The sequence below is a fragment of the Mesorhizobium sp. WSM4819 genome, from assembly GCF_055811215.1.
Window position 1 is genome coordinate 1 of the sequence record NZ_JBVVQO010000027.1, and the last position, 56463, is coordinate 56463.

At 62.5% G+C, this 56463-nt stretch carries 56 protein-coding genes and 2 pseudogenes (1 of these 58 only partly in view); 19 read left to right on the top strand and 39 right to left on the bottom strand.

Annotated features, from left to right (window positions below; genetic code table 11):
- Positions 1 to 451 precede the first annotated feature (451 nt).
- A complete protein-coding gene (locus tag AC0L18_RS21785) occupies positions 452 to 712 on the bottom strand; it encodes a hypothetical protein (protein WP_473494167.1) in 261 nt (86 codons plus the stop codon).
- A 36-nt stretch (positions 713 to 748) separates the two neighbouring features.
- Here AC0L18_RS21785 and AC0L18_RS21790 point away from each other — a divergent pair, with 36 nt between their 5' ends.
- The 8 genes from AC0L18_RS21790 (at position 749) to AC0L18_RS21825 (ending at position 8788) form a co-directional block, all read left to right on the top strand.
- On the top strand, positions 749 to 1978 hold the full coding sequence (locus AC0L18_RS21790; RefSeq protein WP_473494168.1) for a septal ring lytic transglycosylase RlpA family protein: 1230 nt from the start codon (positions 749 to 751) through the stop codon (positions 1976 to 1978).
- 118 nt (positions 1979 to 2096) lie between these two features.
- Positions 2097 to 3263, top strand: a complete 1167-nt coding sequence (locus tag AC0L18_RS21795; RefSeq protein ID WP_473494169.1) for a D-alanyl-D-alanine carboxypeptidase family protein — start codon at positions 2097 to 2099, stop codon at positions 3261 to 3263.
- A 64-nt stretch (positions 3264 to 3327) separates the two neighbouring features.
- Positions 3328 to 3999 (top strand): dTMP kinase, encoded by a 672-nt coding sequence (gene tmk, locus AC0L18_RS21800; RefSeq protein WP_473494170.1) that lies wholly within the window; start codon positions 3328 to 3330, stop codon positions 3997 to 3999.
- On the top strand, positions 3996 to 5051 hold the full coding sequence (locus AC0L18_RS21805) for a DNA polymerase III subunit delta' (protein WP_473494171.1): 1056 nt from the start codon (positions 3996 to 3998) through the stop codon (positions 5049 to 5051). The genes tmk and AC0L18_RS21805 overlap by 4 nt, the downstream gene beginning before the upstream one ends.
- Positions 5052 to 5132: 81 nt before the next feature.
- Positions 5133 to 6686, top strand: a complete 1554-nt coding sequence (metG, locus tag AC0L18_RS21810; RefSeq protein WP_473494172.1) for a methionine--tRNA ligase — start codon at positions 5133 to 5135, stop codon at positions 6684 to 6686.
- A complete protein-coding gene (locus tag AC0L18_RS21815) occupies positions 6686 to 7480 on the top strand; it encodes a TatD family hydrolase (protein WP_473494173.1) in 795 nt (264 codons plus the stop codon). Before metG ends, AC0L18_RS21815 begins: the two co-directional genes overlap by 1 nt.
- A gap of 3 nt (positions 7481 to 7483) precedes the next feature.
- On the top strand, positions 7484 to 8305 hold the full coding sequence (locus AC0L18_RS21820; RefSeq protein ID WP_473494174.1) for an MBL fold metallo-hydrolase: 822 nt from the start codon (positions 7484 to 7486) through the stop codon (positions 8303 to 8305).
- Positions 8306 to 8317: 12 nt separating this feature from the next.
- Entirely contained in the window at positions 8318 to 8788 is a 471-nt protein-coding gene (locus AC0L18_RS21825; RefSeq protein ID WP_473494175.1) for a YbaK/EbsC family protein, read from the top strand.
- 56 nt (positions 8789 to 8844) lie between these two features.
- On the opposite strand, the gene AC0L18_RS21830 is transcribed toward AC0L18_RS21825, so the two are convergent.
- A complete protein-coding gene (locus AC0L18_RS21830; RefSeq protein WP_091591074.1) occupies positions 8845 to 9498 on the bottom strand; it encodes a TetR/AcrR family transcriptional regulator in 654 nt (217 codons plus the stop codon).
- A 243-nt stretch (positions 9499 to 9741) separates the two neighbouring features.
- Here AC0L18_RS21830 and AC0L18_RS21835 point away from each other — a divergent pair, with 243 nt between their 5' ends.
- On the top strand, positions 9742 to 10689 hold the full coding sequence (locus AC0L18_RS21835) for a homocysteine S-methyltransferase family protein (protein WP_473494176.1): 948 nt from the start codon (positions 9742 to 9744) through the stop codon (positions 10687 to 10689).
- A gap of 240 nt (positions 10690 to 10929) precedes the next feature.
- A pseudogene (locus tag AC0L18_RS21840) lies at positions 10930 to 11699 on the top strand (arginase family protein); the annotation flags it as partial.
- 510 nt (positions 11700 to 12209) lie between these two features.
- On the opposite strand, the gene AC0L18_RS21845 reads toward AC0L18_RS21840, so the two are convergent.
- The 4 genes from AC0L18_RS21845 to AC0L18_RS21860 form a co-directional block, all read right to left on the bottom strand.
- Positions 12210 to 12758: a DUF2076 domain-containing protein gene (locus tag AC0L18_RS21845; RefSeq protein ID WP_473494177.1), complete on the bottom strand. Its 549-nt coding sequence runs from the start codon at positions 12756 to 12758 to the stop codon at positions 12210 to 12212.
- A 123-nt stretch (positions 12759 to 12881) separates the two neighbouring features.
- A complete protein-coding gene (locus AC0L18_RS21850) occupies positions 12882 to 13598 on the bottom strand; it encodes a Bax inhibitor-1/YccA family protein (protein ID WP_091591079.1) in 717 nt (238 codons plus the stop codon).
- Between the two features lie 22 nt (positions 13599 to 13620).
- Positions 13621 to 14394 carry an anti-sigma factor family protein gene (locus AC0L18_RS21855; protein ID WP_473494215.1) on the bottom strand — a complete coding sequence of 258 codons (774 nt, stop codon included), beginning with the start codon at positions 14392 to 14394 and terminating at the stop codon, positions 13621 to 13623.
- A gap of 8 nt (positions 14395 to 14402) precedes the next feature.
- The gene (locus AC0L18_RS21860) at positions 14403 to 14921 is read right to left on the bottom strand and encodes a sigma-70 family RNA polymerase sigma factor (protein ID WP_473494178.1); all 519 of its coding nucleotides are present in this window, start codon (positions 14919 to 14921) and stop codon (positions 14403 to 14405) included.
- Between the two features lie 365 nt (positions 14922 to 15286).
- Between AC0L18_RS21860 and AC0L18_RS21865 the strand changes: the two are divergent.
- The 3 genes and pseudogenes from AC0L18_RS21865 to mazG all read left to right on the top strand — a co-directional run bounded on the left by AC0L18_RS21865 (position 15287) and on the right by mazG (position 18715).
- Positions 15287 to 16439: pseudogene (locus tag AC0L18_RS21865) on the top strand (OpgC family protein).
- Positions 16440 to 16621: 182 nt separating this feature from the next.
- Complete coding sequence (locus tag AC0L18_RS21870) at positions 16622 to 17806, top strand: amino acid aminotransferase (protein WP_473494179.1); 1185 nt, start codon at positions 16622 to 16624, stop codon at positions 17804 to 17806.
- Between the two features lie 84 nt (positions 17807 to 17890).
- Complete coding sequence (gene mazG, locus AC0L18_RS21875) at positions 17891 to 18715, top strand: nucleoside triphosphate pyrophosphohydrolase (RefSeq protein WP_473494180.1); 825 nt, start codon at positions 17891 to 17893, stop codon at positions 18713 to 18715.
- Positions 18716 to 18721: 6 nt separating this feature from the next.
- Here the strand turns inward: mazG and hflX are convergent, their stop codons facing one another.
- The 8 genes from hflX to dusB form a co-directional block, all read right to left on the bottom strand.
- Positions 18722 to 20113, bottom strand: a complete 1392-nt coding sequence (gene hflX, locus AC0L18_RS21880) for a GTPase HflX (RefSeq protein ID WP_287320026.1) — start codon at positions 20111 to 20113, stop codon at positions 18722 to 18724.
- A complete protein-coding gene (gene hfq / locus AC0L18_RS21885) occupies positions 20114 to 20359 on the bottom strand; it encodes an RNA chaperone Hfq (RefSeq protein WP_006202172.1) in 246 nt (81 codons plus the stop codon).
- A gap of 145 nt (positions 20360 to 20504) precedes the next feature.
- The gene (locus AC0L18_RS21890; RefSeq protein ID WP_236372980.1) at positions 20505 to 21365 is read right to left on the bottom strand and encodes a D-amino-acid transaminase; all 861 of its coding nucleotides are present in this window, start codon (positions 21363 to 21365) and stop codon (positions 20505 to 20507) included.
- Between the two features lie 188 nt (positions 21366 to 21553).
- Entirely contained in the window at positions 21554 to 22915 is a 1362-nt protein-coding gene (gene ntrX, locus AC0L18_RS21895) for a nitrogen assimilation response regulator NtrX (RefSeq protein WP_027153990.1), read from the bottom strand.
- A complete protein-coding gene (locus AC0L18_RS21900) occupies positions 22905 to 25235 on the bottom strand; it encodes a sensor histidine kinase NtrY-like (protein ID WP_473494181.1) in 2331 nt (776 codons plus the stop codon). The genes ntrX and AC0L18_RS21900 overlap by 11 nt, the downstream gene beginning before the upstream one ends.
- A 125-nt stretch (positions 25236 to 25360) precedes the next feature.
- Entirely contained in the window at positions 25361 to 26821 is a 1461-nt protein-coding gene (ntrC, locus tag AC0L18_RS21905; RefSeq protein ID WP_023799224.1) for a nitrogen regulation protein NR(I), read from the bottom strand.
- Entirely contained in the window at positions 26818 to 27960 is a 1143-nt protein-coding gene (locus tag AC0L18_RS21910) for a two-component system sensor histidine kinase NtrB (protein WP_473494182.1), read from the bottom strand. Before AC0L18_RS21910 ends, ntrC begins: the two co-directional genes overlap by 4 nt.
- Complete coding sequence (dusB, locus tag AC0L18_RS21915; RefSeq protein ID WP_473494183.1) at positions 27957 to 28985, bottom strand: tRNA dihydrouridine synthase DusB; 1029 nt, start codon at positions 28983 to 28985, stop codon at positions 27957 to 27959. Before dusB ends, AC0L18_RS21910 begins: the two co-directional genes overlap by 4 nt.
- Before the next feature lie 218 nt (positions 28986 to 29203).
- Between dusB and AC0L18_RS21920 the strand changes: the two genes are divergently transcribed.
- Positions 29204 to 30433 (top strand): bifunctional 2-C-methyl-D-erythritol 4-phosphate cytidylyltransferase/2-C-methyl-D-erythritol 2,4-cyclodiphosphate synthase, encoded by a 1230-nt coding sequence (locus AC0L18_RS21920; RefSeq protein ID WP_473494184.1) that lies wholly within the window; start codon positions 29204 to 29206, stop codon positions 30431 to 30433.
- Positions 30430 to 30939 carry a CinA family protein gene (locus tag AC0L18_RS21925; RefSeq protein WP_473494185.1) on the top strand — a complete coding sequence of 170 codons (510 nt, stop codon included), beginning with the start codon at positions 30430 to 30432 and terminating at the stop codon, positions 30937 to 30939. The genes AC0L18_RS21920 and AC0L18_RS21925 overlap by 4 nt, the downstream gene beginning before the upstream one ends.
- On the opposite strand, the gene AC0L18_RS21930 is transcribed toward AC0L18_RS21925, so the two are convergent.
- The 17 genes from AC0L18_RS21930 to AC0L18_RS22010 all read right to left on the bottom strand — a co-directional run bounded on the left by AC0L18_RS21930 (position 30915) and on the right by AC0L18_RS22010 (position 44893).
- Positions 30915 to 31373, bottom strand: coding sequence for a type II toxin-antitoxin system RatA family toxin (locus tag AC0L18_RS21930; protein WP_023799229.1), 459 nt, complete (start codon positions 31371 to 31373; stop codon positions 30915 to 30917). The genes AC0L18_RS21925 and AC0L18_RS21930 overlap by 25 nt on opposite strands.
- 12 nt (positions 31374 to 31385) lie before the next feature.
- A complete protein-coding gene (gene lipA / locus AC0L18_RS21935) occupies positions 31386 to 32351 on the bottom strand; it encodes a lipoyl synthase (protein ID WP_473494186.1) in 966 nt (321 codons plus the stop codon).
- A gap of 126 nt (positions 32352 to 32477) precedes the next feature.
- On the bottom strand, positions 32478 to 32735 hold the full coding sequence (locus AC0L18_RS21940) for a GlsB/YeaQ/YmgE family stress response membrane protein (protein ID WP_023799232.1): 258 nt from the start codon (positions 32733 to 32735) through the stop codon (positions 32478 to 32480).
- Between the two features lie 96 nt (positions 32736 to 32831).
- Positions 32832 to 34295, bottom strand: a complete 1464-nt coding sequence (gene lpdA / locus AC0L18_RS21945) for a dihydrolipoyl dehydrogenase (RefSeq protein WP_473494187.1) — start codon at positions 34293 to 34295, stop codon at positions 32832 to 32834.
- Between the two features lie 19 nt (positions 34296 to 34314).
- Complete coding sequence (locus AC0L18_RS21950; protein ID WP_091591112.1) at positions 34315 to 34953, bottom strand: SGNH/GDSL hydrolase family protein; 639 nt, start codon at positions 34951 to 34953, stop codon at positions 34315 to 34317.
- 146 nt (positions 34954 to 35099) lie between these two features.
- Positions 35100 to 36512, bottom strand: coding sequence for a pyruvate dehydrogenase complex dihydrolipoamide acetyltransferase (locus AC0L18_RS21955; RefSeq protein WP_473494188.1), 1413 nt, complete (start codon positions 36510 to 36512; stop codon positions 35100 to 35102).
- Positions 36513 to 36521: 9 nt separating this feature from the next.
- Positions 36522 to 36815, bottom strand: a complete 294-nt coding sequence (locus AC0L18_RS21960; protein WP_473494189.1) for a DUF5076 domain-containing protein — start codon at positions 36813 to 36815, stop codon at positions 36522 to 36524.
- Positions 36816 to 36819: 4 nt separating this feature from the next.
- On the bottom strand, positions 36820 to 38208 hold the full coding sequence (locus tag AC0L18_RS21965; RefSeq protein ID WP_473494190.1) for a pyruvate dehydrogenase complex E1 component subunit beta: 1389 nt from the start codon (positions 38206 to 38208) through the stop codon (positions 36820 to 36822).
- A gap of 15 nt (positions 38209 to 38223) precedes the next feature.
- A complete protein-coding gene (gene pdhA, locus AC0L18_RS21970; protein WP_473494191.1) occupies positions 38224 to 39270 on the bottom strand; it encodes a pyruvate dehydrogenase (acetyl-transferring) E1 component subunit alpha in 1047 nt (348 codons plus the stop codon).
- A gap of 172 nt (positions 39271 to 39442) precedes the next feature.
- On the bottom strand, positions 39443 to 39766 hold the full coding sequence (locus tag AC0L18_RS21975; RefSeq protein WP_023799238.1) for an FtsB family cell division protein: 324 nt from the start codon (positions 39764 to 39766) through the stop codon (positions 39443 to 39445).
- Between the two features lie 200 nt (positions 39767 to 39966).
- Complete coding sequence (gene eno, locus AC0L18_RS21980; RefSeq protein WP_027154001.1) at positions 39967 to 41241, bottom strand: phosphopyruvate hydratase; 1275 nt, start codon at positions 41239 to 41241, stop codon at positions 39967 to 39969.
- A gap of 402 nt (positions 41242 to 41643) precedes the next feature.
- Entirely contained in the window at positions 41644 to 42009 is a 366-nt protein-coding gene (locus tag AC0L18_RS21985; RefSeq protein WP_023799241.1) for a PRC-barrel domain-containing protein, read from the bottom strand.
- A 97-nt stretch (positions 42010 to 42106) separates the two neighbouring features.
- Entirely contained in the window at positions 42107 to 42310 is a 204-nt protein-coding gene (locus tag AC0L18_RS21990) for a dodecin family protein (protein ID WP_287066657.1), read from the bottom strand.
- Positions 42311 to 42411: 101 nt separating this feature from the next.
- Entirely contained in the window at positions 42412 to 43242 is an 831-nt protein-coding gene (kdsA, locus tag AC0L18_RS21995) for a 3-deoxy-8-phosphooctulonate synthase (protein ID WP_254026192.1), read from the bottom strand.
- Positions 43239 to 44150, bottom strand: coding sequence for a VOC family protein (locus AC0L18_RS22000; protein ID WP_473494192.1), 912 nt, complete (start codon positions 44148 to 44150; stop codon positions 43239 to 43241). The genes kdsA and AC0L18_RS22000 overlap by 4 nt, the downstream gene beginning before the upstream one ends.
- 210 nt (positions 44151 to 44360) lie before the next feature.
- Entirely contained in the window at positions 44361 to 44651 is a 291-nt protein-coding gene (locus AC0L18_RS22005) for a Dabb family protein (RefSeq protein ID WP_027154007.1), read from the bottom strand.
- Positions 44652 to 44758: 107 nt separating this feature from the next.
- Positions 44759 to 44893, bottom strand: coding sequence for a hypothetical protein (locus tag AC0L18_RS22010; RefSeq protein ID WP_023799246.1), 135 nt, complete (start codon positions 44891 to 44893; stop codon positions 44759 to 44761).
- A gap of 245 nt (positions 44894 to 45138) precedes the next feature.
- On the opposite strand from AC0L18_RS22010, the gene AC0L18_RS22015 reads away from it, so the two are divergent.
- Positions 45139 to 46395, top strand: a complete 1257-nt coding sequence (locus tag AC0L18_RS22015) for a class I SAM-dependent methyltransferase (RefSeq protein WP_473494193.1) — start codon at positions 45139 to 45141, stop codon at positions 46393 to 46395.
- Positions 46396 to 46602: 207 nt separating this feature from the next.
- On the opposite strand, the gene AC0L18_RS22020 is transcribed toward AC0L18_RS22015, so the two are convergent.
- Positions 46603 to 47868, bottom strand: coding sequence for an NAD(P)/FAD-dependent oxidoreductase (locus AC0L18_RS22020; RefSeq protein ID WP_473494194.1), 1266 nt, complete (start codon positions 47866 to 47868; stop codon positions 46603 to 46605).
- Between the two features lie 264 nt (positions 47869 to 48132).
- On the opposite strand from AC0L18_RS22020, the gene AC0L18_RS22025 reads away from it, so the two are divergent.
- A complete protein-coding gene (locus AC0L18_RS22025) occupies positions 48133 to 48735 on the top strand; it encodes a 5-formyltetrahydrofolate cyclo-ligase (protein WP_473494216.1) in 603 nt (200 codons plus the stop codon).
- On the opposite strand, the gene AC0L18_RS22030 is transcribed toward AC0L18_RS22025, so the two are convergent.
- Positions 48732 to 49205 (bottom strand): Lrp/AsnC family transcriptional regulator, encoded by a 474-nt coding sequence (locus AC0L18_RS22030; RefSeq protein WP_023799250.1) that lies wholly within the window; start codon positions 49203 to 49205, stop codon positions 48732 to 48734. The two genes, AC0L18_RS22025 and AC0L18_RS22030, sit on opposite strands and share 4 nt — an antisense overlap.
- A 159-nt stretch (positions 49206 to 49364) precedes the next feature.
- On the opposite strand from AC0L18_RS22030, the gene ald reads away from it, so the two are divergent.
- Together ald and AC0L18_RS22040 are read left to right on the top strand one after the other, a co-directional pair.
- Positions 49365 to 50480 carry an alanine dehydrogenase gene (gene ald, locus AC0L18_RS22035; RefSeq protein WP_091591151.1) on the top strand — a complete coding sequence of 372 codons (1116 nt, stop codon included), beginning with the start codon at positions 49365 to 49367 and terminating at the stop codon, positions 50478 to 50480.
- A gap of 202 nt (positions 50481 to 50682) precedes the next feature.
- Positions 50683 to 51984: an outer membrane protein gene (locus AC0L18_RS22040; RefSeq protein ID WP_473494195.1), complete on the top strand. Its 1302-nt coding sequence runs from the start codon at positions 50683 to 50685 to the stop codon at positions 51982 to 51984.
- A gap of 221 nt (positions 51985 to 52205) precedes the next feature.
- Here AC0L18_RS22040 and AC0L18_RS22045 read toward each other — a convergent pair whose 3' ends face one another.
- The 6 genes from AC0L18_RS22045 to AC0L18_RS22070 form a co-directional block, all read right to left on the bottom strand.
- A complete protein-coding gene (locus AC0L18_RS22045) occupies positions 52206 to 52673 on the bottom strand; it encodes a DUF1203 domain-containing protein (protein ID WP_473494196.1) in 468 nt (155 codons plus the stop codon).
- Positions 52674 to 52750: 77 nt separating this feature from the next.
- Entirely contained in the window at positions 52751 to 53557 is an 807-nt protein-coding gene (gene dapB / locus AC0L18_RS22050; protein ID WP_473494197.1) for a 4-hydroxy-tetrahydrodipicolinate reductase, read from the bottom strand.
- 112 nt (positions 53558 to 53669) lie between these two features.
- Positions 53670 to 54233 carry a GNAT family N-acetyltransferase gene (locus AC0L18_RS22055; RefSeq protein ID WP_027154015.1) on the bottom strand — a complete coding sequence of 188 codons (564 nt, stop codon included), beginning with the start codon at positions 54231 to 54233 and terminating at the stop codon, positions 53670 to 53672.
- Between the two features lie 5 nt (positions 54234 to 54238).
- The gene (sseA, locus tag AC0L18_RS22060) at positions 54239 to 55090 is read right to left on the bottom strand and encodes a 3-mercaptopyruvate sulfurtransferase (protein WP_023799256.1); all 852 of its coding nucleotides are present in this window, start codon (positions 55088 to 55090) and stop codon (positions 54239 to 54241) included.
- 51 nt (positions 55091 to 55141) lie between these two features.
- Entirely contained in the window at positions 55142 to 55885 is a 744-nt protein-coding gene (locus AC0L18_RS22065; RefSeq protein ID WP_473494198.1) for an alanyl-tRNA editing protein, read from the bottom strand.
- Positions 55885 to 56463, bottom strand: partial view of a cysteine synthase A gene (locus AC0L18_RS22070; protein ID WP_473494199.1) — the 3' portion only. The gene runs 456 nt beyond the window's last position; 579 of the gene's 1035 nt are visible here — the last part of the coding sequence; its start codon lies beyond the right edge, outside the window; its stop codon occupies positions 55885 to 55887. Before AC0L18_RS22070 ends, AC0L18_RS22065 begins: the two co-directional genes overlap by 1 nt.

Consider the following 56463-nt stretch of genomic DNA (forward strand, 5'->3'; position numbering starts at 1 on the left):
AGGAGGGTGAGGACATGAGAAAGCCTCTAGCACTCATTTTCGAGGACGAGCCGATGATCGTCGTTGACATCGAGGCGCCACTTAAACAGGCTACCGTCCGGACCTGCCGATAGTCGCAGGAAATCCTTGGGAGCGCGAGCCCAGAACAGCCGGTGAACGAGTTGCTACGCTTTTTGCAACGCAACGCTACGGTACCGGACAGGACGACGCGGCACGAACGGCGCTGCTGGGTCTTTAAATGCTTGATAGACAAGGCTTTGCGGGTACGCGGCGGGATGGGCAGGGATGGGTGGTAGCGAATTTCAAGACCGGTGCCTTAAACCGCTCGGCCATCCCTCCATCGTGATTTTTCAACCACCTGGATGCTCGTCCTGATCGCAACGCGTACGCTGTGGGCACGCCTCGGAGATCGTTCGCGCTTCATTGCTCTAGTGCGCCCTATGAAGTCCTGTCAACCGGCTGTTGCCGGTTCCTGCCAGGGGCAGGGCACGGGTGCTTGACGGCGGGGCTTGAGCCGGACGAGCAGCGCTGCGCCGAAGCTCGAAACGACGTGATTTTTCACTAGCATCGCCGGGGCGGCTTGCGCCACAATCTCGCCCGGTTCCGACCATAATCGGTTAATACGGTGATAAACAATTCCTGTGCACAAGGGATTGCGAATCAAGGTGGCGCTGGAATTGTCGGGTAGGTTCTTGGCCCTGCCGACGTTCAAGTGGCGACGCCTTTGTTGAGAGGGGACAATCGAAAAATGCCAAGCACGACGCGCCCGCGTCTTCGTCGCGCTTCCGCTTTCGCGTTGTTTGCCTTGTCGGCTGGGTTGCTGGCCGCTTGCGCGGCGCCGCCACAGCCAAAGGCAATGGTCAACAAGAAGCCTCGCTCCAAGGAATATTTTGCCGAATCCGAATATGGCGTAAAAGCCAGCCCGCGCGTTACCTTCAAGATGTCAGGCCTGCAGCGTGGCGGCGGACGCGATCAGCTCGGCAAGCCCTATCAAGTGCGCGGCAAGTGGTATTATCCGAAGGAAGACAAGCGCTACGCCAAGAAGGGTCTCGCCTCCTGGTATGGCGAAGCCTTCCACGGCAGGCTGACGGCCAACGGCGAAGTCTACGACATGACACATTTGACCGGCGCGCATCCGACAATGCCGCTGCCGAGCTATGCGCGGGTCACCAATCTGAAGACCGGCAGCTCGGTCGTCGTGCGCGTCAACGATCGCGGTCCTTACCATGACGGGCGCATCATCGATGTGTCGAAGCGCGCCGCCGAAATGCTCGACTATGCCAATATCGGCACGGCCAAGGTGAAGGTCGAATATGTCGGACGGGCGCCGCTTCATGGCAATGACGAACACTATCTGATGGCCTCTTACCATCCCGGCAACAGGGCGCCGGATCCGTCGGACGGCCTGCCCACCGGCGTCATGATCGCCATGAATGGACCATCGCCGAGCACGGCGTTGGCCGCAGCCGCTGCCTTTCCCGGTCAGTTGACGAATTCCGCATCGGCACAGCCTGTCGTGGCGGCGCAGACGCCGGCCGCTGGCAGCGTGACGCTGCCCGATTTCGGGCCGATCGTGCCGGAACGGCCGCAGATCAATCTGCCGCCGCAATCGCCGTTCAGGGTAGCGACACTGTCTTACGCGAGCGAACGCGTGCAGCGCGCCTCCACTGTCTTTGCCGCGCTGGATGGCGCCGGTATGTCGCCTGCCGAAATCCTTCAATCGTGGAAGCGGCAAGTTCCTTCGGCCGCCTTGACCACGGACTATATCGCGGCGGGCTCGTTCGAGGATGCCGCCGAGGCGCAGCAGGTGGCAACCCAGCTTTCCGGCTTCGGCAAGACCGAAATCCAGCGCTCCGAATTCGAGGGCAAGGACTGGTATTCGGTCAATCTCTATCCGGACGGCCATGGCAGCCTGGACGACATGCTGCAGGCGGCATGGTCGCATGGCGCGCCGGACGCGCTCGTGGTTCGGAATTGACCGGCAAAACCTGAAGTTTTGCCCAGTTGTCCGTTACTTGTCCGTTGCGCCGTTGATCGGCCGGGACAAAGCCTGATAGAGCTTGCGCAGAAATACCGGCTGACAGGTCGAACTTCTCATGAAATTTCGCTTCGCCGCGCCTCTCGCCGGGCTTCTGGGTTTTGGCCTCCTGCTGCTTTCGCTGGCTCCGGCCGCGGCGCAGCTTTTCGAAACCAAGGCCGCGCAGGCCTTCATGATCGATGCTGAAACCGGAACGGTGCTGTTTTCCAAGGATGCCGACAGGCCTATACAGCCGGCCTCGCTGGCCAAGCTGATGACGATGGAGGTGGTTTTCAACGCCATCAAATCGGGGCGCGTGACGCTCGACGATACGTACGTGGTGAGTGAGAACGCATGGCGCACCGGCGGCGCGCCATCCGGAACGTCGACGATGTTTGCCCAACTCAAGTCGACGATCCGGCTTCAAGACCTGATCCAAGGCGTGACGGTCCAGGCAGCCAATGACGGCTGCATCATCATCGCCGAAGGTTTTGCCGGATCGGAGGCGAATTTCGCGACTGGGATGACCGAGCGCGCAAGGCAGATTGGCCTCGAGAAATCGACATTCGTCAATGCAACCGGCCTGCCGGCCGATGGTCAGCAGACGACGGTTCGAGAGCTTGCGCTCCTTGCCCTGCATATCTGGCGCGAGTACCCGGACCTCTATCGCTACTACGGCCAGAAGGATTTCACCTGGAACAAAATCACCCAGAGGAACCGCAACCCGCTGCTGGCGATGGATATCGGCGCCGACGGCCTGGCGATGGGCAGGAGCGAGGCATCCGGCTTCGGCATCGTCGGCTCGGTCAGCCAAGGTGGCAGGCGGGTCATTGCGGCGATGAGCGGCCTGGCAAGCGACCGCGAGCGCGCCGAAGAAGCGCGAAAGCTGCTCGACTGGGGCCTTCGTTCCTTTGAGAAAACCGAGATTTTCGCCAAGGACGAGGTGGTCGGCGAGGCCCAGGTTTTCGGCGGCGCGAGATCCGGCGTGGCGCTGAAGGCAAAAGCGCCCGTGGTCATCTTCCTGCCGATCGCCAACCGCGACAAGCTGACCGCCAGGATCGTCTATGAGGGACCGGTTGCAGCCCCCGTGGAGGAGGGGCAACCGGTGGGAGCGCTGCGGGTCTGGATCGGTGACACGCTGAGCCAGGAGACGCCGCTGTTCGCCGCCGAGCCGGTTGGCGTCGGCTCGCTGCCGCAACGCGCGCTCGATGCCGCCAAGGAACTGGCGGTCGGCTGGCTGCGTTAGCAGCCGCGGCGTGGACCTTTGCTCAAGTCAGGACTATTACGGTCCCGCAGCATGGATAAAGGCTTTGGTGAGCGGATTCTTCATCACCTTCGAAGGCGGAGAAGGGGCAGGCAAGTCGACGCAGATCGAGCGCCTGGCCGGCAAGATGCGCGCCAAGCAATACGATGTCGTTGTCACGCGGGAGCCGGGCGGCTCGCCAGGCGCGGAGGCGGTCCGGCATGTGCTGCTTTCCGGCGCTGCCGAGCCATTCGGCCCCAGAATGGAGGCGCTGCTGTTCGCCGCCGCGCGTTCCGACCATGTCGAGCAGGTCATCCGGCCGGCGGTCGAGCGCGGCTCGGTCGTGCTTTGTGATCGCTTCATGGACTCCTCGCGCGTCTACCAGGGCGTCACCGGCGGCCTCGATCCAGCCTTCATGGACGCGCTGGAAAAGGTCGCCATCAACGGCATGGTGCCCGACATGACGCTGATCTTTGATCTCGACCCGGCCGAAGGACTGCGGCGCGCCACGGTACGGCGGGGCACCGATGCCGGCGCCGACCGCTTCGAAAAGGAAACGCTTGATATCCATCAGCGCCGCCGCGAAGCGTTTCTGGCGATCGCCGCGGCAGAACCCGAGCGCTGCATCGTCGTCGACGCGGCCGCCGACCCCGACACGGTGGGGAATGTCGTCGCCGGCGCCGTGTTCGCGGCGCTGGAGACGATGACGCCGAGACACAGGAAGCAGGCGCCGGGATGATTTTCGAACGGATCGCACCAGAACAGCACGACACGCTTGACGGCGTACCGGAGCCATCCGAGACGCCGCGCCTGGTCGGACATGACCAGGCAGCGAACATGCTGGCATCAGCCTATCGCTCCGGGAAGCTGCCGCATGCGCTGATCTTTGTCGGGCCGGTCGGCATCGGCAAGGCGACGCTCGCCTTTCATCTGGCGCACCATCTGTTGAAGCATCCGGCGTTCGAACAGGCGCCGGAGGTCCTTGCCGTTCCCGATCCGGCGTCATCGCTGTTTCGCCAGATCGCCACCGGCGCGCATCCCTCGGTGCTGCATCTGACCCGCCCACCGAACGACAAGACGAAAAGCTTCAAGACGGTCGTCACCGTCGACGAGATCCGCAAGGTCAGCCGTTTCCTGTCGCTGACCTCGCATGACGGCAGCTACCGGGTGGTGATCGTCGACCCGGCCGACGACATGAATACCAATGCGGCCAACGCCTTGCTGAAGAATCTTGAAGAACCACCTGCACGCACCTTGTTCATCCTCATCGTCCACGCGCCGGGCAGCCTGTTGCCGACGATCCGCTCACGCTGCCAGATGGTGCGGCTCACGCCGCTCGATGCCGAGAGCCTGATGACGGTTCTGGAGAGCGTCGAACCGCCGCCACCGGACGATCCCGCGGCGCGCGCGGCACTAGCCAAGCGGGCAGGGGGCAGCGCGCGCACCGCAATACTGTTGACGCAGTATGGCGGGCTGGAAATCGCCGAGACGCTCGACGCCCTGGCGACAGCGGCAAAGAGCGATGTTGCCGGCGCCTATCGCCTCGCGGAGGCGGTCGCCGGGCGCGACCGGGCGATCCAGTTCGAGATTTTCAATCGCCGGGCGCTCGACCTGCTCTCGACCGGCGCAAGCCAGGCCGCGCTGACGGGCGATCTGGCGCGGGCCAAAACGCTGTCCGATACTTGGCACGAGGCTTTGAACGCTATATCTGAGACCGACACCTACAATCTCGACAAGAAGCAGCATGCCTTGACCATGATCGACCGCCTGAATTCTGCAATGCGAATGTGACGGCCCATCGGGATGGCAATCGCCGTTTCGATGCGATATCCACCGCTACATCTTCATTCAGACATTCATGACGGCTCATCCATGGCACGCGACAAATACTACCTCACAACGCCGATTTTCTATCCGAACGGCAAGCCGCATATCGGTCATGCCTACACTGTCATCGCCAGCGACACGCTGGCCCGCTTCCAGCGGCTCGACGGCAAGGACGTCTTCTTCGTCTCGGGAACCGACGAGCACGGTTTGAAGATGCAGCAGACGGCGGACGCCGAAGGCCTGACGCCGAAAGCGCTTGCCGATCGCAACTCGGCGATCTTCCGCTCGATGTATGAAGCGATCGGTTGTTCGAACGACATTTTCATCCGCACCACCGAGGAGCGCCATTACAAGTCCTGCCAGGCGATCTGGACGCGCATGGCGGAGAATGGCGACATCTACCTCGACCGCTACAGCGGCTGGTATTCGGTGCGGCAGGAAGCCTATTTCGACGAGGCCGAAACCAAGGTCGGCGACGACGGCGTGCGCCGCGAGCCGCTCGGCTCGCCGGTCGAGTGGACCGAGGAAGAGAGCTATTTCTTCCGCCTTTCCGCCTATCAGGACAGGTTGCTCGCGCTCTATGAAAGCAACCCCGAATTCGTCGGTCCGGCCGAGCGGCGCAACGAAGTCGTCAGCTTCGTCAAATCCGGACTGAAGGATCTGTCGATCTCGCGCACCACGTTCAATTGGGGCGTGCCGGTGCCGGGCGACGACAAGCATGTGATGTATGTCTGGATCGATGCGCTGACCAACTACATCACCGCTGCCGGCTTCCCCGATGAAGACGCTGACAATTGGCGGTTCTGGCCGGCGGACGTCCACGTCATCGGCAAGGACATCGTCCGCTTCCACGCCGTTTACTGGCCGGCCTTCCTGCTGTCGGCGGGGATCGAGCTGCCGAAGCGCGTGTTCGCGCATGGCTTTCTGTTCAACCGCGGCGAGAAAATGTCGAAGTCGGTCGGCAATGTCGTCGATCCGTTCGCGATGATCGATCATTACGGTCTCGACCAGGTGCGCTATTTCTTCATGCGCGAAGTGCCGTTCGGCCAGGACGGCAGCTACAGCCACGACGCCATCGTCAACCGCACCAATGCCGACCTCGCCAACGGCCTTGGCAATCTGGCGCAGCGCTCGCTGTCGATGATCGCCAAGAACTGCGGCGGCGTAGTGCCGAAACGCAGCGAGTTGGCGGAGGCCGACAGGGCGATCCTCGACCAGGCGGTGGAGGCGCTTGCTACTGCACGCAAGATGATGGCGGAGCAGGGCATCCATCTAGCGCTGGCGGCGATCTTCGGCGTCGTGGCGGAGGCCGATCGCTACTTCGCCTCGCAGGAACCGTGGGCGCTCAGAAAGACCGATCCGACGCGCATGGAAACGGTGCTGTGGACGACCGCGGAAGTCGTCCGACGCGTGGCGCTGCTGTGCCAACCCTTCATTCCGGGATCGGCCGCCAAGCTGCTCGACCTGCTGGCCGTACCGGCGGACAGCCGCGATTTCGTGCATGTCCACGCGGACCATGCGCTGGTATCGGGGGTTACTCTGCCCGCGCCGGAGGGCGTGTTTCCGCGTTACGTCGAGCAACCGGACGCTGATATCTGATGTTGGTCGACAGTCACTGCCATCTCGACTTTCCGGATTTCGCAGAGGAGCGGGCGGCCATCGTCGCCCGCGCCTTGGCCGCTGGAATCGGTCGCATGGTGACGATCTCGACGCGTATGAAGCGTTTCCAACAAGTGCTTGAGATCGCTGAATCTTTCGACGAAGTCTATTGCTCTGTCGGCACCCATCCTCACAACGCCGCCGAGGAGCTGGACGTGACTGTCGAGGCGCTTGTCCGGCTGTCCGCTCATCGCAAAGTGGTGGCGATCGGCGAGGCCGGGCTCGACTATTTCTACGATCATGCGCCGCGCGATGCGCAGGCGCAGGGCTTTCGCACGCACATCGCCGCAGCACGCGAGACGGGCCTGCCTCTGGTCATACACGCGCGTGATGCCGACAGCGACATGGCTGATATCCTCAAGGAGGAAACAGGGAAGGGCGCCTTCCCGTTCATCCTGCACTGTTTTTCGTCAGGGCGCAGGCTGGCCGAAATCGGCGTGGCGCTCGGCGGCTATGTTTCCTTTTCCGGCATCGTGACTTTCAAGAATTCAGCCGAGCTGCGCGCCATCGCCGCCGATGTGCCACATGACCGCCTGCTGGTCGAAACCGACGCGCCGTACCTTGCGCCGGTACCGTTTCGCGGCAAGCGCAACGAGCCTGCCTATGTCGCGCATACGGCCAAGGTGCTGGCCGAAACGATCGGCGTCAGCGAGGCTGACATCGCCGCTGTCACCACGGACAATTTCTTCCGGCTGTTCAGCAAGATGCCGCGCCCGACCGCGCTGAGCGTTTGACGTATGAGCGACCGGCTGCGCCTCACCATTCTCGGCTGCGGCTCATCGCCGGGCACGCCGCGCATCACCGGCGACTGGGGCAATTGCGATCCGGCCAATCCGAGGAACCGGCGCATGCGCACCGCAGCGCTCATCGAGCGGATCGCGGCAAACGGCGACAGGACCACAGTCGTCATCGACACCGGGCCGGATTTCCGCGCGCAGATGCTGCTGGCTTCAGTCAGGCGCATAGATGCGGTCGTCTATACGCATCCGCATGCCGACCACATCCACGGCATCGACGATTTGCGCGGCTTCGTGCTCGAGCAGCGTCATCGGATCGATATCCACGCCGACCAGCCGACCATGCTGCGGTTACGGGAAGCATTCGGCTATTGTTTCGAAACACCGTTAGGCAGTTCCTATCCGCCCATTGTCGAGCCCCATATCATCGACCATGCCAGGCCGGTGGTGATCGAAGGCGAGGGGGGTGCCCTGACTCTCGAGCCGCTGCCGCAGATCCATGGCGACATCATATCGCTTGGGTTTCGCATCGGCGGCCTCGCCTATTGCCCCGATGTCAGTGATTTCCCCGACGCCACCGCCGAACGGCTGCGCGATCTCGACGTGCTGGTCATCGATGCGCTGCAATACAGGCCGCATCCGAGCCATCTGTCGCTCGGCCAGGCACTCGGCTGGATCGAAAAACTGGCGCCGAAAAAGACCGTACTGACGCATATGCATGTGCCGCTCGACTACGCTGCGGTGATGGCCGAGACGCCGGCCGACGTCGACCCGGCCTATGACGGCATGACGATCGAAATCCCTTATGAATCTGCACGATAGGTTCGGTTCTTCATGGCTGGAAGCATGGATCGTGTGACCAGGGCAGCGGCCGATGCCGGCCTCGACATCGAAATCAGGCGCATGGGCGCCTCGACACGCACCGCCGAGGAAGCCGCCGCGCAATGCGGCTGCACAGTCGCCCAGATCGTCAAATCCCTGGTGTTCCAGGGAGAAACCAGCGGAAAGCTGTTTCTCTTCCTGGTTTCCGGCTCCAATCAGCTCGATCTGGCCAGGGCTGCCGCACTGGCCGGCGAGCCGCTGAAGCGCGCCGACCCGCGGCAGATCCGCGACGAGACCGGCTTTGCCATCGGCGGCGTGGCGCCGATCGGCCATCTGATTGCGATCCCGGCGTTCGCCGACGAAACGCTGCTCGGTTTCGATCGTGTTTGGGCAGCGGCCGGCGCGCACGACGCGGTGTTCGCCGCCGAACCACAGGCGATGGTCCAGGCAGCGCAAGCTGTCGTGGCGACACTGGCAGTCTGAATCGAACGCGCCTGATACGCAGTCTCGAGGCTGCAGCGAGCGCCGACTGGCGCACTCTATTCGGCGGCGACTGCGGTGGGCGGCTGCATGATTTCGGGCGCCGCCGGCGCGAACAACATCTTTACGACGTTGCGGAAGGCGAGGATCTGGCGTTCGAGGACACGCGGGTCGCCGAGCCCGCGCGACATGATGATGCCGCCATCGATCACACAGGAGAACATGATGGCGACGTCGTCGAGGTCCATGCCCTTGCGGGCAGGATAAACGGCCGCGATCTCGTTCAGCGCGTCGCGAAACCGCCCGTTCCAGGAGCGGACGGCGGCGGCGGCGATGTCGCGAACGGTGCGGTCGAAGAGGCGCTCCTGATAGGTGAACGTCGCGATCAGGCAGCCGGGGTGGCCGTTCGGCAAGTCACCCATCAGCTCGGCAAGCAGCTTGAGCGTGATCAGGAACGACTGCAACGGATCATCGGACAATTGCCGGCCGCGGTGAAACACATCATCGAAGATGCGGTCGTTCTCCTCGACGTAGCGCAGCATCAAGGCGCGGGCGAGTTCGTTCTTGTCTTTGAAATGATAGAAGAAGCCGCTCTTGGTGATGCCGGCTTCAGCGATCACCTCCTCGATGGACGTCGCGCCGAAGCCCTTGGCGAGCACCGAGGCCTCGGCGATCTCCAGAATGCGTTCGCGCGTTTCCGCACCTTTGCGCATGACCGAATGTCCTTAGATCTACTGTATCGGCGGTATGGTTTTCACACCCGCCACCATCGGCACCGATAGCAATATGACCGGCCCAGCGCGGCTATCCGTCTGTAATTGCTGCGGTTTCCGCTTCGGTGGAGTACCGGACCACAAGCCTTCTACCGCACCGGCGGCACGTACTGCTAAAACCTGGCTATTGCGAACCGGCCGCCATCAGGGCGGCACGGTGTCATCTTACCACTGGAGACAAACATGGCCAAGTACCGCCAGAATCTGCCGCAACTCGCCAACAGAACATTCCTGAGCGATGGCGGCATGGAAACGACCCTCATCTTTCACGAAGGCCTTGACCTTCCGCACTTTGCTTCATTCACGCTGATGGCAACGCCTGAAGGCCGGCAGAAGCTGAGGGAATATTTCGTTCGTTATCTGACCATTGCGCGCAGAAGCGGGACCGGCTTCATCCTCGACACGCCGACGTGGCGAGCCAACCCCGATTGGGGAACCTTGCTCGGCTACGGGCCGGAAGCGTTGCGGGCCGTCAACGAGGCCTCGATCGAGCTTCTTCTCGACCTGCGCAATGAGTTCGAGACCGCCGAAACGCCGTGCGTCATCAGCGGCGCGATCGGGCCGCGCGGCGACGGCTACAAAGCCGGCAAGATGGACGCCAGCGAGGCGGAAGCCTATCACGCGGCGCAGATCGAGAGTTTCGCGCGGACCGAGGCCGACATGGTTGCGGCCTATACGCTCACCAATTTCCACGAGGCAATCGGCGTGGCGCGGGCTGCCAAGGCGCATGAGATGCCGTGCATGATCTCGTTCACGGTGGAGACGGACGGCAAGCTGGTGACCGGCACGACGCTCGGCGAGGCGATCGACAGGGTCGATGACGCGACAGACGGTGCGCCGGCCTACTATATGATCAACTGCGCCCATCCGACGCATTTCATGCAGGCGCTGAACAAGGGCGAGCGCTGGCTCGATCGCGTCTATGGCGTGAAGGCGAACGCTTCAACCAAAAGCCATGCCGAACTGGACGAATCGGATACGCTCGACGCGGGCGACCCGGACGATCTCGGGCGGCGCTACAGCAGGCTGACAGCCTCGTTTCCGACGATGCGCATCCTGGGCGGCTGCTGCGGCACCGACCACCGGCACGTCGCGGCGATCTGCGAGGCCTGCGTGCCGCAAGCGGCGTAGGAACCTGTCCCAGGGAGACGCAACGCTTACCAACCGCAGTTCCGCTGGTTCCAAAGGAAACAAGGAACTGCGGTTGGGCCGAAAAGCAACGCAATCACAACGCACATCAGTTCCATAATCTATCTTATGCGACTTTCTGATGGGTGGAATTCTCAGCGTGAACCGACGGAAAGCCTCTCTGATTTTTGCGTCGATGGGCTTAGCGTAGGATTCGCTCCTACAGCAAACGGCAATCATGAAATGACCGCCTCGCCTCCCTTTCTCGGCTTTCCCGATCGCCTCGCCAATGGCCACACGCCCCGTGCGGTAATCTTCGGAGCCGGTCACGGCAGCACCTATCCCGGCAAGGACAGCAGCGGTTATGCCTTGGCCGCCAACGCCATCCGCGCTGCGAGCCAAGTCGATGCCGAACTCGTCGAGCACAGGGATTTCGATCTCGGCGGCCCGCTGTTCGACGGTAAGCCGGTCTGCTGCATCGACGCCGGCGACATCCCGACAACCATGCATGACAATCCCGGCAACCGGGCCCGGATCGAGGCGACGACGCGCGAGATTCTGGCATTGCCGGCCGTACCGATCCTGCTCGGCGGCGACGATTCCGTGCCCATTCCCTTATTCGCCGGCTTTGCGGATCACGGGCCGGTCTGGATCCTGCAGATCGACGCCCACATCGACTGGCGCGACGAGTTGCATGGCGAACGCTATTCAACCCGATGCGCCGGGCGAGCGAGATGACGCATGTCGCCGGCATCGTGCAGGTCGGCATCCGTGGCGTCGGCAGCGCACGCCTCAGCGAAATCGAAGCGGCGCGGCACTATGGCAGCCGCTTGGTGACCGCCCGCGAAATTCACGCTCACGGCGTCGAAGCCGCTCTCCGGCATATTCCGGAAGGAGCGCGGGTCGTCGTCACCCTCGACTGCGACGGCCTCGATCCCGGCATCATGCCGGGCGTGGCGGCGCGTACGCCCGGCGGCCTCACCTACACTCAGGTGATCGACCTGGTCGCGGGCGACCGCCCGCGAAATTCACGCTCACGGCGTCGAAGCCGCTCTCCGGCATGACTGTTTCTGAGATCGTTAAAGCTCTCGGCGCAATCTAATGAACGTCTGAAAGGCGCCGACTGCGGTCATCATCACCAGTACATCCGATAAAGCACCAGCGGGATCAGGCCCATTACAATTGCAATGACGGCGCGTTCCAACCATCGCATGAATTTCGACTTTGAAGGATTGCCGATATCAAGTACTCAGCACGTCACCGAGAAATTGGAGCAAATCACCCATCGTATATCCGACCCCAAAGTCGTCATCGCCCTGCCGCTATGATTGCACCGCATCGTTTACTTTAGGTTGATGACATGGCGGCTTAGGGCCGCACCCTGCTCTTCGCCTTGTCGCTGCCAGACACTCAAAACCAACGCCGGGAATTGCTGAGCAGTATCTGCTACGACACCGTAGACTCGCGCGAAGGCCGATTTCCTGGGCAGACCGCCCTGCGCGCCTGCCGCTCCTCGTCAGAAGTCAATATCGCCGAAATCGCCGCCGCCATCGGAGCCGGCGTCGCCTGCCTGGTCGGCAGCGGCTTCGTCTGGCTGTGACGCCGCCGGCTCGGTTGCCTGCGCTTGGCTTCCGCCAAACATGCCTGCGATGGCGTTGCCGAGAAGCAACGCCCATCGCGGTCTGCGCGGCTCCGGCGAGGAAACCGCCGTCTGCCCTGCGCCGATCATTGCCCGAGAGCGGCTCCTGCGGCGGAGCGGCAGCGGTGCGCCCGACCCGCGGCACCGAACCCGAGCGCCTGGCGCCGCTGCTGCCAAAGAGGCCGCCAAGCAATCCGCCGCCGGCAGGCTGCTGTGCCTGTTGTTCCAGTTCTTCTATGCGGGACTGTGCCGCGTTCAGCGCCTGTTCCTGCACAACGATCGTCTGCGCCATGTAGTATGGGGCGCCGGGCTGCCGGGCAATCTGATCGTTGATGAAGCGTTCCGCTTCGGCGTCGCGCGGCGGCGTCTGCCGCTCGACATTCGCAAGTTTCTCGAAAAGATTGGCGATCGCCTGCTGGTCGTTCCTGTCCATGGCAAGCAACTCCGATATCCAGGCGCGCCGCGTTCCGAAAGATTTTCGCGACGCGCTTCAAGTCTCTGTTATGCATGTCGCTGCTCCAAAAATGCTGCCGCGACATGCATGGATTTGACGCGGCTATTCGCGCTCGCCGGTGAAGTTCAACAGCAGCTGGAAGATGTTGATAAAATTCAGATAGAGCGAGAATGCACCGAAGACGGCGAGCTTCTGCTGCGATTCCGCACCGAAGTTTTCAGCAAATTGCTCCTTGATCGTCTGGGTATCCCAGGCGGTGAGGCCGATGAACACGGCGATGCCGATCACCGAGATGGCGAACTGGAGCGCGGTCGAGCCGAGGAAGATGTTGACGATGCTGGCGATCACCACGCCGATCAGCCCCATGATCAGGAAGGACGAGAACTGGGTCAGGTCGCGTTTGGTCGTGTAGCCGTAAAGGCTGGTCGCGCCGAACATGGTGGCGGCGATGAAGAAGGTGCGCGCGATGCTGGTCCCGGTGAACACCAGGAACACAGATGCCAGCGACAGGCCCATGACCGCACAGAATGCCCAGAACATCGCCTGAGCGCCGGCCGCGGACATCGTCTGCATCCGGAACGAGAACAGCAGCACGAAGGCGAGCGGTGCCAGCATCACCACCCACTTCAACGGAGTGGAAAAGATCGGCACGTAGAGGGCTGGCGTGGAAGCCACGACGAAGGCGATCACGCCGGTAACGACGAGGCCAACGCCCATGTAGTTGTAGACGCGCAGCATGTGCTGGCGCAGGCCTTCGTCATAGACGGCGCCGGTTTGGGCTCCGACGCCGGTGCGGTATCCTAGATTGGGGGTATTCATGCGGGTTCTCCTTTGTGAAGGGTCAGTAAAGCGTGTTGGCGAGCGTTTCTGCGGTGCGATCGAGATCGCGGACACCGCTTCGGGCGACGACTGCGTAAGCAACTTCGCCGATCTGGAAATAGGCCGAGGAAATTTCGCCCGACGGGGCGACGGTCGGCTGGACCACGTCGAACGTTCCGGGCCGGATCGCGAACAGCGACACCAGTCCCAGGTCTGTTGTTTCGACAGCCATCTCGACGCTCGGGCCGAACTGCGATGGATAGATCTGGACGTCACGGACTTTCCAGTCCTTCGGCAGCGACGGCATGACGATCGCCGTGGCGGCGCGGATTTCGTCCGCATCGTAATCCGGCGCTTCGGGCTGGGATGACATCGCCTCGCGCAGGATCGTCGTCCTGTGTGCCCGGATCGCCTCCTCCAGATAGACCGGCGGCTGGGTCGAGGCGACGACTTTCGTCACCGAAATCGGTCCGACGATCCCGTTCGCCAACCAGCCCGCAGCCAGCAGGACTGCGACCGCCGCAGCCCGCTGCAACGTGCGCAAGGCGCGCCCTCGAGCCAGTCCCCGTTCCAGCCGCCGTGCCGCATCAGCCGTCGCCGGCTGCGCCATGCCCCTGCATCCGGCAAGCGCCACGCGCAGTTCGTCGCGCGTCCTGAGGTCGGACATCACGCGGGCGGCAGCCTCCGGACGGGCGGACAGAAACGCCTCGACCTCAATGCGGCGGGCAACGTCCAGCTGGTCGTCGACATAGGCGTCGAGGTCGGCATCCGTCACCGGATCGCGCAGTTCGCTCATCATGGACATCACGGGACTCCCACGATCTTGAGGTGGCTTTTCGCATGTGCCGGCAATTTGTCCTCCATCTCGCGAAGCGCTGCGCGCGCCCTGCCAATGCGCGACATCAGCGTTCCCAGCGGCACGCCGCTGGCCTCGGCCGCCTGGCTGTAGGTAAGCCCCTCGATGGCGACGAGATGCAGCGCCGAACGCTGCTCATCCGGCAATTTGAAAAAAGCTTCACGTACCTGTGCCAGGCGGACGGAATGCTCCTGGGGTGCCTGCATGCTGGCGTCGGCAAGATATCCGGCCTGCTCGACGCGCACCGCTTCGGATTTGCGGGACCGCAGGCCGTCAATGAAAGCGTTGTGGACGATCGACAGCAGCCATGCGCGCAGGTTTCCGCCGGATCGAAAGGTGCCGCGCCGCTCATAGGCACGCACCAGCGCGTCATGCACAAGATCCTCTGCTTCCGCGCTGTCGCGCGTCAGCGAACGCGCGTAGCGGCGCAAAGAACCAAGCTGTCCTACGATATCGAAGCGTGGCATCGACCCTCTCACGTCCTGTTTACGGAGCATGGCAGGCTTTTAATCCCGCTCTTTGAGTTTTTTGCGATCCGGGATGTCAGGCACAGCCGGCACAACGCCACCAGCGCGCGTACGATTCCTTGTCCGGAACGAGCGGCCCTCCCCGCAGCCGCCTCAATTCGCCGCGCGGTTTTAGCGCCACCGGGGATTTCGATGTTTATCCCTGAATTAATTTGTGACGCGAAAAATCGCGAAAGTGTCATCTTTTTCGGGGCACTTGCGAGTTATAGGCAGGAAACATTCACCGTCGAATCTTCCCTTCGCAGACGGCCCTTTGGGCCCGCTTTTGTTCAACGAATTATCGACCCGACATGACAAGCCCCGACATGACAGGCAATGTGCCAGCCCAGCGGGATACCCGCATCGATGTCTTCCGCGCGCTAGCGCTGCTGACGATCTTCGTCAACCACGTGCCGGGGACGATTCTTCGAGTATGTCACGCACAAGAATTTCGGCTTTTCCGATTCGGCCGAAGCATTCGTGCTGATTTCGGGAATTGCCGTTGGGCTCGCCTACGGACTGAAGTTCCAGCCGGGGAATCGGTTGCTCATCACCCTGAAGGCCTGGCGGCGTGCCGGTGTCCTCTATGTCACCCACGTCATGACCACTGTCGCGACGCTGGCGATCTTCTCGGCGGCTGCATTGCATTTCTCGCGGCCCGATCTTTTGAAGCTGATCAACATCCAGATGATCATCGAGGACACGCCGGAAGCGCTGCTCGGCATCGCGGCGCTCGGGCATCAGATCGGCTATAACAACATTCTTTCCATGTATGCCGTCGTACTTCTGATGATGCCGCTTTTCCTGTGGATCGGCACTTTCAGCCTGCGCCTGATGCTTGCTGCGTCCGCTCTCCTCTGGCTCATCGCCGGCATTTTCCAGATCGCGCCTTCGAATTTCCCCGGCGACGGCTTCTGGTTCCTGAACCCGCTCTCCTGGCAGTTTCTTTTCGTCATCGGCATCGCCGGCATGCTGCATATCAAGCGCGGCGGCGAAATCCGCTTCAACTGGATGATGGCGAGCGCGGCCGTCCTGTATCTGGTCGGCGCGCTGATCTGGGTGCGGCTGCCGCTTTGGGGCATCGAGACGGCCTCAGGCCTGCCTACCGTGCTGACTGGCTTCGACAAGACGTTCCTGTCGCTGTCGCGCCTCATGCACATTCTGGCGATCGCCTATCTGATCGTGGCAATCCCGGCGCTTTCCAACCTGGCGAAGACGAGGCCCGGACACCCGCTCGCGGTTCTCGGCAAGCATTCGCTGCCGGTCTTCATCGCCGGAACGATCCTCGCCATGATCGCGCAGGTCATGAAGGTCGTCAGCCCGGGCGGCCTCCTCTACGACGCGATCCTGATCTCGACAGGCATCGCGCTGCAGTTCGGCTTCGCCTACTACCTCGAATGGTTGCCGCGGATCGGTTGGGGCGGCAAGAAGCGGCAATCTGGAGCCGCCTTGCCGTCTGCTGCCCTCAAACCGGCATGATGGAACGGCGCAACGCGCCGTGCGATCAAGGCCTTTCCCCGGTGCGAGCCTCGCCTCCAGGCCACGCTTTGGATTCCTGTGTCCAGTCTCCCGGTTGGCGGTTTTCAGCCTGGCGCAAATGAAAACCGCTGGCGCAGCACAGCCGATTTGCGTATCACTCCGCCGCCAACGGAGCCGCGCCGATGTTCGAAAACCTCCAGCCTGCCCCAGCCGACAAGATCCTCGCCTTGATCGGCCTCTATCGTGCCGATCCCCGCCCCGGCAAGGTCGACCTCGGCGTTGGCGTCTACAAGGATCGCGCTGGCAAGACGCCGGTGATGCGCGCCGTGCGCGAAGCCGAAAAACGATTGCTGCAGAGCCAGGACACCAAGACCTATCTCGGCCTTGCCGGCGATACCGGCTTCAACACGGCGATGGCGAGGCTGGTTTTTGGTCCGGCGGCCGAGCTGACGCGCATCCGTGCGGCGCAGGCGCCCGGCGGCTCGGGCGCGCTGCGGCTGGTGGCCGAGCTGCTCAAGAGGACGCGATCCGACGCGACGATCTGGCTGTCGGACCCGACCTGGCCCAACCACATGCCGGTGATGCGCGCCGCCGGCCTGCAGATACGCGAATATCCCTACTTCGACGCAGCCTCAGGTGCTGTTCGCTTCGCCGACATGATGAGCGCGCTGGCGACCGCCAGGAACGGCGACGTGGTGCTGCTGCATGGTTGCTGCCACAATCCGACAGGCGCCAATCTGGACATCGCGCAGTGGGCTGAAATAGCAGACCTCGTCGTCGAGCGCGGCCTGCTGCCCTTTGTCGACATTGCCTATCAGGGGTTTGGCGAGGGCCTTGACGCTGACGCCGCCGGCTTGCGCCTGCTGGCAGCAAAAGTCCCGGAAATGGTCGTTGCCTCGAGCTGCTCGAAGAACTTTGCCGTGTATCGTGACCGCGTCGGCGCGGCGATGATCCTGGCAAAAGACAGCGCGCAGGCGGATGTCGCAATGAGCCAGATGCTGTCGGCGGCGCGCGCCATGTACTCGATGCCGCCGGACCACGGCGCGGCCGCGGTGCGCATCGTGCTTGAAGACGCCACGCTGCGCGCCGACTGGGAAGCGGAGCTCGAAGAGATGCGCCTGCGCATGCTGCGGCTTCGGGTGCAGTTCGCCGAAGCGCTGCGGCGGCAGTCCAATTCCGATCGCTTCGATTTCGTCGCCAGCCATCGCGGCATGTTTTCCCGGCTTGGTCTGTCCGAAGCGCAGGTCGAGCGGCTGCGCGCCGAGCACGGCGTCTATATGGTCGGCGACAGCCGCATCAACGTCGCCGGCCTGCCGGAGGACGGCATGGACGCGCTCGCCAAGGCGATCGTCTCCGTGCTCGACTGAGACTTTGAGCGGCGCTGTGGACAATCGCTCCTCGCCTTGCGACGGCGTTGGCTGCACCGTCGGACGCAGGCTAGCATGCGACCGATGAAACCCTCGAAAGATATTTCCCGGCTGATCGAGATCATGGCGGCGCTGCGGGCGCCGGAAACCGGCTGCCCGTGGGACGTCGAGCAGGATTTCTCGAGCATCGCGCCCTACACGATCGAGGAAGCCTACGAGGTGGCGGACGCCATCGCGCGTGGCGACCTGGACGATCTGCGCGACGAACTCGGCGACCTGCTGCTGCAGGTCGTCTACCATGCGCAGATGGCCGAGGAGGCCGGTGAATTCGCCTTTGACGACGTGGTCCAGGCCATCACCACAAAAATGATCCGCCGCCATCCGCATGTCTTCGGCGACGATGAGGCGCGCAGCGCCGGCATGGCCAAGGGCATGTGGGAGAAGATCAAGGCCGAGGAAAAAGCGGAAAAGCGAAATGCCCGCCTCGCCCGCGGCCACGATCCGGAGGATCATGGCAAGGGTTTTCTGGACAGCGTACCGGTCGCCCTGCCCGCTTTGGCCCGGGCGCTCAAGCTGCAGGAAAAGGCGGCCCGCGTCGGCTTCGACTGGAGCGAGGCCACGCCGATCCTCGACAAGATCGAGGAAGAGATCGGCGAGTTGCGCCAGGCCCTTGCCAAGGGCGATACGGCTTCGATCAAGGACGAGTTCGGCGACATGCTGTTTGCCGTCGTCAATCTCGGGCGTCATCTCAAGGTTGATTCCGAAGCGGCGCTCAGCGGCACCAACGAGAAATTCCGCTCGCGGTTCCACTATGTCGAGCAAGCGCTGGAAAGGTCCGGAAACACCCTGGAAAAGGCGACGCTCGACGAGATGGAGGCGCTTTGGCAGCAAGCCAAAAGCGCGAAGTAACAGAAATTACCCGTTGTTTTTACGGTGCAATCTGGTTTCTATCTCTTCGTGTGCGCTTCGCGTCGCTTTGAGCGACACGGTTATACCGCCATCTTCATTGTCGGTGCGCGAGACGACGTCGCCATTGCGGTAGAGCCAGTCGACGAACCCAAGCTGGTCAGGCTTGAGCGTGACGGTCTGCGTTTCCAGTTCGCCTGAAACTCGTGTCTCGATGATCGCCTTCAGCACATCGATGCCCTCGCCGGTGGCGGCCGATATGGCAATCGGCGGTGCCTTGCTGCCGTCGATGCCGTCGGCGAGCAACCGCTCCCGGTTGCCCGCATCGAGCCGGTCGATCTTGTTCCACACTTCGATGACGCGCCTGCTGTCGCCGGCATCGACGCCGAGATCGGCGAGGATGCGCTCGACATCCTCGGCCTGGGCGGCCGTGTCGGGATCCGAAATATCGCGCAAATGGATGACGAGATCGGCCTCGACCACCTCTTCGAGCGTTGCCCGGAAGGCCGCGATCAGATGCGTCGGCAGGTCCGAAATGAAACCGACCGTGTCCGAAAGGATGACCGGCGTGCCGTGCGGCAGCCGCACCCGACGCAGCGTCGGGTCGAGCGTGGCGAACAGCATGTCCTCGGCCAGCACCCCAGCTCCGGTCAGCCTGTTGAACAGCGTCGATTTGCCGGCGTTGGTATAGCCGACAATGGCCACAACCGGGAACGGCACCTTCTTGCGCTTGGCGCGGTGCAGGTCACGGGTGCGTCGCACTGTTTCGAGTTCGTGCTTGAGCTTGTTGATCTTGTCCTGCAGGACACGGCGGTCCGATTCGATCTGCGTTTCGCCAGGGCCGCCGAGGAAACCGGCACCGCCGCGCTGGCGCTCGAGGTGAGTCCAGCTTCGCACCAGCCGGCCCTTCTGATAGTTGAGGTGCGCCAGATCGACCTGCAGCGTGCCTTCCTTGGTCCGCGCGCGCTCGCCGAAAATTTCCAGGATCAGGCCGGTGCGATCCAGCACCTTGGCGTTCAATTCCTTTTCCAGGTTGCGCTGCTGCACCGGCGTCAGCGGATGATCGACAATGACCAGTTCGGCACGGCCCTCCTTGACGATCTCGGCGAACTCCGCGACCTTGCCGCTGCCGAGCAGGGTGGCAGGCCGGGGATCGTTGACGGTCACAACCGCGGTATGGATCGGGTCGAGGTTTATGGCTTGGGCAAGACCAACCGCCTCGTCGTGGCGGGCCTCGGCAGAACGCGTCAGACGCGGGCGATTCGTGTCCTCGTCGCCGCGCGGCTGGCGGGTAAGCACCGGCACGATGACCACGGCCCGGGTCGGGCCTTCGGCCTCCGCCCCCGGCTGATATGCTGGTTTTTCGCGAACGCTGCGATCCGCGTCTTTCTTACGTGCCAATCAGGCGCCCTGGCTTTCCTCGCCATCGAACATCTGAACCGGCTGGCTCGGCATGATCGTGGAAATGGCGTGCTTGTAGACGAGCTGGGAGTGGCCGTCTCGACGCAGCAGAACACAGAAATTGTCGAAGGAAGTGACCACACCGGTCAGCTTCACGCCGTTGATGAGGAAGATGGTGAGTGGGTTTTTGCTTTTGCGAACTGAATTCAGGAACAGGTCCTGAAGATTTTGCGATCGTTCCGCCATTGTTCTTGTCTTTCGCCGATCCCCTTCGGTTTGCAGGCCAATGCGCCAAATTAACTGGCACATGTCAAGCGCGCAAACACCGTCTTGCCGTCAATAACGACAAGCAGAACGAGATATATTGATGTTCATTCCACCTGTGCGGTTATCAGGCTGGACTTTTTTCCGCAACGTCAAAAAAGGCGTGCCGCAAGGAAAGTGTTATCGAGCCTGGGTGGCCGTTGGCGACCGGAGCACCGTCGATCGCCACGATCGGCATGGCGATTGTGGTCGCGGAGCTGATGAAAACCTCGCGCGCGGCCTTGGCTTCGGCGACCGAAAAGCCCCGCTCCTCGATCTTCAGGCCGAGCTTGGCGGCCACTTCGAACAGCGTGGTGCGGGTGATGCCGCGCAGGATGCCGTGCTCGGCCGGACGCGTCACCAGCACGCCGTCCCTGGTGATGATCCAGGCGTTCGACGACCCACCTTCCTTGACGGTGCCGTCGGCATCGATGAACCAGGCTTCCTGGGCGCCGGCTTCCTTGGCCTTCTGCTTGGCGAGCACGTTTGGCAGCAGGCCGACCGACTTGATGTCGACCCGGTCCCAACGGTTCTCCGGCACGGTGATGACCTTGATTCCGCTTTCGGCCCTCCTGGTGGCAGCAGCGGGGTCGGCTTTCCTGGCGGTAACCACCAGCGACGGCTTCGTGCCCGCCGGGAAAACAAAATCACGGCTGGCGACGCCGCGCGTCACCTGAAGATAGACCAGGCCATCGGCGACATGGTTGCGGCGGACCACCTCGCGCAGGATAATCGGCAACACGCCCGGCGTGACCGGCCAGTCGATCGACAATTCGGTCAGCGAGCGGTTCAGCCGTCCGAGATGGCGAGGCATATCGACGATGAAGCCGCGCGCCACCTCGCAGACCTCGTAGACACCGTCGGCGAACTGATAGCCACGGTCCTCGATATGCACGAAAGCGTCGGCGTGAGCGACATAGCGCCCGTTCACATAGGCAATGCGCGGCATGGGTCACCCCTGAAGAAGTCAGCGCATGGCCCCCGAAAATCGGAATCCATTTTTCGGGGAAGACCATGCGCAAAAAACAAAATGCTACAGCGTCCGTTGCGCGTCCCGAAAGACGTGCGGCAGCGTTTCTTATGCGATTCCGCCGCCGCCGTAACCGATAATTGCGTAGGCCACGACCGGATTGGCGGTCAGACGCCCAGCGACTTCAGCTTCCGGTGAAGCGCCGAGCGCTCCATGCCGATGAACTCGGCCGTCTTCGAGATGTTGCCGCCAAAACGGTTGATCTGGGCGATCAGATAGTCCTTCTCGAACTGTTCGCGCGCTTCACGCAACGGCAGCGCCATGATGTGCTGATCGGATTGGTTCGGCGTGCGCGGCATGACATCGCCGATCTCGGCAGGCAAGAGATCGGCGGTGATCGGTGCGTCGATATCGTCGCCGCGCGCCAGGATCATCAGCCGCTCGACGTTGTTGCGCAACTGGCGAACGTTGCCTGGCCAGTTGTGCGCCTGCAGCACCGCCAGCGCGTCGTCGCCGATGCGCCGCGGCCGGATGCCGGCCTGGCGGGCGATCTGCTTCATGAAATTGTCGACAAGATAGGGGATGTCCTCACGCCGCTCGGCCAATCCCGGCACCATGACCGGAACAACCGCCAGGCGGTGATAGAGATCCTCGCGGAAACGACCGTCGGCGATCATCGCCTCCAGGTTCTGCGACGTCGACGAAATGATGCGGACATCGACCTTGACCCGTTTGGTGCCCCCTACCCGCTCGAACTGCTGTTCGACCAGCACGCGCAAGATCTTGTTTTGCGTTTCGCGCGGCATGTCGGCCACTTCATCGATGTAGAGAATGCCGCGATGGGCTTCCTCAAGCGCGCCGACCTTGCGTTCGACACCGTTGGATTCGGTGCCGAACAGTTCGACCTCCATGCGTTCGGGCGTGATGTTGGCGGCGCTCAGCGTGACAAACGGAGCGCCCTTGCGCGCCGACAGCGTGTGGATGGCGCGTGCCGCGAGTTCCTTGCCTGAGCCGGACGGGCCGATGATCATGACGCGGCTGTTGGTCGGCGCGACGCGCTCGATGGTCTGGCGCAATTGGCTCATCGCCGACGACATGCCGATCAGGTCGAAGGTTTCGCCGCTGCGCAGCTTGAGATCCGAAACCTCGCGCCTCAGTTTTGAGGTTTCAATGGCACGTTCGGCGATGAGGATCAGCCTGTCGGCCTTGAACGGTTTTTCGATGAAGTCATAGGCGCCGCGGCGGATGGCCGAGACCGCCGTCTCGATGTTGCCGTGGCCCGAGATCATCACCACCGGCAGGCTCGGATGCATCGTCTTGATCTCGTCCAGCAACGCCAGTCCGTCCAGACGCGAACCTTGCAGCCAGATGTCGAGGAAAATCAGCCTCGGCGCCCGGTCGGCGATCGCCGCCAGGGCGCTGTCGGCATCGAATGCCGTGCGGGTTTCGTGACCTTCGTCGCTCAGGATACCGGCGACAAGTTCGCGGATGTCTTCCTCGTCATCGACGATGAGAATGTCAGACGCCATTATCGACCTTTTCAGTTTCTCTTTCGGGTTCCGTCCTGCCTTCGCCGCGCGACGGCACAGTGGCGGCGAGCGGCAGGATGATGCTGATCATCGCGCCTCGCCCGTCGTGGAAATCCGCCGGCGCATCATGCAATTCGAGCCGGCCGCCATGGTCCTCCACTATCTTCTTGACGATAGCGAGGCCGAGGCCGGTGCCCTTCTCGCGTGTCGTCATGTAAGGCTCGAGCAATCGCTGGCGGTTCTCGCGCGGCAAGCCCTTGCCGTTGTCGATGACATCGATGCGAATCGTACCATTCTGGCGCCCGGCTTGAATTCGGATTATGCCGTGCGAGCGATCCTTTTGATCAAGTCCGTCAATCGCCTCGGCTGCGTTCTTGATGACGTTGCCAAAGGCCTGCGCCATCAGGCGGCTGTCGAACGTGCCTTTGAGAGGTTCGTTGCCGAATACGCGCTCGAAGGTGATATCGGAGCGGCTCACCTCGACGAGGAACGAGGCTTCGCGCAACGATTCGCGCAAATCGAGGGCCTTCATTTCGGGCTTGGGCATGCGTGCGAAAGCCGAGAACTCGTCGACCATGCGGCCGATGTCCTCCACTTGCCTGATGATCGTATCGGTGCACTGATCGAAAACCTCGCGGTCTTCGGTGATGACCTTGCCGTAGCGGCGCTTGATGCGCTCGGCCGAAAGCTGGATCGGCGTCAGCGGATTCTTGATCTCGTGGGCGATGCGCCGCGCCACATCCGCCCAGGCCGAGGAACGCTGCGCCTGGACCAGATCGGTGATGTCGTCCACCGTCACGACATAGGATTTCTCCTCCGAACCGTCGTCGCCGGCCTCGACCGTGATCTGCACGTTGAAGGTGCGCTCCGCACCGGCGCGATAGAAGGTCACCTGTTCGCGATGGACAGGCTTGCCCGACTTGCGGCCGATCTCGAAGACGCGGCCAACATGCGGCAGCATGGCGGAGAGATTTTGCCCGAGTGCGGCGGTGGCGGATATGGCCAGCATCGTTTCGGCCGACCGGTTGACGATGGTGACGATGCCATACGGATCGACGCCGATAACGCCGGCGGTGACACCGGCAAGCACGGCTTCCGAAAAACGCCGCCGCTCGTCGATCAAATCCTTGGCGGACAGAATCTCGTTACGCTGCGATTTCAGTTCCAGCAGCATCTTGTTGAAGGTGTCGCCGAGCGAGGCGACGTCGCCGTCGGAGGGCCGAACCGGCACGGCAACGTCGAGATTGCCGGTCGCGACCTCGTCGGCCGCGCCGATGAGCTGGCGGATCGGCCGCACCAGGCGGTCGGCCACGGCGATGCCGGTCCAGATGGCGGACAGGATGATGATCAGCGTCAGCGACAAATAGGGAAGTGCAAAGGCCACCTGCGAGGTGCGGCGACTGTCTTCGAGGCCGCGATATTCGTCGCTGTTGGACCTGACAATCTGCCGCGCCTTGATCACCTCGGGATCGACCAGCCGGATGGTGTAGAGATAGAGCCCTTCGATCTCGCGCAGTTTGACGATGGCGCCCATGATGTTGCGCGTCTTCGGCTCGATCAGCACCGGCCTGCCGTCAGCGGCACCGCTCATGGCGCCTTCCGGCGGCTCCGGCATGGCAAAATCGGCGTCGGTCTTGGCGCTCATGACGAACGAACCGTCGGACCTGATCAGTGCGGCATGGGCCAGCGAGCGTCCAACGGCTTCCTTGTTCATCAGATCGAGGAAGCCGGTTCGATCGAGGCCGTAGAGCGTGCGGGAGGCGTCGAGATCGTAAGCCATCGACAGGGTCGTTCCCTGGAGGTTGCGCGCGTTCTCCTGCACATAGGCATCGGCTATCGACAGCGACGAATTGACGATCGTCTTGGTGCGGATTTCGAACCAGCGATCAAGACCGATATCGAGCGTGATCGAGGCGATGATCGCCACCATGATGGCGGGAATCGCGGCGACCAGCGCGAACATCGCGACGATCCGCACATGCAGCCGCGACGCCGCCTTGCCGCGCCGGCGCGCCATCACGATACGATGTACTTCGCGGCCAACCAGCGCGATCAGGAACAGGATGAACGCCGCATTGACGGCGATTAGCGCCAGGGTTGTGCTCTCGTCCGGCGTGATCGGCGTGGCACCGACGAGGATGGCGAAGGAGATCGCCGCCGTAACCAGCGCACCGGCAATTGCCACCACGCCCGGCAGCGCAAGCAGCCGGCGCCCGTCACTTGTGCGGGGTTCGCTGAAAAGCGTTTCGCTCAGTCTCGATGCCCGTGGAGCCATGTCGCCGTCTAGAACCAGTGATTGCGTCGGATGTATGCAACGCATTGTGGCGATTATGCAACAAGTGTGGCCTGGACGGAACTGTTTCGGCGCTCGATCCCCCGGAAAAGGCTTCGCTCTGTCACACCGGCCCGAAATTCGGGATCGATTTATTGAAAGAAAACGGCGCTCTAAGCTTGCCTGGTCGATTTGTAGACGTTGACGCCGAGTTCGCGAATCTTCTTGCGCAGCGTGTTGCGATTGAGCCCGAGGAGCTCCGCAGCCTTGATCTGGTTGCCGCGGGTTGCCGTCATCGAAGCAAGCACCAGCGGATATTCGACCTCGGAAAGGATACGCTGATAGAGGCCGGCGGGCGGCAAGTCGCCGGCGAACGAAGCAAAATAGCGCTGCAGGAAATGTTCCACCGCCTGGCCGATGGACAGGTCGTCGGGAATGAGGTTGCCGCCGCCGGGAACGACCGGCCTCTCGCCGGTCTTCAGTTCCGCCTCAATGACTTCGGCAGAAATCTCGTCCTGCGAATAGAGCGCGGCAAGTCTGCGGACGAGATTTTCGAGCTCGCGCACGTTGCCCGGCCACGGATAGCGCTTCATCAGCTCGATGCCGCCCGTGGAAATGCGCTTGGTCTGCAGGCCTTCGCTGGCGCCAAGCTTGAAGAAGTGCCGGACGAGATCCGGAACGTCCTCGGACCGCTCGCGCAGCGCCGGCAGCCTTAGCGGCACGACATTCAGGCGATAGAACAGATCCTCGCGGAAAAGCCCTTGATTGATCAGCGTGCGCAGATCCTTGTTGGTGGCGGCGACGATGCGCACGTCGGTCTTGATCGGCGTGCGGCCGCCGACGGTGGTGTATTCGCCCTGCTGCAGGACACGCAGCAGGCGGGTCTGCGCCTCCATCGGCATGTCGCCGATCTCGTCAAGGAAGAGCGTGCCGCCTTCGGCCTGCTCGAAACGGCCGGTGGAGCGGTTCTGCGCGCCGGTGAAGGCGCCCTTCTCGTGCCCGAACAGTTCCGATTCGATCAGGTCGCGCGGGATCGCAGCCATGTTGATCGCGACAAAGGGGCCGCCGCGGCGGCGGCCATACTCGTGCAGCGCGCGCGCGACCAGTTCCTTGCCGGTGCCCGATTCGCCTGAAATCATCACCGTGAGGTCGGTCTGCATCATGCGCGCCAGCATGCGGTAGATATCCTGCATGGCGGCCGAGCGGCCAACTAGCGGCATGGTTTCCGGCGGCTCGTCCGCCCGCGCATCGATCTTCGGCCGTCGGGGCTCGGAAAGCGCCCGGTTGACGATGTTGAGAAGCTCGGTCAGGTCGAACGGTTTCGGCAGATATTCGTATGCGCCGGTTTCGGAGGCGCGAATCGCGGTCATGAACGTGTTCTGGGCGCTCATGACGATGACGGGCAGTTCCGGTCGCGCCTTCTTTATGCGCGGCAGCATGTCAAAGGCGTTTTCGTCGGGCATAACCACGTCGGTGATGACGAGATCGCCCTCGCCCGCCGCCACCCAGCGCCACAGCGTCGAGGCGTTGGACGTCACGCGCACCTCATGGCCGACGCGCGAAAGCGCCTGATTGAGGACGGTGCGGATGGCCGCATCGTCGTCGGCGACGAGAATATTGCCGCGAACCGTCATTTGCGGTCTCCTTCGCCATCGTCGTCAGTGCCGAACGGCGTTTCCTTCCAGGCTGGCATCAGGATGCGGAAGGTGGTTGCGCGCGGCGTCGAATCGCATTCGATGATGCCGCCATGCTCGCCGACGATTTTCGCTACCAGCGCCAGACCAAGCCCCGACCCGTTCGGCTTGGTGGTGATGAAGGGGTCGAACAGGATCGGCAGGATATCTTCGGAGACGCCAGAACCGTTGTCGCGCACGCAGAATTCCAGCGGCAGCGACACGCGGCCCTGCGATCCCGGAACGGAAACACGGATGCCCGGCCGGAACGCGGTCGACAGGGTGATCTCGCCTTGCGGATCGCCGCCAATCGCCTCGGCCGCATTCTTGACCAGGTTGAGGAACACCTGGATGAGCTGGTCGCGGTTGGCGAAAACCGGAGGCAATGATGGATCATAATCCTCCAATATCTTGATCCGCTTGGCAAAACCGTTCTTGGAAATCGCCTTCACATGGTCGAGCACGATATGGATGTTGACCGGATAGCGATCGACGGGCCGCTCGTCGGAAAACACCTCCATGCGATCGACGAGCGAGACGATGCGGTCGGTCTCGTCGGTGATCAGCCGGGTCAGCGCGCGATCCTCGTCGGAAGCCGACAGTTCGAGCAGTTGGGCGGCGCCCCGGATGCCGGATAGCGGGTTCTTGATCTCGTGGGCGAGCATCGCGGCAAGGCCGGTCACCGAGCGTGCCGCACCGCGGTGCGTCATCTGACGATCGATCTTGTCGGCCATCGACCGTTCCTGGAACATCACCACGACGGAGCCCGGGAATTCCGACACCGGCGCGACATAGAGGTCGACCACCTTCTCGATGCCGAGGCGCGGCGACGATACGTCGACCCGGTATTCGTTGACGGGTGCCCGGCGCTCGCGCACCTGGTCGACAAGCGTCAGCAACGGACTGCCGAATGGAATGAGCTTGGGCAATGTGTTGCGGGCAAGCATGGTCGCGCTCGAGCGGAAGAAATCTTCGGCATCGGCATTGGCGAAGGTGATGAACCCTTCCGCATCGAGCATGATCACCGGGCGGCGGATGGTGTTGAGCACGATGTGTGCGGCGTCCGCCATGTCCATGTTCTGTGCAACGGTGGCATTCATGCTGCGCTCCGCAGGTTCATCGCCTCGGCAGCGCTTGAAAACACCTCACGCAACGCGGCGATGACGCGGACGGGCTCGAAGCAGGTAAGGATGGCCTTTCGCTGCTCATCGACGACGCCAGCGGCGTGGCGGTCGAGATACCAGCCAAGATGCTTGCGCGCCTGGCGCACGCCGCTTTCGATGCCGTAGAGCGACAGCATGTCCTGGTAGTGGGCAACGACGTAGTCGGCCAGCGCTTGCGGGCTTTCCGGCACACCGGGCGTCATCTCTTTTGCCGCGGCTGCCGCGATGCTGCCTGCCGTCCAGGGCGCGCCGTAATGGGCGCGGCCGATCATCACCGCGTCGGCACCCGACTGGTCGAGGATCATTGCTGCCTCCGCCGGCGAGCCGACATCGCCATTGGCAACGACCGGGATCGAAACGGCCTGCTTAATGCGTGCGATGGCGCGCCAGTCGGCCTTGCCCTGGTAGAACTGGCAGCGCGTGCGGCCATGCACCGTCACCATCTGAACCCCCGCCTGCTCGGCGCGGCGCGCCAGAACAGGCGCATTGAGCGCGCTTTCGTCCCAGCCGAGCCGCATCTTGACCGTGACCGGCACCTCGACGGCGCCGACCACCGCCTCGATCAGCGACAAAGCGTGATCGAGATCGCGCATCAGCGCCGAACCGGCATAGCCGCCCGTCACCTTCTTGGCCGGGCAGCCCATGTTGATGTCGATGATGTCGGCGCCCTCGCCCGCGGCTATACGGGCGCCCTCTGCCATATGCACCGCCTCACGGCCGGCAAGCTGGACCATGTGCACCGGCAGCCCGGAGTGGCGGATGCGCAGGCCGCAACCGGCTCTGCCCCTGGCAAGTTCGCCGCTCGCCACCATCTCCGACACCACCAACCCGGCGCCATGCGCATAGGCACGCTGCCGGAACGGCTCATCTGTTATGCCCGACATGGGCGCGAGAAAAGCGCGATTGCGGATTCTCACACGACCCACATCCAGCGGAGATGCCAATTTGGTCAGGTCAAGCATGCACAAAAACCAAGCATTTTTAATAGCTGCACATTCACTAGCCAGAATGGCGGCAATGTGCAACGCGCAATGACGTCGCATTAAGGCGCATTTGGGAAAATGCCGGCACTAGCCGAAGTGCGGTGCGTGTTGGGGACCCTATTGGCACTTTGCATCTGCGCATGATCTCTTCCGAAAAGCGATTCCACTTTTTGGGATGATGCGCTAAGCGTCTCGGCATGACAGACGCAAGCGAAAAGCAGGCTTTGGCTGCGGACGACAAGGTTGCCGTCGTTATCGTCGCCGCCGGCCGCGGCGCGCGCGCCGGTCAGGCCGACGGGCCGAAGCAATACCAAAGGATCGGCGGCCGTGCCGTCATCGCGCGCACATTGGACGTGTTTTTGGCGCATACGAAAATCGGCGCTGTCGTCGTCGCCATTCATGCCGACGACAGCGGGCTTTTTCGCAGCGCCGCTGGCGCCAACGCCGACCGGGTGGTCACGGTGACCGGTGGCGCGTCCAGACAGGACTCCGTCCGGCTCGGATTGCTTGCGCTGAGAGGCCATGCGCCGCGCCGGGTTCTGGTCCATGACGCCGTCCGCCCGTTCGTCGACGCGGAATTGATAGACCGCACGATCGCCGCCATCGGCGAGCGTCAGGCAGCGCTGCCTGCCCTGCCCGTCGCCGATACGCTGAAACGTGAATCGGCCGCGGGCATGATCGGCGAGACGGTTTCCAGGAACGGGCTTCATGCCGCGCAGACGCCGCAGGGCTTTCCGTTCTGGCCGATCCTGGCTGCCCATGAAAAGGCCCATCATCTGGGCAAGGCGGACTTCACCGACGATGCCGCGATTGCCGAATGGGCGAACATTCCGGTGAAAATCGTCCCGGGCTCGCCGGATAATGTCAAACTTACCTGGGCAAGGGATATCTCGATGGCGGATCAGCGGCTTTCCGGCGAACGGCCGCGTTTTCCGGATATCCGCACCGGCAATGGCTACGACGTCCATGCCTTCGAGCCCGGCGACCATGTCGTCCTGTGCGGCGTCTCGATCCCGCACGACAAGAAACTGTCCGGCCATTCGGACGCCGATGTCGGCCTGCACGCCTTGACCGACGCGCTGCTCGCCTCTTGCGGCGCCGGCGACATCGGCACGCATTTCCCGCCATCGGACCCGCAGTGGAAAGGCGTGGCCTCGCGGATCTTCGTCGAGCATGCGGCAGGATTGGTGCGCGCGCGCGGCGGGCGTATCGCCAATGCCGACATCACGCTGATCTGCGAGGCGCCGCGCGTCGGCCCGCATCGCGAAGCAATGACCGAAATCCTTTCGGCAATGCTGGCGATTTCCCGGGACCGCATCTCGATCAAGGCGACGACCAACGAAAAGCTCGGCTTTGTCGGACGCGAGGAAGGCATAGCCGCCATCGCCACCGCCAGCGTCGTGTTTCCAGGTGATGTCCCCGAATGAGCAACAGCGATCTCGCAGATGCCCTGCTTCAAGCCTGCCAACAGCGCGGCATCATGCTGGCGACGGCCGAGAGCTGCACCGGCGGCATGATCATCGCCGCCTTGACCGACATCGCCGGCTCTTCGACAGTGGTCGACCGGGGTTTCATCACCTATTCCAACGAGGCCAAGACGAAGATGCTCGGCGTTTCCGCCGCCACGCTCGCGGCGCACGGCGCGGTCTCACGGGAAACGGCGGTCGAGATGGCAGCCGGCGCCTTGGCCCATTCGCGCGCCGGGCTGACCCTTGCCGTCACCGGCATTGCCGGTCCGGGCGGCGGCTCGACGGAAAAGCCCGTCGGCCTGGTCTGGTTCGGTATCGCCTTGACCGGCCGGCCGGTCGTCTGCGAATGCCAGTTGTTTGCCGACAAAGGCCGCAAGTTCATCCGCCGGGAGACCGTCAGGCACGCGCTTGAACTGGGCTTGCGCGCGCTCGCCGCGGATCAGGCTGCCGGCGCTGCGCCATAGATGACGTCGGCGCGCTTCTCGAACGCCTCGGAGAACATGCGGAAGGCGCGATCGAACATCGCTCCCATCACCGCACCCAGAATACGACTCTTGAATTCGTAGTCGATGAAGAAGCAGACATTGCAACCGCCGTCGGCCGGCTCGAAACGCCAGGCATTGCTCAGATATTTGAACGGACCGTCGATATATTTGACGTCGATGGCCTTCTCGTCAGGCTTTAGCAGCACCTGCGTGGTGAAAGTCTCGCGGATCGCCTTGTAGCCAATGCTCATGTCGGCGACGAGGAGGGTGCGTCCGTCGCGTTCCTTGCGCGAGCGAACCGTCAGCGCCTCGCAAAGCGGCAGGAATTGCGGATAGGATTCGACATCGGCGACCAGAGCGAACATCTGTTCCGGCGTATGCGCAACGCGGCGATGGGCTTCGAATTGTGGCATGAAACCAGTGTGTTAGGCGGACTTCTTGAGAAACGCGTCCCGTGCCGCGCGCAGCTTGGCGAAATCGTCGCCGGCGTGATGCGACGAACGCGTCAGCGGGCTCGATGCCACCAGCAGGAAGCCCTTGGTCTTGCCGATCGTCTCGAAGGACTTGAATTCCTCCGGCGTGACGAAACGGATCACCGGATGGTGCTTTTTCGATGGCTGCAGATACTGACCGATGGTCATGAAGTCGACATTGGCCGAACGCAGATCGTCCATCAATTGCAGGATCTCGTTCCGCTCCTCGCCAAGGCCAACCATGATGCCGGATTTGGTGAAGATCGAGGGATCGAGTTCCTTGACCCGCTGCAGCAGCCTGATCGAATGGAAATAGCGGGCGCCCGGGCGGACTGTCAGATAGTTCGACGGAACGGTCTCCAGGTTGTGGTTGAACACATCAGGCTTGGCCGCCACCACGATCTCCAGCGCGCCTTCCTTGCGCAGGAAGTCGGGCGTCAGGATTTCGATCGTCGTCGAAGGCGTTGCCGCCCTGATGGCGCGGATGACCTCGGCAAAGTGCTGAGCTCCGCCATCGGCGAGATCGTCGCGGTCGACCGACGTGATGACGACATGGGTTAGACCCATTTGCTTGACGGCGTGGGCGATGCGCGCCGGTTCATCGGGATCGAGCGCGGTTGGAATGCCGGTGGCGACGTTGCAGAAGGCGCAGGCACGCGTGCAGATCTCGCCCATGATCATGAAGGTGGCGTGCTTCTTCTCCCAGCACTCACCGATATTGGGGCACCCGGCCTCTTCGCACACCGTCACCAGCCTGTGCGACTTCACGATGTCGCGCGTCTCGGCATAGCCTTTCGACATCGGCGCCTTGACGCGGATCCAGTCGGGCTTGCGCAGCACATCCTGGTCAGGCTTGTGCGCCTTTTCAGGATGCCGCAGGCGCGGCGCATTGGCGATCGTGTCGAGGACGGTGACCATCAGAAATCCAGTTCATTCGCGATCGCTTCCGGCGTTCGCTTTCCATCTAGGACTTTTCGCTGCAAAGAAAAAGGCCGCGGCGACGCATGCCGCCACAGCCGTTTTCGCATGGCAAGAGTTCAGCAACTAACGGCGCACCATGCGCCCTGCCAAGATCAGCAGGCAGGCGCCAACGAAACCAGTGATCAGATAGGCGATCCAGCCGGTGCCGAAGGCGCCGATGTTGAGCGCCTGCAGGATGGCATTCAGCACGATCGCGCCGACGATGCCCAGAACGATGTTCATCAAGATGCCCATGTTGCTTTTCATGAACATCTCGGCAAGCCAGCCCGCCAGCCCGCCGATGATGATGGCTGCGATCCAGCCCACGCCATTCACGTCCATATGCCCTCTCCTCTGGTGATAAATGCATCCGGAAACGAATTACCTTACGGTTGAGTTCCTTGGCTCTCACCTTTTGAGTCTCACGCGGTCAATTTATCACGCGTTGAGCGCGCGGCCATAGGCGTCGAGCACGCTTTCCTTCATCATCTCCGACAGCGTCGGGTGCGGGAAGATCGTGTGCATCAGCTCTTCCTCGGTGGTCTCCAGGTTCATCGCCACGACAAAGCCCTGGATCAGCTCGGTCACTTCGGCACCGACCATATGCGCGCCGAGCAACTGCCCGGTCTTCCTGTCGAAGATGGTTTTTACGAAACCCTGGTCCTCGCCGAGCGCGATGGCCTTGCCGTTGGCGGCGAACTGAAAGCGGCCGACGCGGATGTCCTTGCCTTCGGCCTTGGCTTTCGCTTCAGTCAACCCGACGGAGGCAACCTGCGGGTTGCAATAGGTGCAGCCCGGAATTTTCAGTTTGTCAGTGGCGTGCACGCCGGGGACGTTGGCGATCTTTTCCACGCAGACCACGCCTTCATGCTCGGCCTTGTGGGCGAGCATAGGCGGGCCGGCAACGTCGCCGATGGCATAGATGCCGGGCACATTGGTGCTGCCGTAGCCGTCGACGACGACGCAGCCGCGATCGGTCTTCACGCCGAGCGCCTCGAGGCCGAGATTGTCGATATTGCCCTGCACGCCGACGGCCGAGATCATCCGGTCGGCGGTAATCTTCTCGACCTTGCCGTCCTTCATCTCGACATGCGCGGTTACCGAGTTCGCAGCTTTTTCCACCTTGGTGACCTTGGCTTCGAGGATGATCTTCATGCCTTGCTTCTCGAACTGCTTTTGCGCGAATTTCGAGACCTCTGCGTCCTCAACCGGCATCACCGCCGGCAATAGCTCGACCACCGTCACCTCCGCGCCCATGGTGCGGTAGAATGAGGCGAATTCGATGCCGATTGCGCCCGAACCCATCACCAGCAGCGATTTCGGCATCTCCTTCGGCACCATCGCTTCGAAATAGGTCCAGATCAGCTTGCCGTCGGGCTCGATGCCGGGCAACGCCCGCGGCCTGGCGCCGGTCGCCAGGATGATGTGCTTGGCAGTGTATGTGCCCTCCCCCTTGACGCCCTTGGGCGCCCGCGGCTGTGGCTCCATCGGCTTCTTCGACGATTTCGACACGACGATCTCGCCCGGCCTGTCGCCGGAAGCCGTTTTGGACAGCTTGGCTTCGCCCCAGATGACATCGACCTTGTTCTTCTTCATCAGGAAGGCGACGCCGCCGTTCAGCCGCAGCGAGACCTTTCGCGAGCGGTCGACCACGGCAGCGGTATCGACGCTGACCTTGCCGTCGATCTTCAAGCCGTAGTCCTTCAAATGATCCGAATAGTGCATGATCTCGGCCGAACGCAGCAGCGCCTTGGTCGGGATGCAACCCCAGTTGAGGCAGATGCCGCCGAGATGCTCGCGCTCGACGATCGCTGTCTTGAACCCGAGTTGGGCGGAACGCACCGCCGTGACATAGCCGCCGGGGCCGGAGCCGATGATGATGACGTCGTAGTTCTCAGCCACGGATTTCTCCCATGATTCTCTAGAGTTCCAGCATCACGCGCACGATTGGCGCCAATGCCTGCCCGATTTTGCGCGTGTTCTCTGCGTCGAGATGGACGCCGTCGAGTGGCGTGGTCTCGGCCACCGAGCCGGCATCGAAGAAGCCGCAGCCGACCTCGTCGGCAAGGACGGAATATTGTGGCGCCAGCCGCTTCGACGCTTCATCGCCGCCGGCGAACATTTCTTTGAATTCGGCGTTTTCCGTGCGGCTGACGGCGGGCGGCGCGACGATCAGGATTTGCGGCGACGGCCAATCGAACGGGTAGTCGTGACCGCGCACGATGTCGATAAGGCGCTGCATGCCTTGCTTGGCGGCGACCGGATTGCCGTGAATCCACGGCTTCATGTCGTTGGCGCCGAGCATGATGATGACCAGGTCGATCGGCGCATGCGTCATCAAGATCGTCGGCAGCACTCTTGCGCCGTTACGGTCGGCGCCGGCCAAATGGTCGTCGAAAGCCGTTGTGCGGCCGTTCAAGCCTTCGGCGATGACCTCGACGCTGGCTCCCAACGTCGCCTGCAGCACACTCGGCCAGCGGTCCTTGAGCGGGTGGCGATCCAGACTTGCCGCATCATAGCCCCAGGTCAGCGAATCGCCGTAGCAAAGGACTGTTTTCATGCGTTTGCCCCACTCGGGTCGAAATCTGCCTGCGCGCGCCTCACCCGCCAGCCCACGAACAGCCAATGCACGACGATCGTTGCAACGCTGGAAGGGCTGAAGGCAAAAAGACCGGTGAAGAGTTCCCGCACCGCCTTCTTTTCCCTCTAGACCAGCATGCCCATCGGGTTTTCGATCATGCGCTTGAAGGCGACGAGCAGTTCGGCGCCGAGCGCGCCGTCGACAGCGCGGTGATCGGTCGACAATGTCACCGACATGATGGTGGCGATCTTGATCTCACCGTTCTTGACCACCGCGCGCTCCTCGCCGGCGCCGACCGCCAGGATCGTCGCATGCGGCGGGTTGATGACGGCGGCAAAGTCCTTGATGCCGAACATGCCGAGATTGGACACCGCCGTGGTGCCGCCCTGGTATTCTTCCGGCTTCAGCTTGCGGCTGCGCGCGCGGCTGGCAAGATCCTTCATCTCGTTGGAGATGACCGACAGCGTCTTTTCGTCGGCACGCCGGATGATCGGCGTGATCAGCCCGCCGGGGATCGACACGGCGACACCGACGTCGGCATGCTTGTGCTTGACCATGGCGCTCTCGGTCCATGACGCATTGGCATCCGGCACCGCCATCAGCGCCATTGCCATCGCTTTGATGACCATGTCGTTGACCGACAGCTTGTAGGCCGGCGCCTCACCCTTGTCGGTCTTCTTCACCGGGGCGGCCGCATTGACCTGCGTGCGCAGGGCCAGGAGCGCATCAAGCTCGCAGTCGAGCGTCAGATAGAAATGCGGGATGGTGGTCGTGGCCTCGACCAGCCGGCGCGCAATGGTCTTGCGCATGTTGTCATGCGGGACAAGCTCGTAAGAGCCGTCGGCAAACAGTTTCAGCACCTGGTCGTCCGACATTGGCTTGGCTGCGGCCGCCGGAGCCGGAGCGCCGGCAGGTGCCGCTTTCGCGGCGGGTGCTGCCTTGGCGCCGCCGCTGGAAATCGCTGCATCGACATCGGCCTTGACCACGCGGCCATGCGGGCCGGAGCCTGTCACCGCGGAGACATCGACACCGGCTTCCCGGGCGATGCGACGGGCCAGCGGCGAGGCGAAGGTGCGACCGTCCGACTGGCTGATCCTCCCCCTTGTGGGGGAGATGGCCGGCAGGCCAGAGGGGGGCGCCTCGTTCCTTGCCGCTGGCGGGACAGCGCCCCCCTCTGTCGACTTCGTCGACATCTCCCCCACGGGTGGGGAGATTGGCGCCTTATCCTGTTTTGCCTCGGCTTTTGCCGGAGCGGCAGCGCCGTCACCGCTCTTGGCGGCAGCCGCCGCATCTTCACCTTCGGCGGCGAGCACGGCGATCAGCGCGTTGACCTTGACGCCTTCGGTGCCGGCTGGAACCACCAGCTTGGCCACAGTGCCCTCATCGACGGCTTCGACTTCCATCGTCGCCTTGTCGGTCTCGATCTCGGCGATCACATCGCCCGGCGAAACCTTGTCGCCCTCCTTGACCAGCCACTTGGCAAGATTGCCCTCTTCCATCGTGGGCGACAGGGCCGGCATGGTGATGTTGATCGGCATTTTTCCTCCTCAGTTCCGCCCGGTTAGCGAACGGTGCTGGATATTGAACTGCTCCGACATTCTGCCTCGATAGCCTTCTTCCAATGCCTGAAGCGTCTCGATTTCAGCGATGCCATCTTGTTCCAGTCTCATCCTGGCTATGTGCATGCCGACATCAGCGAGCACCATGCCCCAGTTGTGAGCGTTTGGTCCAAAGAGGTCTTGCATCGTGACGACCGCGTCCGAACCAATCCAGACGCGGAGTATTTCATCGAATTCGCTGTTCTCGACGACCACCGCGGGAACTTCTAGTTCGCGCGACATCTCGTTAACCCCGGTACGTCACGGCTTTCACCGCCTCGATGACTTCCGCGACATTGGGCAATGCCAGCTTTTCGAGGTTTGCCGCGTAGGGCATCGGCACGTCCTTGCCGGCAATGGTGATGACCGGCGCGTCGAGGAAATCGAAGGCGCGCTGCGACACCTGGCTGGCGATATGGTCGCCGACCGAGCTCTGCGGAAATCCTTCCTCCACCACCACCAGACGATTGGTCTTCTTGATCGAGGCGATGATGGTGTCGAAATCGAGCGGGCGGATGGTCCTGAGGTCGATGATCTCGGCATCGATGCCCATGCCGCGCAATTCGGCCTCGGCCTTCACAGTGTAGCTCATGCCGATGCCGAAGGAGACGATGGTGACATCCTTGCCCGGCTTGTGGATGCGCGCCTTGCCGATCGGCAGCACGAAATCGTCGATCTTCGGCACATCGAAGGACTGGCCGTAGAGGATTTCGTTCTCGAGGAAGATGACCGGGTTCGGGTCGCGGATCGCGGCCTTCAGCAATCCCTTCGCGTCGGCGGCGGTGTAGGGCATCACCACTTTCAGGCCGGGAATGTGGCTGTACCAGGCGGCATAGCACTGTGAGTGCTGGGCGGCGACGCGGGCGGCCGCGCCGTTTGGCCCGCGGAAGACGATGGGCGCGCCCATCTGGCCGCCGGACATGTAGAGCGTCTTGGCGGCGGAGTTGATGATATGATCGATCGCCTGCATGGCGAAGTTGAAGGTCATGAACTCGACGATCGGCCTCAGGCCGGCCATCGCCGCGCCTACACCGACGCCGGCAAAACCGTGCTCGGTGATCGGTGTGTCGACGACGCGACGCGCCCCGAATTCCTGCAGCAGCCCTTGCGTGATCTTGTAAGCGCCCTGGTACTCGGCGACCTCCTCGCCCATCACGAAGACGTCTCCGTCACGGCGCATTTCCTCGGCCATCGCGTCACGCAGCGCTTCGCGCACCGTGGTCGAGACCATCTCCGTGCCGGCCGGGATGTCGGGATCGGCGGCGATTTCGGTTCTCGGCGCCGCGGCGACAGGTGCTGCGCCCTCGCTTTTGGCCGCAGCAGGCGCTGGCGCTGCAGTTTCCGCCTTGGCAGGTTCCTCGCCGATGCCTTCGCCTGCCTTGTCGACGTCTTCACCATCAACGGCGAGCACGGCGATCAGCGTGTTGACCTTGACACCTTCGGTGCCGGCAGGAACCACGATCTTGGCTAGCGTGCCTTCGTCGACGGCCTCGACTTCCATCGTCGCCTTATCGGTTTCGATCTCGGCGATGACATCACCAGCGACAACCTTATCGCCCTCTTTCTTCAACCATTTGGAAACATTGCCCTCTTCCATGGTCGGCGAGAGAGCGGGCATGAGAATTTCGATCGGCATGGCCTTGCCCTCTCGTTACAGTACGATATCGGTCCAGAGCTCGGACGGATCCGGCTCTGCGTCGTTCTGGGCAAATTCGGCGGCGTCGGCGACAATGTCGCGGACCTCCTTGTCGACGGCTTTGAGCTCGTCCTCATCAGCCCACTCCTTGTCGAGCAGGCGCGCCTTGACCTGCTCGATCGGGTCGCGCTCGGAGCGCATCTTCTGCACTTCTTCCTTGGAGCGGTATTTTGCCGGATCGGACATCGAGTGGCCGCGGTAGCGATAAGTCTGCATTTCGAGAATCAGCGGCCCCTTGCCGTCACGGCACCATTCGGTGGCGAGATCGCCGGCTGCCTTGACTGCACGGACGTCCATGCCATCGACCTGGATGCCGGGGATCTTGAAGGAGGCGCCGCGGTGCGAAAAATCCGTCTCGGCCGACGAACGCGTTACCGAGGTGCCCATGGCATAGCGGTTGTTCTCGATGATGAAAATCACCGGCAGCTTCCACAGCGAGGCCATGTTGAAGCTTTCATAGACCTGGCCCTGATTGGCGGCGCCGTCGCCGAAATAGGTCAGTGTCACATTGTTGTTGCCACGATAGCGATTGGCGAAGGCGAGGCCGGTGCCGAGCGAAACCTGCGCGCCGACAATGCCGTGGCCGCCGTAAAAATGCTTCTCCTTGGAGAACATGTGCATGGAGCCGCCCTTGCCCCTGGACAGGCCGCCGCGGCGCCCGGTCAATTCGGCCATGACGCCGCGCGGCGACAGTTCCATCGCCAGCATATGACCATGGTCGCGGTAGGCGGTGATCATCTGGTCGCCGTCGATCAGCGCCATCTTCATGCCGGTGACAACTGCTTCCTGGCCGATATAGAGGTGGCAGAAGCCGCCGATGAAGCCCATGCCGTAGAGCTGGCCGGCCTTTTCCTCGAAGCGGCGAATGAGCAGCATGCGCCGGTAGGCGTCAAGCTCCTCATCCTTGGTGAAGTCGAGAGGCTTGGGGGCTGAAAGCCCTGCCGATTTGCCGTCGGATTTGGGTTTGGTTTTGGCAGGCGCTTTTCTGGCGGCGGTGGCCATGCATCACTCCCTGTTGGCGTCTCTTGCGGACACTGAGGGAGATCAGTTCTCCCCACCGATTTGGCAAAGGCTAACACGCGAGAAAGCGTTTCGCCATGCCGAAAAATGCATGGCTGACATGCGTCTAAGCGATTAAAATCGTTGAAAATATCGGCGATTAACTTGAATTTGGTTATCTTGCCGTGGCCGGTAGCATGATGGTGATTTCGTCGGCGTGGGACACATTGAGCGCCTTGCGCGCCTGCTCGTCGAGCATGTCCTTCTCCAGCGTGCCCTGATGCATCAGCTGAACCCGCCGCTGGAGATCGAGCCGGCGCGCCTTGACGGCATCGAGCTTACCTTGCAGGTCGACGGCTTCGGCTTGCAACCGGTATTTGGAATAGATGCCGAATTCGCCGTGGTAGGCATGAAAGCCGAAATAGGCGAGGAACGCCACGCAGAGCGAGGGGATGATCAGCCGACCGGTATTTCTCTGCTTGTGCTGACGTGTCCACATGACCCAAATCCCTTAGAGCGCCGCGCGCCCGCCTGGACGCGCAAAGGGCGCTCTAACCACTCTGCGACCTAGCCCTTTCTCGCCCGATTGTGCTTAATGGACGGTTACGGACGACCGGATCTGGCGGTGTTGAAACAAAAAAGGCGAGAATGCCCCCGCCCTTTCGTTTTCGGATTCTGGGTTTTCGGATTTTCTGCGGCTCAGCCCTTCACGATCGACTTGCCGGCGTAGAGCGCCTGCTTGCCGAGCTCTTCCTCGATGCGGATGAGCTGGTTGTACTTGGCCATGCGATCCGAGCGCGACAGCGAACCCGTCTTGATCTGCCCGCAATTGGTGGCGACGGCGAGATCGGCGATGGTCGAATCTTCGGTTTCGCCCGAGCGGTGCGACATGACCGCGGTGTAGCCGGCCTTGTGCGCGGTCTCGACGGCATCGAGCGTTTCGGTCAGTGAGCCGATCTGGTTGACCTTGACCAGGATAGAATTGGCGACGCCCATGCGGATGCCGTCGCGCAGCCGGGCCGTATTGGTGACGAACAGATCATCGCCGACCAGCTGGGTCTTGTTGCCGATGAGGTCGGTCAGCGTTTTCCAGCCGTCCCAGTCGTCCTCGGCCAACCCATCCTCGATGGTGATGATCGGATAGTCCGCGGCGAGCTTGGCCAGATACTTGGCCTGGGTCTTCGGATCGCGGGTCTTTTTCTCGCCTTCATAGACGTAGTTGCCGTCCTTGAAGAATTCGGTCGCGGCGCAGTCGAGGCCGAGCGCAACCTCTTCGCCCGGCTTGAAGCCGGCCTTCTCGATCGATTCCATGATGAAATCGAGCGCTGCGGGCGCGCTTTTCAAGTTAGGCGCGAAGCCACCCTCGTCGCCGACATTGGTGTTGTGGCCGGCGTCCTTCAGCCGCTTCCTCAGCGTATGGAAGATCTCCGAACCCCAGCGCACGCCATCACGCAGTGTCGGCGCACCGATCGGCAGGATCATGAATTCCTGGAAATCGATCGGGTTGTCGGCATGGGCGCCACCGTTGATGATGTTCATCATCGGCACCGGAAGCACATGCGCCTTGGTGCCACCGACATAGCGGTAGAGCGGCAGGCCAGCCGCTTCCGCCGCAGCCTTGGCCACCGCCAGCGACACGCCAAGGATCGCATTGGCGCCGAGGCGGCTCTTGTTGGGTGTGCCGTCGAGCTCGATCATGGTCTGGTCGATGTGGATCTGGTTCTCGGCTTCCATCCCGCCGATCGCTTCGAACAGCTCGCCATTGACGGCCTCTACCGCCCGCAGGACGCCCTTGCCGAGGTAGCGGGCGCCGCCGTCGCGCAGCTCGACCGCCTCATGCGCGCCGGTCGAGGCGCCGGAAGGCACCGCAGCGCGGCCCATCGAGCCGTCTTCGAGCACGACGTCGACCTCGACGGTCGGGTTTCCGCGGCTGTCCAGGATTTCGCGCCCGACAATGTCGATGATGGCAGTCATTGCGATGTCCCCGATTGATCTGACGAAGCGTCGCGCACGTCTTAGCCAAAGTGCCGCAAAACGCAATCGGGGCGTCCGCAAATAGTGCCGCCACTTCCGCCACATCGAATCACGAAGCACGAATTGCTGTCATCATAAGTCATGTCAGTCATAGGCCTTGGCGGCATGCGGCTTTCTGGTTTATGCTCACAGCTGCGCGGGGCGAAACAGGAGGAGTTTCGCCATGTCTCAGTTGAGCGGTATTGTGAGTTTGTTCCTGATCGCGGCGGCGTTTTTGACGTCGTGTGACACTCAGCAGCCTCAACAGGGCGCGGTAGAGTTGTCGACCCTTGCAGCGGAGTAGATATCCCAGAGAAAAGGCCCCCGGTTCAACCGGGGGCCTTTGATTCCGGCAGAGCAAGATCAATGCCAATAAGGCTCGACCCTGTAGTAACTGTATGAAGCATCACGCGCGGCCTCGCCGTCGGCGCCCGTCAATTCGTTGATCGAATAGGCGGGAGCTGCCTTCAGTTGCTCCTTGGTGAACGGCACGACATAGCCGCCCTTGTTCTCGTCATAGTCGAGGCTCGCCCACGGAATGGCGTGGTATTTCTCGCCGATGCCGAGAAATCCGCCAAAGCCGATCACGGCAAACATGATTCCATTCGACAATTTGTCGAGCATGACATCCTCGATGTCGCCGATGTGCGTGCCTTCCGTGTTGTAGACGGAAGTGCCGATCACCCGCGAGGCAGCGATGGCTTCAGTGTGTCCTGTCTGGGTTGTCATGATGTGCTCCTCTTGTCGTTCACTTCAGCTTCGACAATGAGGAGAGGGCTGCGAAGGTTCCAGACTTTTATGGACGCGGTCATACATGCAGGGCTGATCACTCAGCGAGGATGAAGGTGACCTTCATGTTGACGCGATAGGCGGAGATCATGCCGTTCTCGACGACGACCTTCTGGTCCTGGATCCAGGCGCCTTCGACGTTCTTCAATGTCTTTGCGGCGCGGGCAATCCCCTGTTCGATGGCGTCCTGAAAGCTCTTATTCGACGATGATGTGATTTCGGTGACGCGGGCGACGGACATGGCTTCCTCCTCCAAGGCACTCGGTTGCCTGGACAGCGTACAACCGGCGCCTGTTGATCACAAGTTTCGGGTCGGACTTAGGGCTGGGCCGCTGAACTTGCTCAGCCCTTGGCGACGCGATCGAATGCCATCAGCCTTTCAAGCAGCGCCCGAAGGTCCTTCAGCGGCACCATGTTGGGACCGTCGGAGGGGGCGTTGTCGGGATCCTGATGCGTCTCGATGAAGACGCCGGCGACACCGACCGCAACCGCGGCGCGCGCCAGCGTCTCGACGAAGCGCCGATCGCCGCCTGACGAGCCGCCCTGCCCGCCCGGCTGCTGCACCGAATGCGTGGCGTCGAAAATCACCGGCGCGCCGATCTCGGCCATGATCGGCAGGGCGCGCATATCGGACACCAGCGTGTTGTAGCCGAAGGACGCGCCGCGCTCGGTGACCAGCACATTGGCGTTGCCGGAACCGGTGACCTTGGCGACGACGTTCTTCATGTCCCACGGCGCGAGGAACTGACCCTTCTTCACATTGACGACCTTGCCGGTTCTTGCCGCCGCGATCAGCAGGTCGGTCTGGCGGCTGAGGAAAGCCGGAATCTGCAGGATATCGACATGCGGCGCGACGAGGGCGCACTGTTCCTCGGTGTGGATATCGGTCAGGATCGGCAGCGAAAACGCCTTGCGCAAATCGTCGAAGACGGGCAGCGCCGCATCGAGCCCGGCGCCGCGCGTGCCGCCGAGCGAGGTGCGGTTGGCCTTGTCGTAACTGGTCTTGTAGACGAGGCCCAGCCCGAGCTTCTCGGTCAGTTCCTTCAGCGCGCCAGCCATGTCGAAGGCGTGCTGGCGCGATTCAAGCTGGCACGGGCCGGCAATCAGCGACAGCGGCGCGGTGTTGCCGAAGACGACATTGCCGACGGTTACGGACGAATTGGGCTTGCTCATGCTTTCTCCTGGAAAACGAAGACCCCACCCTGCCCGGATGCCGGCCGCACGACAATATCATCGCCGCGTATGTCATGTTCTACGGAACTTGCTGCAAGCAGCCTGGCGACCGTGTCGGCGGAACCAACTGAAAAGACGATCGCCGCGAAGCGGAGTTCCGATGGCGCGCCGGCAGATATGCCGAAGCGCGATTCGAAAGCGACGGGGTCAAGCAGGGTCAAGGTCGCGTTCGGCAGCTCAAACGCAGTGCTGCTCCCCGGCACGGTCGCCGGACTGTGCGTCGCGATCGAAATCAAACGGCGCTGTTCGGATGGCTCGTTGCTGACCGCCACGACCTCGACAATGCCGTTTGCGCCATTGGCGTGGACCTGCAACGCGCTGCGGTTCACTTTCGGCGCATTGATCCGCTCGCAGGCAAACAGGAATGCGTCCGTCGCCCCGGTGCCGGAGGCGAAGGCCAGTTTGAACGATGCCGTGTCGCTGTTTCCCGCCGCGTCGGTGAAGGTGCGCGAAAAGCTCAGCATGTCTCCAGCCGACAGGCCGGCTTCGACATAGCGTGCGTGGTCGGCATCCGCACTTTGGGTGCCCAGGACAAGGGCGGAAAATCCCTCATTGCCGCAGCTGTCGCGATAGGCGCGATCGCGCGCGACGAAGGCGTTGCCGTCGGCGATCGCTTTCGCCGCCGCTTGCGCATTGCCCACTGCCAGCAACTCGAGATAGGTGCCGTCCTCAAGGAAGACGCAGCAGTTTTCCGTGCCGAAAGGATGGATGCCGGTCGGCGCCACGACAAAGCCAAGCGAAACCAGCCGCGCCCGTGCCACGTCGAGGCTCGCGGTCGGCAGCACAAGATGGTCAAGCGGACAGGGGCCGGGCGGATAAGCGCCGGGCGAATGAGGGCGTGCTGGCATCGTCTCGATCATGCCGGCGCGGTGTGCATCATTCCGGAAGTTGGTTCAAGAGCCCTCGCCTGACGCGCAGGGATTTCATATAGCGGCACCGGTCGTCGCGATGGCTGTTCTTGGCCACGCTGCCTTGGCGACGCGCGAAAGCGGCAGGGCGCTGATCCGACCGAACCAACGGCCGCAGATGGATGCGCTCCTGCTTCGGTCAGTTTCCCTTCAAGTCGCAGCCACAATGTCCGCCGAATAGCGCAATTCACGCAGCGGTTTGACCTGGCTGGTCGTCTCGGCATAGAGCGGATGCGCCTTGTAGGCGGCCAGAGCGGCGTCATCCTCGAACTCGGCATAAACGACCACGTCGATCTCGTCCGAAAGCGGGTCGACCTTGCTGTTGAGCGTCACCTCGAACAGACGGGAATGGGGGATGTTGCCCAGCGCCAGCAAGCCCGTGCGTACAGCCTCGACGTCCTCTTTGTGCCGTGCGCTGAAGAAAACGATATGCCGGATCAACCCCAGCCTCCTCGATCGATGTGCAGCCATGTTTTGTGTGGGCAACACGATTGCGTCAACCGGCAACGATGTCGCGGCAACAACGCGTTGGGGCGAAGGCGAGGAACCTACATCATGCTGGTGATGTAGCGCACGATGCGGTTAATCTCCCTGACCGTGGTGTCCAGATAGCTGCCCTGATTGTAGAGCCCGTCCCAGATCAGGAAGAACGTGACGGCGCAGATGACGATGACATAACGCATGGCTAAAACTACTGCATCCGGGTGGCCGCAACCATAGTGATTCCGGCGTTGATCAGCGCCCTCCCGCAAAATCTTTCGATTGATCCGTGTTCGCTTGCCTTGGCTCTTGAAGTTCCCTTTGATCGCATGAAAGATTGCTGCGGGGATTCATCGGGAAGCGGCGTTCGCGCCCTGCCGAATGAACTGCGAGAGAGTTGGAAACCGGCGATTTTGCGCCGGCGCCGCAGAAGTCCCGGGGGCGTGACATGGCTCACAAGGAAGACACCAGCGTTGCGTCGGGCGACGCGGTCAAATTGGACGAATTCAATTTCGCCGAGACCGTCAAAGGCCTGCCGGCCAAGGCGCGCATGGTGCTGTCGGCAGCGATGAACCTGCCGCGTGGCTCGCTCAAGGTGAGGATGCCGGACGGCCGTGCCGTCCTCGTCGGCGGCAAGGGCCCGGGTCCGGACGCCGAACTGGTGCTTAAGAACTGGCGTTTGCCCGGCCGTGCCTTCACCGGCGGCACCATCGGCATCGCCGAATCCTACATCGACGGCGATTGGGACAGTCCCGATGTGACCAGTTTCCTGGAACTGTTCGTAGTCAATTCAGAAATCGGAGAGCGCATCGCCGGCGGCGCCAGCTGGCTGATCAACGCCGTCCAGCGTGTCCGCCACTGGTTCAACCAAAACACCCGCACCGGCTCGAAGCGCAACATTTCGGCGCATTACGATCTCGGCAACGCCTTTTACAAGGAATGGCTGGATCCGAGCATGACCTATTCGTCGGCGCTCTATGCAGCTGGCGCCAACGATCTGGAAAGCGCGCAAGCCGCCAAATATCGCGCGCTGGCCAAGGACACGGGCATCGGCGCGAACGACCACGTGCTTGAAATCGGTTGCGGCTGGGGCGGCTTTGCCGAATTCGCGGCGCGCGAGATCGGCTGCCGCGTCACCGGGCTGACGATCAGCCGCGAGCAGCATGATTTCGCCAGAGCACGCGTCCAGAAGGCTGGATTTGCCGACAAGGTCGACATCAAGCTGCAGGACTACCGCGACGAAACCGGTTCCTACGACCGCATCGCCTCGATCGAGATGTTCGAGGCGGTCGGCGAAAAGTACTGGCCCGTGTTTTTCGGCAAGATGAAGGATTGCCTGCGGCCTGGCGGCACCGCCGGCCTGCAGATCATCACCATCAACGAGAAAGCCTACGATACCTATCGCGCCCGGCCGGATTTCATCCAGCGCTACGTCTTCCCGGGCGGCATGCTGCCGACGCCGTCGATCCTGAAAACGCTCGGCAAAGACCATGGCCTTGCTCATCAGCGCGAGCGCATTTTCCCGGACGACTATGCCCGCACGCTCGCCGAATGGCGCCACCGTTTTTGTGGGTCATGGGAAAAGATCGTCCCGCTCGGTTTCGACGACCGCTTCAAGAAGCTCTGGGAGTTTTACCTGCATTATTGCGAAGCCGGCTTCCGCGCCAGCTACATCGATGTCCGCCAGGTGGTTTACAGGGCTTAGGCCGGCGACGACTAATTTCCGCATGGGATCAATTGGTTCTCCGTCGAACATCAAGTCGATGATGCGGTTCGAGCCGGCTGCTGTTCAACGGCGTGCCAGCCTTCAACAGCGTGCCAAGTCCTGACCGAAGCAGAGCTTCGCGCCTGAATCCGGTCGAGTCCATAAGGGAACAGATGACGTGCGGATGCATGTGCGCGGGCGGAGACGTCAGTTCCTGTCGTCGTCGCCTTGGGTGATCAGCCGCGCGCTGCGCTGCCCTGTCAGGTAGATCCATAGCCAGCTGAGCGAAACCGCAAGCCGGTTACGGAAGCCGACCAGGAAATAGATGTGCGCCAGGCCCCAAAGCCACCAGGCCAGCCGGCCGGTGAGCTTGATCCAGCCGAAATCGATCGCGGCGGCGCGCTTGCCGATCGTCGCCAGGTCGCCGTCATGCCTGTAGCGGAAAGGCCGCGGGGCTGCGTCGCCGGCAAGCCGGGCCTTGATCGTCGCGGCGACATGCCGGCCCTGCTGCTTGGCGGCGGGTGCTACGCCGGGCACCATGCGGCCATCCGGCCGCAGGACGTGCGCAGCATCACCGACGACGAAAATCTCCGGGCCGCCCGGCACGGTCAGATCGGGCTCGACCAGCACCCTGCCGGCGCGGTCCGCTGCCGCCCCCAGCCATTCGGCGGCCGGCGAAGCGGCGACGCCTGCTGCCCACAGGATAGTCCTGGCCGGCAGATGCGTTTCACCGAAGACGACACCCTCCGCGTCGCAGCGTGTCACCGGCCGACCGAGTTCGACCGTCACGCCAAGCCGCTCGAGCGCCTTGCTGGCATAGTCGGAGAGTTCCGGCGCGAAATTGGGAAGGATACGGTCACCGGCCTCGATCAGCACCACGCGCGTCTGCCGCGTATCGATGTTGCGGAACTCGCCGCGCAGCATCTCGTGTGCCAGTTCGACAATGGTGCCGGCCAGTTCCACGCCGGTCGGTCCGCCGCCGACAATCGCCAGTGTCAGCAGCGCCTGGCGCCTGGCGGGATCAGTCTCCCTCTCGGCCTGCTCGAAGGCGAGCAGAATGCGCCGTCGAATGGTGGTGGCGTCCTCCAGCGTCTTCAGCCCCGGTGCGAAATTCTCCCATTCGTCATGGCCGAAATAGGCGTGGCGGGCGCCGGTGGCCAGCAGCAGCGTGTCGTATCCAACCGCGCCGCCATCATCGAGCAGCACGTTTTTGCCGGCGCGGTCGACGCCGCTGACGGTGGCCAGCAGTGTCGTCACATCCTTGCGCTTGCGCAGGAGATGGCGGATCGGCCAGGCGACTTCCGAGGTCGCCAGCGCCGTAGTCGCCACCTGATAGAGCAGCGGCTGGAAAAGATGATGGTTGCGCTTGTCGATCATGGTGATGCGCACCGGCGCGCCGTTAAGCGCGCGGGTGAATTCGAGACCCCCGAAGCCCGCCCCGACGACGACGACATGATGGCTGGTTTCGTTCATCTCATTCACTCCGGGAGCAGGTTGGGCCAGGAGAGCAGGTCGGCGGGAGCGCAGACTGGACAGCAATTTCGCCAAGGCTGATGTAGCGACTTTTGTGCACCGCAACAACATCCGACTTTGCCGACTGCACGCCCTGAGATGTCGCTGTTGTACATGCCCCCATCCTGCCGCCGAGTATAATTTCATCGAAGCAGACGAAAGGAGAGGAACTTGGATAGCGATCATGACGACGGTCCGGGGCAATATTCCTCGCCGCCTTGCTTCATGCACGAGCTCGACCCGGAATTCCGGCCGACCCTATCCGACTGGAACGACGTGAAACGATGGCGCAAGGCCGAGCGCGAGCGGCTGATTGCGGCGCGCCTCGCTGTCCCGGCTGAGGTGCGGACGGCAATGTCGCAGCGCATCGGCGAAAACCTCGACGCGGTGATCGGCGACATTGCCGGCCGCATGGTCAGCCTCTACTGGCCGTTCCGCGGCGAGCCGGATTTGCGGGCCTGGATAGCTTCCGTCAATGAGCGCGGCGGCCGTACCGCACTGCCCGTTGTCGTCGAAAAAGCCCGCCCGCTTATCTTTCGCGCCTACGCACCGGGCGACCGGCTTGAGAAGGGTGTCTGGAACATACCGATCCCGGCTGGAGGCGATCCGGTGCTGCCCGACATCGTCATCTCGCCTGTCGTCGGCATCGATCCGAGACAGTATCGGCTGGGCTATGGCGGCGGCTTCTTCGACCGCACGCTGGCGGCGATGCCGTTCAAGCCGCTGGTCATCGGTGTCGGCTACGAACTGCAGCGCATCGCCACCATCTACCCGCAGCCGCATGACATCCCGATGGACCGGGTGGTAACGGAGGTTTTCAAAGCCTAGGCAAGTTCCGGCTTCATCCCGACCGCCGTCCGGTCGACGATCTCGCGCAAGGCGAACGACGAGTTGATCTTCGTCACATGCGGCATTGCCGACAGCCATTCCTTGTGGATGCGCTCATAGTCGACGAGGTCCTTTGCCGCGATGCGCAGGATATAATCGTATTCACCCGACATCAGGTGGCAGGACAACACGTTCGGGCAGCGCTTTATCGCCGCCTCGAAATCCGACAGTGTCTTTTCGAATTGCCCCGACAGCGATATATGCACAATCGCCGTCATCTGGTGGCCAAGAGCGGCATTGGACAGCCGGGCGTGGTAGCCGCGGATGGTTCCGGATTTCTCCAGATTGTCCAGCCGCCGCGAGCAGGCCGACTGCGACAGGCCGACCTTCTCGGCAAGCGCCGCGTTGGGTATCCGCCCATCCCGTTGCAACGTTTCGAGGATGGCGATATCAATCCTGTCGAGCGGCATTTTTCGGGATTCCTGCGACAATCCAGCTGTTTTACGCAACGATTATCGAACCGCACCGTCTTGCGCAAGCGTATTCGCAAACACCTACGCGACGATTCGTGGTTCACTGTCTCTCAACAGCGAACATGCCCCAAAAGGCTGGATCAGGAGGAGAAGAAGATGCGCGTCGGCTGCCCCCGGGAAATCAAGAACCACGAATACCGCGTCGGCCTGACGCCGGGATCGGTCCGCGAATATGTCGCGCATGGCCACGAAGTGCTGGTCGAGACCGGCGCCGGCGCCGGCATCGGCGCCGACGACAACGCCTATCGCGCCGCCGGCGCCACCATCGCCAAGACGGCCGCCGACGTGTTTGCCAAGTCCGACATGATCGTCAAGGTCAAGGAGCCGCAGCCCAACGAATGGGTCCAGCTCCGTGACGGCCAGATCCTCTACACCTATCTCCATCTCGCTCCGGATCCGGAGCAGACCAAGGGCCTGCTGGCCTCGGGCGTGACGGCCATCGCCTACGAGACGGTCACCGACGACCGCGGCGGCCTGCCGCTGCTGGCACCGATGTCGGAAGTCGCGGGCCGCCTGTCGATCCAGGCGGGCGCCACCGCGCTGCAGAAGGCCAATGGCGGCCGCGGCGTTCTGCTCGGCGGCGTGCCCGGCGTGCTGCCTGGCAAGGTCACTGTGCTCGGCGGCGGCGTCGTTGGCCTGCATGCCGCACGGATGGCGGCCGGCCTTGGCGCGGACGTCACCATCATCGACCGCTCGATCCCGCGCCTGCGCCAACTCGATGATATCTTCGGCGGCCGCGTTCACACCCGCTACTCGACGGTCGAGGCGCTGGAAGAGGAATGTTTTTCGGCCGACATCGTCGTCGGCGCCGTGCTGATCCCCGGTGCCGCCGCGCCAAAACTCGTTTCGCGCGAAATGCTGTCGGGAATGAAGAAGGGCTCGGTGCTGGTCGATGTTGCCATCGACCAGGGCGGCTGCTTCGAGACCTCGCACGCCACAACTCATGCCGACCCGACCTATGAGGTCGACGGCGTCGTTCACTATTGCGTCGCCAACATGCCGGGCGCGGTGCCGGTCACCTCGGCCCAGGCGTTGAACAACGCGACGCTGCATTACGGCCTGCAGCTCGCCGACAAGGGCCTGAAGGCGCTGGTCGACGATCATCATTTGCGCAACGGCCTCAATGTCCACAAGGGCAAGATCACCAACCGCGCGGTGGCCGAATCACTCGGCTATGAACTGGTCGAGCCGAAGGCCGTTCTCGCCGCCTGAACCCGCCGCCGATTTCCTCCCGAAAGAGCCGCCGACGCCCTCGGCGGCTCTTTTTTTCCACAAGAAAATTTCACGAATTGCGCTAGGCCGACCGGCTTTACCCGTTTTGCTTGCAATGTGTCATTCCTGTGGCTTTTTTGTTACATCCGCCGGCGTGGGCAGGTGCTAGACGGCTGACGGGTTTTTCAAAAGGCAGGGGGCAATGACCAGCAAACGATTCGCAAAATCTCTTCTTCTTGGCGCAGTTTCCGTTCTGGCGCTTGGATCGGCTTCTCAGGCCGCCGACGCGCTTGTGCCGGTGGTCGAAACGTCGGCCTTCAACTGGAGTGGCATTTATGTCGGCTTTGGCGTCGGCGCCGGCGCCAATGTCCACGAGCTCAGCAGCGATTTCCTTCCCGGCTTCTCGTTGAACGGCATTGGTGGTGAAGGCGTATACGGTGAATTGACCGTTGGATACGACTATATGGTGTCGCCGCGCTTCCTGATCGGCGGACTCCTGGACGCCCATATCGGCAACATTGAAACCACGCTCGATGTAGCTGGACTAGAGGCTTCGGTCCGCGAGACCTACGGTTTCGATGCTGGTCTGCGAGCCGGTTACCTGTTCACGCCGAACACGTTGGGCTATGTGCTCGGCGGCTATTCCTGGCAGAAATACGAACTCGACACCAACGCTGGTTTTGACCTGGATTGGGACCAGAGCGGTTACTTCGTCGGAGCCGGCGTTGAAACGGCCATCAACAGCAACTGGACCATCAAGACAGAATATCGCTATACCCGCTTCGGTACCAATGATGATCTGCTTTCCGAGTTCGGTTTGCCGGATGGCGCCCTCAATATCGACACGTCGCGGCATACGTTCCAGGTCGGGGCCAACTATCGCTTCGGCGCCCAGAATGGCGGCGTCGCCTCTTTTGAAGCGCCTGCCTACAACTGGACCGGCTTCTACGTCGGCGGGGCCGCCGGCGCGGGTGCGTCGGTGCATCAGATCGAGGTTCCGCCGCTTGGCGGGCTCGAGTTCAACGGGCTCGGCGGCGAAGGTGTGTTCGGCGAATTGAACGTCGGCTATGACCATGATTTCGGCAGCTGGGTCGCAGGTGTCATGGTGGATGCCCGCTACTCCGGCATGACTTCCGAGTTGGAATTTCCAGGCGGATCGATCAATCTGGATACCGATTACGGCTTCGATGTGCTTGCCCGCGTCGGCATGAAAGTCAACGAATCGACACTCGCCTATGTGCTCGGCGGTTACAGCTGGCAGCATTTCGATCTGAATGCGTCTTCGCCCATAGGCGACATCCTCGATTGGGACTCCAGCGGCTTCTCGGTGGGTGGTGGTCTGGAAACGGCCATGTCCAGCAACGTGACCGTCGGCCTCGAGTACCGCTATTCGCAGTTCTCCGAGGAGGATTTCTCGTCGGAACTTGGGCTGCCGGACGACACTCTCACCTCTACGCCTTCGTTCCACACCGTCCGCATTGGTGCCAAGTACAAGTTCAACTAATTTTCGAGCCGTCCAGACAACAGTCAAAGCCCGTCGGTCATTCCGGCGGGCTTTTTCTTTGGGTAAAGAAATATAATGCAGGCAGCAAAAAAGCGGAGCCAAAGCCCCGCTTCCTCTGATATCGAGATCTCCCGCCGGTTCATCCGCGGTCGGCAAATCGATCGACAATCATTCCATAACGCGACATTGCGACAGGCGTACGACAGCTGCGACCGATCCGGTCACGCGCGCTCGATCCGGCACTGATAGCAGTTGTTGCGTGCCGAGCGAACATGCACATAGGCGATATCGTCGCGCTCGAACAAACTCTCGGCCCGCGCCGCGATAGCGCCCGTCGGGATGACGCCGCCGCTGCCGTAGACGATGCGATCGTCGCTGCCGTAACCGCGCACGATGTAGTCGCTGCCTTCGAGAATTTCGGGAAGCGCCTCGGCCTCGGCAGCGCACTCGCAAGGCTCGGCATGCAGGAAGATCGGACCGGTCTCGGCATAAGGCTGCAATTGCGGGAATGGCCGATAAGCCAGGACAAGGTAGGCTTCTCCAGCGGCGACGTTCTTCAGGCAGTGGCGGCAAGGCACGCCGTCACCGTCGGATATTTTCCGCTCTGGGATCAGGCCATAGGCGTCCGGCCCGCCGCGCTGCAAAGCTCTGACGCCTTCCGTGGGCAAGGCCTTGAACTGGATGGTCATGGTGAAATCTCCGATGTCGTCGACCGGAAATTACGTCGCTGCGCCAGCGCTTCCCACCCGATTCCTGCCAATCTGGATCAGTCCATCAGCGCGTCGAGACCGCGCACCAGCCCTGTGATCTCCTGTACCCGCCGGATGGCGAGCAGCGTCCCGGCCACATAAGGGGCAGCGGACGAGCCGGCGTCGTGGCGGATGGTCAGCCGCTCGTCGGGCAGGCCGAACAGCGCTTCGCAGGACAGGATGTAGGAAGGCAGGCGAAGCGCATGCACCTGCACCCCCTCACCCGTGCCAACCGCCGCACCGCGCGTTCCCGGCACACCGGAGACCTCCGAGACCGGCCGCGCGGTCGAAGCCTTGCGGACATCGGCCAGCGCTTCGGCGAGCTCGCGCGCCGTGCCGGACGGCGCGTCGGGTTTCCTGGCGCTGGCATAGTCGATGACCTCGACATCCGGCACGTATTTCGCCGCCATCAGGGCAAACCGCTTCATCAGCGTGGCGGTGATCGAAAAATTGCCGGCGGCAATGACGCCGACACGATTGGCGCGGGCTGCAGCATCGATCTCGCCGAAATCGGTCGCACCCAGCCCCGAGGTGCCGATCACCACGTGCCGTCCGTTTTCGATGGCCAGCAGCGCGTGGTCCTTCACGACATGCGGTTTGGTGTAGTCGACCAGCACGTCCGACGGCACCTCCATTGCCTCGGTCAGAGAGGCGGCAACGATGATGCCGTTTGCCGGCAGGCCGACCAGCAGGCCGGAATCCTGCCCAGCGCCGCTGCGTGACACGGCCGCGGCCAGCGCCATGTCGCCTTGCGCCCCGATCGCCGGAACCAGTGCCTTGCCGACCCAGCCGGTCGCACCGGCCATCACCACCCGAATCATCATTGATCCTCCCATCGCCATTTCGAGCGCCACGCGTTCCCTTGGATGCGTGGCGAACGCTCCAACAGTTTGCCTCCGAGCTGAAGCATCGATGAAATTCAGTCTGCGGAGAAAATCATGGCCGCATGACGCTGGCCGCACGTTCGGCGAAGGTCATTGGATGCACCATCTCCTTCTTTTGCGCGACCGGTTCAAAGCCGAGCTTCTGGTAGAGCGGCAATGCCGCTGGATGGTCGAGCGTGCAGGTCTGCACCGTCACCCGCCTTGGTCCGTGCGACCAGGCGGCGTCGATCGCCGCACCCAGGAACCAGCGGCCGATGCCTTGGCCGGTGGCGTGCTCCATCATGCCGAAATAGGCCAGTTCCACTTCTCCCGGCAGATGCGGCTTCAGGTCGAAAAAGCCGGCCGGCGAGCCGTCGAGATACAGCACCCTGATGTCCCGGTCCTCGCGGTGGATCCCGGCAGAAAGCTCCTCGTCGCTCAGCCTCAGCACGTTGACCCAGTGCCATTTGCGGCCCACCCGATCCATCAAATAGCGGTAGAAATGCAGCGGAATGTCCTTGGTTTTCAGCAATGCGATCTGGCGGTTGTACGGCAGCGGCGGCGAATAGGCCGGCGGCGCATGCATTTCGAGAAACGTCACCGTGACCTCGATGTCTTCAAGCGCGCCGTTTTCCATCGCAGTCAGTCCTTGCCCGTCACGACGGGCGTATCGCCAAGCCCACCCCATTCGGTCCATGAACCGTCGTAGAGCCTGTTGTCGGTGTGGCCTAGCGTCTCGAGCGCCAGCGTGATCGCCGCCGCCGTAACGCCTGAGCCGCAAGAGGTGACGACCGGCTTTGACAGGTCGATGCCGGCGTCCTCGATCACCTTGCGCAACCGGTCTTTCGACAGCAACTCGCCATCCTCGGCAAGCGCCGAAAACGGCGCATTGCGCGCGCCGGGCATATGACCCGAGCGGACGCCGGCGCGAGGCTCCGGCTCGGTACCGGCAAACCGGCCAGGCGAACGCGCGTCGGCGATCTGGCTTTCTCCGGTCTCGACGATCCGGCGCATGTCGGCCAGGCTGGCGACGCGAGCGGCATCGAAGTCGGCATGGAACACGCAAGGCGCGATCTTCGTCGGCTCCGCCGTCACCGGCCGTCCAGCCGCTTTCCAGCGATCGAAGCCGCCGTCCAATATGTAGACCTGGAACACCCCCATGACACGGAACATCCACCAGGCGCGCGGCGCCGAGAAGAAGCCCGGGCCGTCATAGACAACGATGGTGTCGTCGGCCGAAATGCCCATGGCGCCGACATATTGGGCGAAATGCTGCGGCGACGGCAGTGTGTGCGGCAGTGGGGAATCAGGATCCGAGATCGCATCGTGATCCAGGAAACGGGCGCCCGGAATGTGCGCTGCGTCATATTCGGCGCGCGCGTCGCGTTTCTGCGCCGGCAAATACCAGGACGCGTCGACGATGGTCAGGCCAGGCTCGCCGAGGCGCTTCTGCAACCAGTCCGCATCGACGGTGAAAGGGCTGTCTTCGGCCATTGTTCTTCTCCTGCCCGCCTTCGACAATCTGTTTATCAGGCCGGCTGTTTATCAGGCCGGCGGCATTGGTCCAAAGCGTATTCGGAAGCGCCGGTTCTCGCGACCCTTCTTCTCGATCTTGCCGATATGGATCTCGCCGACTTCTCCAGTGCTCTTCACATGAGTGCCGCCGCAAGGCTGGCTGTCGATCGAGGCGTTCTCGCCAATGCAGACCAAGCGGATCTTGCCCGTGCCGACCGGCGGCCGAACATTCTTCGATTTCACCAGTCCCGGATTGGCCGCCAACTCCTCGTCGGTGATCAGCCTGACAAAGACCGGGTGGTCGGCCCGCACCAATTCCATCAGCCGGGCCGTCACGTCTTCCCTGGTGAAGCCGGCATCCGGAATATCGAAATCGATACGGCTGCCGTCCTCGGAAACCGAGGCACCGGTGATCGGGAACGGGCAGACGACGGTAAGCAAGTGGCAGGCTGTGTGCATGCGCATCAGCAGATGCCGCCTCTGCCAATCGAGGGCAAGCTTTACCGGCTCACCGACCTCAGGCACCGCCTGCTCAGGCGGCGGCACATGGATGATGTCATCCTTGGTCTCACCGGTGATGGTGGCGGCAACAGGGATCAGGCTGCCGTCGGCGCGTTCGAGGGTGCCCGTATCGCCAGGCTGCCCGCCCGACGTGGCATAGAAGATCGTCCGGTCCAGAATGATGCCGCCACGGTCGTTGACGCCGACAACCACGGCATCAGCCGTCCTGAGATAGGCGTCGTTGCGAAACAGGGCATCCGTCCTGTAAGCCATCACCCAACCTTTTCGAACGGCACCGAGATTGTGCTCCGCTGTTCCATCCAGCCCGGCACCGGCAGCTGCTTTTGACGCAGGAATTCCGGGTTGAACAATTTCGACTGATAGCGCGTGCCGTAGTCGCAAAGCACGGTCACGATGGTATGGCCAGGACCCATCTCACGTGCCAGCCGGATCGCGCCGGCAATGTTGATGCCGGTCGAGCCGCCGACGCACAGGCCTTCCTCCTGGATCAGGTCGAAGACGATCGGCAGTGCATCCTCGTCCGGGATCTGGAAGGAGAAATCCGGCGTGAACCCTTCCAGATTGGCGGTGACCCGCCCCTGCCCGATGCCTTCGGTGATCGAGCTGCCTTCGGATTTCAGTTCGCCGCTGGTGTAGAAACTGTAGAGCGCCGCACCGAGCGGATCGGCGAGCGCGATCTTGACGTCCTTGCTCCTGGCCTTGAGCCCGAAGGCGACCCCTGCCAGTGTTCCGCCGGAGCCGACCGCCGAGACGAAACCGTCGACCTTGCCGCCGGTCTGGGCCCAGATTTCTTCCGCCGTGGTGCGGGTATGGCCATCACGGTTGGCGAC

Coding starts and splice junctions, on each gene's coding strand:
- AC0L18_RS21790 (WP_473494168.1), top strand. CDS start 749: ATGCCAAGCACGACGCGCCCGCGTCTTCGTCGCGCTTCCGCTTTCGCG.
- AC0L18_RS21795 (WP_473494169.1), top strand. CDS start 2,097: ATGAAATTTCGCTTCGCCGCGCCTCTCGCCGGGCTTCTGGGTTTTGGC.
- AC0L18_RS21805 (WP_473494171.1), top strand. CDS start 3,996: ATGATTTTCGAACGGATCGCACCAGAACAGCACGACACGCTTGACGGC.
- metG (WP_473494172.1), top strand. CDS start 5,133: ATGGCACGCGACAAATACTACCTCACAACGCCGATTTTCTATCCGAAC.
- AC0L18_RS21815 (WP_473494173.1), top strand. CDS start 6,686: ATGTTGGTCGACAGTCACTGCCATCTCGACTTTCCGGATTTCGCAGAG.
- AC0L18_RS21820 (WP_473494174.1), top strand. CDS start 7,484: ATGAGCGACCGGCTGCGCCTCACCATTCTCGGCTGCGGCTCATCGCCG.
- AC0L18_RS21825 (WP_473494175.1), top strand. CDS start 8,318: ATGGCTGGAAGCATGGATCGTGTGACCAGGGCAGCGGCCGATGCCGGC.
- AC0L18_RS21830 (WP_091591074.1), bottom strand. CDS start 9,498: ATGCGCAAAGGTGCGGAAACGCGCGAACGCATTCTGGAGATCGCCGAG.
- AC0L18_RS21835 (WP_473494176.1), top strand. CDS start 9,742: ATGGCCAAGTACCGCCAGAATCTGCCGCAACTCGCCAACAGAACATTC.
- AC0L18_RS21845 (WP_473494177.1), bottom strand. CDS start 12,758: ATGGACAGGAACGACCAGCAGGCGATCGCCAATCTTTTCGAGAAACTT.
- AC0L18_RS21850 (WP_091591079.1), bottom strand. CDS start 13,598: ATGAATACCCCCAATCTAGGATACCGCACCGGCGTCGGAGCCCAAACC.
- AC0L18_RS21855 (WP_473494215.1), bottom strand. CDS start 14,394: ATGAGCGAACTGCGCGATCCGGTGACGGATGCCGACCTCGACGCCTAT.
- AC0L18_RS21860 (WP_473494178.1), bottom strand. CDS start 14,921: ATGCCACGCTTCGATATCGTAGGACAGCTTGGTTCTTTGCGCCGCTAC.
- AC0L18_RS21870 (WP_473494179.1), top strand. CDS start 16,622: ATGTTCGAAAACCTCCAGCCTGCCCCAGCCGACAAGATCCTCGCCTTG.
- mazG (WP_473494180.1), top strand. CDS start 17,891: ATGAAACCCTCGAAAGATATTTCCCGGCTGATCGAGATCATGGCGGCG.
- hfq (WP_006202172.1), bottom strand. CDS start 20,359: ATGGCGGAACGATCGCAAAATCTTCAGGACCTGTTCCTGAATTCAGTT.
- AC0L18_RS21890 (WP_236372980.1), bottom strand. CDS start 21,365: ATGCCGCGCATTGCCTATGTGAACGGGCGCTATGTCGCTCACGCCGAC.
- ntrX (WP_027153990.1), bottom strand. CDS start 22,915: ATGGCGTCTGACATTCTCATCGTCGATGACGAGGAAGACATCCGCGAA.
- AC0L18_RS21900 (WP_473494181.1), bottom strand. CDS start 25,235: ATGCGTTGCATACATCCGACGCAATCACTGGTTCTAGACGGCGACATG.
- ntrC (WP_023799224.1), bottom strand. CDS start 26,821: ATGACGGTTCGCGGCAATATTCTCGTCGCCGACGACGATGCGGCCATC.
- AC0L18_RS21910 (WP_473494182.1), bottom strand. CDS start 27,960: ATGAATGCCACCGTTGCACAGAACATGGACATGGCGGACGCCGCACAC.
- dusB (WP_473494183.1), bottom strand. CDS start 28,985: ATGCTTGACCTGACCAAATTGGCATCTCCGCTGGATGTGGGTCGTGTG.
- AC0L18_RS21920 (WP_473494184.1), top strand. CDS start 29,204: ATGACAGACGCAAGCGAAAAGCAGGCTTTGGCTGCGGACGACAAGGTT.
- AC0L18_RS21925 (WP_473494185.1), top strand. CDS start 30,430: ATGAGCAACAGCGATCTCGCAGATGCCCTGCTTCAAGCCTGCCAACAG.
- AC0L18_RS21930 (WP_023799229.1), bottom strand. CDS start 31,373: ATGCCACAATTCGAAGCCCATCGCCGCGTTGCGCATACGCCGGAACAG.
- lipA (WP_473494186.1), bottom strand. CDS start 32,351: ATGGTCACCGTCCTCGACACGATCGCCAATGCGCCGCGCCTGCGGCAT.
- AC0L18_RS21940 (WP_023799232.1), bottom strand. CDS start 32,735: ATGGACGTGAATGGCGTGGGCTGGATCGCAGCCATCATCATCGGCGGG.
- AC0L18_RS21950 (WP_091591112.1), bottom strand. CDS start 34,953: ATGAAAACAGTCCTTTGCTACGGCGATTCGCTGACCTGGGGCTATGAT.
- AC0L18_RS21955 (WP_473494188.1), bottom strand. CDS start 36,512: ATGCCGATCAACATCACCATGCCGGCCCTGTCGCCCACGATGGAAGAG.
- AC0L18_RS21960 (WP_473494189.1), bottom strand. CDS start 36,815: ATGTCGCGCGAACTAGAAGTTCCCGCGGTGGTCGTCGAGAACAGCGAA.
- AC0L18_RS21965 (WP_473494190.1), bottom strand. CDS start 38,208: ATGCCGATCGAAATTCTCATGCCCGCTCTCTCGCCGACCATGGAAGAG.
- pdhA (WP_473494191.1), bottom strand. CDS start 39,270: ATGGCCACCGCCGCCAGAAAAGCGCCTGCCAAAACCAAACCCAAATCC.
- AC0L18_RS21975 (WP_023799238.1), bottom strand. CDS start 39,766: ATGTGGACACGTCAGCACAAGCAGAGAAATACCGGTCGGCTGATCATC.
- eno (WP_027154001.1), bottom strand. CDS start 41,241: ATGACTGCCATCATCGACATTGTCGGGCGCGAAATCCTGGACAGCCGC.
- AC0L18_RS21985 (WP_023799241.1), bottom strand. CDS start 42,009: ATGACAACCCAGACAGGACACACTGAAGCCATCGCTGCCTCGCGGGTG.
- AC0L18_RS21990 (WP_287066657.1), bottom strand. CDS start 42,310: ATGTCCGTCGCCCGCGTCACCGAAATCACATCATCGTCGAATAAGAGC.
- kdsA (WP_254026192.1), bottom strand. CDS start 43,242: ATGAGCAAGCCCAATTCGTCCGTAACCGTCGGCAATGTCGTCTTCGGC.
- AC0L18_RS22000 (WP_473494192.1), bottom strand. CDS start 44,150: ATGCCAGCACGCCCTCATTCGCCCGGCGCTTATCCGCCCGGCCCCTGT.
- AC0L18_RS22010 (WP_023799246.1), bottom strand. CDS start 44,893: ATGCGTTATGTCATCGTCATCTGCGCCGTCACGTTCTTCCTGATCTGG.
- AC0L18_RS22015 (WP_473494193.1), top strand. CDS start 45,139: ATGGCTCACAAGGAAGACACCAGCGTTGCGTCGGGCGACGCGGTCAAA.
- AC0L18_RS22020 (WP_473494194.1), bottom strand. CDS start 47,868: ATGAACGAAACCAGCCATCATGTCGTCGTCGTCGGGGCGGGCTTCGGG.
- AC0L18_RS22025 (WP_473494216.1), top strand. CDS start 48,133: ATGCACGAGCTCGACCCGGAATTCCGGCCGACCCTATCCGACTGGAAC.
- AC0L18_RS22030 (WP_023799250.1), bottom strand. CDS start 49,205: ATGCCGCTCGACAGGATTGATATCGCCATCCTCGAAACGTTGCAACGG.
- ald (WP_091591151.1), top strand. CDS start 49,365: ATGCGCGTCGGCTGCCCCCGGGAAATCAAGAACCACGAATACCGCGTC.
- AC0L18_RS22040 (WP_473494195.1), top strand. CDS start 50,683: ATGACCAGCAAACGATTCGCAAAATCTCTTCTTCTTGGCGCAGTTTCC.
- AC0L18_RS22045 (WP_473494196.1), bottom strand. CDS start 52,673: ATGACCATCCAGTTCAAGGCCTTGCCCACGGAAGGCGTCAGAGCTTTG.
- dapB (WP_473494197.1), bottom strand. CDS start 53,557: ATGATGATTCGGGTGGTGATGGCCGGTGCGACCGGCTGGGTCGGCAAG.
- AC0L18_RS22055 (WP_027154015.1), bottom strand. CDS start 54,233: ATGGAAAACGGCGCGCTTGAAGACATCGAGGTCACGGTGACGTTTCTC.
- sseA (WP_023799256.1), bottom strand. CDS start 55,090: ATGGCCGAAGACAGCCCTTTCACCGTCGATGCGGACTGGTTGCAGAAG.
- AC0L18_RS22065 (WP_473494198.1), bottom strand. CDS start 55,885: ATGGCTTACAGGACGGATGCCCTGTTTCGCAACGACGCCTATCTCAGG.